We start from the raw sequence: 54,815 nt of genomic DNA, 5'->3' as shown, positions 1-54,815 counted from the left end.
GTACCACCGCCGCCTCACGATAGAGCGCGACGAAAACCGAATAGACCGGCCGCGGCCCGGTCGGTGGAATGCCGAGAGCCTGGCCTTGCCGGTGCCGCCGCTTTGCAAAAAGGGCGAGGAAACGAATGAGGAAAGAGGCGAGGAAGAGAAGGCTGAGCACGATGTGCAGGAGCAGCGAGGCGATGTCGGGCTTTGTGAGGGCAAGCGCCAAAAGGGGCGGTGAGCACCGTGCCGGTGTAAAAACCCTGCCGCCCCCACAGGGTGATGCGGGCGCTCGCTTCCGGCATGGCGCCGAACAGGCGATCGATCGTCTCGCGCAGGCGCCTCATGCGGCCGGCCTGCCAGAGGGCGGTGCGCAACGCCGACGGCGTGGTCGCCGCCAGCATGGTACGCAGCATCGGGGAAAGATCCAGCCGCTCGGTGAAGGTTTCGATCCGGTCGGCGCTCGGCACGATCGCGGTGATCGGCGGATGCGCTGGATGATGGATCCTGATGACGCTCGGCTCCACCAGTTGGCTGTCCGCACCAGGCAGATCTGCCACCTGCGCCGGATCCAGTCGGGGAAGGAAGGGCAGATGCAGGATTTCGGCAAGCGCCTCGTAATAGGTGTCCTCATGCAGGGCGCCGCTTGCCAGCAGTTCTGCCTCCAGCGTCGTGCCATGCTTGCTGGCGCGCACCAGCATGCCGGAAATAAGCGATTTCGATAGTCCGAGCCGGCGGAAGAGCCGCGCTTCCGCCATCAGGCGCGGGGGGACATGCGGCGCGTCGCCGGGACAGACGGAGCCGGCCGGCCGAATGCCGATTGCGGTGGCGAAAGCGATGTCGTCGGGATATTCTGCCAGTCGCATGCAGCCATCGCTGCCGCGTGAGCGGCTGCGCCCCCGTTAAACCCCAAGTTGATTGTAATGTGGCACAGAGCAATTTCATCCCTTAAGTTCTATGGGTTTTTCGCACTCTGCCTGTTGATGGGGACAACAAACCCGCCGGCAGCGCAAGCCGAGGAAAAGCCGTCGGTCGATCTGCCGATCCTGTTCGACACGCGCGAACGCATCGCAAGGCCCGATCTGTCGGGTATCGTTCGCTTGCGGTTTCTGACAACGGTGGATTTCCCGCCCTTCAATTTCATCGATCAGACCAGCAAGCTCGCCGGCTTCCATGTCGATCTGGTGCGCGAAATCTGCCGGGAACTCGCGCTGATGGAGAAATGTCAGATCCAGGCGGTGACCTTTCCGGAGCTGGAAAAGGCTCTGGTCGACGGCAATGGCGAGGCCGTTGCCGCGGGTGTTGCCGTTACGGCGGAACTGCGAGAGCGCTTTGCCTTTTCACGCCCCTTCATGCGCCTGCCGGCGCGTTTCGCCGTGACGAGGAAGGCTCCGCCACCCGGCGAGACCGCGGCCGCGCTTGACGGCAAACGCGTTGGTGTCGTGACGGGAAGCGCGCATGAGGCGATGCTGATGACCTTTTTCCCGCGTCTGCGGGGAGAAAATTTTGCGGATCGTGCAACGATGCTGGCCGCCCTGCGAGACGGCAAGGTGGATGCGGTCTTTTCTGACGGCATGCAGCTCGCCTTCTGGACGAACGGCACGGAATCGGCGGGTTGCTGCCGGCTCTTCGACGGTCCCTATCTGTCGGAGCCGTTTCTCGGCGAGGGGCTGACGATCATGCTGCGCAAGGAGGATGCGGCCCTTGCGGCCGCCATCGACCATGCGCTGCTGGCGCTGTCACGCAATGGTCGCCTGCAGGAGATTTATCTCCGCTACTTCCCGGTCAATCTCTACGGCGGTTGACCGGTTGCCGTTTACTGGCTTGCCCAGATGATGCGGGCGATCCAGTCGATTTCGTCGATATCGAAGCTGCGGTTTGGGTGCTCGGGATTGAGCGAGACGAGATCGATCGTGCGCGGTGTCTGGCGATGCAGCACCTTCGCCATGACCTCGCCTTCGCGCGTCTTGACCACGACGCGGTCGCCGCGGCGCACCTGGGCGCCCGGCTCGACGATCAGCACGTCGCCGTCGCGGTAGAGCGGCATCATGCTGTCGCCCTGCACTTCCAGCGCATAGACGCCGGCCTTGCGATCGGGCGAGGCGGGAAATTCCACCACGTCCCAGCCCTGTCCTGCCGGAAAACCGCCATCGTCGAAGAAGCCGCCGGCGCCCGCCTGTGCGAAGCCGAGAAGCGGAATTGTTCCGGCCTGCGGCGGAAAGGCGCCCTGCGGCAGCGCCGCGTCGCGGATCGTGCTAGCGAGAAACTCATCGATGGAGGCCCCCGTCGCGTCGAGCACCTTGGCGATCGATTCCGTCGAGGGCCAGCGCTGGCGGCCGTCCGCCCCCTGGCGTTTGGATTTGTTGAAGGACGTCGGATCCAGCCCCGCGCGGCGCGCAAGGCCCGATGGCGAGAGCCGGTTGCGCTCGGCAAGGGCGTCGATCGCTGCCCAGATCCGGTCGTGCGAGAACATGCTTGAGAAACCCTGCCAAGGCGGCGGACCGGCTTCTGCCGGTCCGATTGACCGGAAGCATATCGAAGGAGATTGGTCGAGTAAAGGAAAAAGGATTATTTTCCTTTTTCGGTCATACCTGTACGTTCCGCGGCGCGCCGTCGGGCGACCACGCTTTCGCGCCAGATGGTGAAGATGCCGGCGCCGACGACGATGGCCGAGCCGACGACCATGTTGAGGTTCAGCGTTTCGCCGAAGATGCTGACGCCGATGATTGCCGCCAGCACGACCTGGAGATAGGTCAGTGGCTGGACGGCGGCGGCGTCGAGCAAGTCGTAGGCCCGGATCAGGAAATAATGGCTCGACATGCCGGTGATGCAGAGCAGCCCCATCCAGAGCCAGTCGACCGGGGTCAGGTTGGTCCAGAAGAAAGGCCCGACCAGCGAGATAGCCGCGGCACCGGCCACGCCGGTATAGAAGAAGCTTGTCGAGGACGTATCCTCCCGGCTGACGAGGCGGGTTGCGATCACATAGAGCGCAAACATCAACGCGGAGGCGAGCGGCAGCAGCACGGAGAGGTCGAAGTCGCTGCCGGCGGGATTGAGGATGATCAACACGCCGCACAGGCCGACGCCGATCGCCGTCCAGCGCCGCCAGCCGACGCGTTCGCCGAGCAGCGGCATCGAAAGCAGCGCGACGAAGATCGGTCCCGACGCCAGGAGCGCCTGCGAATGAGCAAGGCCCACCGTGGTAAAGGCGGTGATGGTGACAACGATCTGGATGGCGAGAAGAACGCCGCGCAGGATTTGCAGGGCCGGCCGCTTGGTGGCCGCCACGACTTTCAGGCCGCCGGGACCACGTGCACCCATCGCCACGGCGAAGGCAGCAAAGGCCCAGAAGCGCAGCATGGCGATGAAGACAGGCGGATAGGCGCTGCCGAGATGTTTTGAGATGGCGTCCTGCAGGCTGAAGATCAGGATCGCAAGCAGGGTGAAGCCATAGCCGAGTCGTTTGGAATCCATGGCCCGCGCATATACCCGTCCCGCTGCGCTTGCACGCGCAAACTTGTGCGCCGCCGGACTTTTCGTGGCCGATTGCGGTGTCTGAGGCAGAGGGTGGGAAAAATTTCCTCCCCCGTGATTTTCTGCCACTTTCGCGCCGTCGAGCGCCGCGCTATCAAGGAGAGGCGTGCCCTTGCCGCGCCGTCGAGGTTCCTTCCGTGCACAAGACCGTCTCTTCCGGCATTCTGTTGACGTCGTTCGCCTATTTCCTGTTTTCCGTGCAGGACGCCTCCGTCAAATGGCTTGTGGTGGCCCTGCCGGTCTGGCAGATCCTTTTCGTGCGCAGCGTCACGATCTTTTCGCTCTGTTTCGCCTTTGGCGGACGCCCGATCCTCAGGGCCGCGCGCCACTCGCCCGTGCTCAAGCCGCTGTTCCTGCGCAATCTTCTGCTGCTGGCCGCCTGGCTTTCCTATTATACGGCGGCGCGCGATCTCGGGCTCGCCGAGCTGACGACGCTCTATTATGCCTCTCCGATCGTCATGACGATCCTTTCCGTGCCGATCCTCGGCGAGAAAGTGCCGGGCTACCGCTGGCTCGCCGTCGCGACCGGTTTCGTCGGCGTGGTTGTCGCCTGCGGGGTCGCGGCCGGGGGGATCGAACTGTCGCTGCCGGTCTATCTCGCCTTGCAGGCTGCCATCTTCTGGGCGATTGCGACGGTGCTTCTGCGCAAGACGGCCCTGCAGGAGCGGACACGGGTGCAGATGACCATATCGAGCGGCCTGTTCGTCTTCTACACCGCTCTGGTCGTGCCCTTCGTCTGGCAGCCGATCTCCGCCGTCGATGTCCTGCTGATGGCCGGTACGGGCGTGCTTGCCGGCATCGGCCAGTTCGCCTTATTCGAGGGCATGCGCCGGGCTCCTGTCTCGGTGCTGGCGCCCTTCGAGTATACCTCGCTCGTCTGGGCTTTCGCGCTCGGTTATCTCATCTGGAGCGATGTGCCTGGCGCAAACGTCTTCGTCGGGGCGGCGCTGATCTTTTCCGCCGGCCTGATCATCGTCGCCACCGAGAGGTTGCGAGGACGCTCCCCGGCCGGTGCATGAGCGTTAAGCTGCGAAATAACCAAAAGAATCCCTGATTTTTCCCTTTCATCGGTTGCGCGCAGACGGGATGAAGATATTGTCGCCGTCCAGCTGGCAGCCTTAACCGGGGGGTGGAATGCCGATATCGAACGCCGCATTCGTGCGGTCGACCATCATCCTGCTCATGGCGGGCATGATCTCGTTGCTCGGCATCGTCGGCACGTCGCTTTGGCTTGTCAGCAAGGTGCAGGTCTACTTTGCGGAATTGATCGAGGTGCGCGAGGTTCGCAGCTCCGCCGCAGACCTGCTTTCGACGCTGAAGGACGCCGAAACCGGCCAGCGCGGCTTCGTGATCACCGGCGAGGCGAATTTCCGAAAGCCCTATGATGATGCATTGAAGGCCGTTGCGGAGCGGCAGAAGTCACTTGAAGAGAAAGCGGCGCGCTTCCCCCGCTATGCCGAGCGCATACCTGACATAAGACGTCTCGTTTCGGAGAAGCTCGTCGAACTGGCCGAGACGGTCGAGGCTGTCACCCAAGGCAATTCGTCCGAGGCTGTCGCGCAGGTCAAGACGGACCGCGGCCGCATCATCATGGACGAACTGAGAACCCAGCTGGGCGACATCATGAGTGATGCGGACAGGCACTTGCAGGAGGGCGTCATCGATACGCTGTGGTCCGCAGGCGCGCTGCAATGGACGACGGTCATCGGCGCCATTGCCATCATCGGCGTGCTGGGTGGCGCTGCGATCATCGTCGCGCAATATACCCGTGACATCGTCGTCGCGCGCCGCGAGGTCGAGACATTGAACGCCACGCTGGAAAAACGCGTCGACGAGCGGACGGAGGAACTGATCCGCGCCAACCAGGAAGTCCAGCGCTTCGCCTATATCGTCACCCACGACCTGCGCGCGCCTCTCGTCAACATCATGGGCTTTACCAGCGAGTTGCAGGCCTCGCTCGGCTCCATTCAGGGATATGTGCTGGCCGACGAAAAGCCGCCGAGCGCGGACGATATCCTCGAGGCACGCCGCGCCGCCTCCGAGGATCTCCCGGAGGCGATCGGTTTCATCCGCTCCTCCACCAAGAAGATGGACGGGCTCATCAATGCCATCCTGAAGATTTCGCGTGACGGACGGCGCGAACTCAAGATCGAGCGTGTGGATATCAAGGCGCTTGTCGAGGCGGGGGCTGCGGCGGTCAATCATCAGGTGGGCGAGTCCGACGGTGAAATCGCCATCGATGACAAGCTGCCCACCGTCATTTCCGACCGCCTGTCGCTCGAACAGGTGTTCGGCAACCTCTTCGACAACGCCATCAAATATCAATCGCCGGATCGGCCGCTGCGTGTTTCCGTCAAGGCGCGCAACGCCGGCCGGGCCGGTTTCACCATCGAATTCACCGACAATGGCCGCGGCATCGCGCCCGAGGACCACGAGCGGGTCTTCGAGCTGTTCCGACGCTCGGGCACGCAGGACAAGCCCGGCGAAGGTATCGGCCTTGCGCATGTGCGTTCACTGATGCGCAATCTTGGTGGTGATATCGTCGTCAGATCCGAACTCGGGCAGGGGACGACCTTCGTGCTTCGTCTGCCGTCCGACCTCAGCAAAGTTGTCAGGAGTATGCAGGCATGAACGGATTGGGCAAGGAAGTCACTATCGTGATGATCGAAGACGATGAGGGCCATGCGCGCCTCATCGAGAAGAACATCCGCCGCGCCGGCGTGCACAACGAGGTCGTGCCCTTCACCAACGGCACGGAGGCGCTCGATTTCGTGCTTGGCGCGGATCGCTCGGGCCTCGCCAGCGCCGGCAGGTTCCTGCTGATCCTGCTCGACCTCAACCTGCCGGACATGTCGGGCATCGATATCCTGCAGAAGATCAAGACCAACACTCACACCAAACGCCTGCCGGTGGTCATTCTCACGACGACGGACGACGAGCGGGAAATCCAGCGCTGCTACGATCTCGGCGCGAATGTCTACATCACGAAGCCCGTCGAATATGAAAGCTTCGCCCATGCGATCCGCCAGCTCGGCCTGTTTTTCTCCGTGATCCAGATCCCCGAGACCCAGTAATGAAGGAAGCCCCCGTCCGCATCCTCTATATCGACGACGACCCGATCCTGGCGCGGCTGGCAGAGCGCGCGCTCGGTCGTCTCGGCTATGAGATGCGGCATGCCGAGGATGTGGAGCGCGGCCGGGAGCTTTTTTCGGAAGGCGGCATCGACGCGGTCGTGCTCGACCACTTCCTGAAATCCGGCACGGGCCTTACCCTCCTCAAGGAGCTTGCCGATGCTCCGGGTGCCGTGCCGGTCGTCTATGTCACCGGCTCGAACGATGCGCAGGTGGCCATTGAGGCGCTCAAGGCGGGCGCAGCGGACTATGTCATCAAGTCCGTCGGTGAGGACTTCATGCCGCTGCTCGCCAACGCGCTCGGCCAGGCGTTGGAGAATGCCGAATTGAAGCGCGCGAAGCTGCGTGCCGAGCAGGAAATCCGCGCGGCCAAGGACCGCGCCGAGGTGCTGCTCGCTGAAGTGAACCATCGTGTCGGCAATTCGCTGGCGCTGGCTGCGGCGCTGATCCGCCTGCAGATGTCGAGCGCATCGGATGCGGCCGTGAAGGAAGCACTGTCCGAAACACAGGCACGCATTACCGCGATTGCCGGCATCCATCGGCGGCTCTACACGTCCGAAGACGTGCACCATGTCGATATGGGCGCCTATCTCGGCACGCTGCTGTCCGAACTCGACACCTCCCTGCGGGGCCAGGGCCGTAATGTGCGCCTCAACCGGGTGCTGGAGCCGTTGCACGTGCCGACCGATCGTGCCGTCTCGCTCGGCGTCATCGTGACGGAACTCGTCACCAACGCCTTCAAATACGCCTATGGCGAGGCCGGCGGCGAGGTCCGTGTCGGCTTCACCCGTCTCGAAGCCGATAGCGCGCTGCTCTTCGTCGAGGATGACGGCATCGGCTGGCGCGGCGAGGGCCCCGTGCGCGGCACGGGTCTTGGCACGAAGATCATCGGTGCGATGGCCTCCAGCCTGGGCGCCAAGCTCGATTATGCCAGCCGTGCTGCGGGTACGCGGGCGGAACTGCTGGTACGGATGACCGACGCTGTACGGCCGGCATGAGCCGGCATCCCGTGCCTCCCTATCGACATATCATCCATTCATTCCGTTGCGGGAGGCGCGGTTCCAATTTGCCGCCGCGAAGCTTCCCCGGGTAGCGAGAGCTGACAGCACAAAGACCCGGATGCAGGGGAACATCCGGGCCTTCGGGGAGGTCAGTGGGGTGTCGCTTAGCGGCAAACCTTGATGCGCTTGATGACGATATTGCCGTAGTAGTCGTAGGACTTGATCTTCTTGATGAAGCAGGTCGGCTGGTAGTCGTAGCTGTAGTAACCGGCCTGCGAGGGGGCCGCGAAGGAGACGGCGGCGACGATGGCAACGGTGGCGGAAACGATGAACTTGCGCATGGGGTCTCTCCTGATCTCTTGATAGGGATGAGCCTCTCTCATCCGGTGATCTGAAGGTCTCACGTCTGCTCGTCGCACGCTGTTTCCGATGAAACAGGGCGCGCGGGGCAAGGCTATTTATGGCGGGATATCGTTTCGAGGACGGGGGTGGGCGCGGTCAGGCCGTGAGGGTCACGCCTTCTTGGCGGCGGTGGTGCGTTTGGTTTTGGCGATAGGGCTGGCCGGAGATTCGGCGGGCTGCTGCTGCAGGCGCAGTTCGCGCAGGCGCGCCGTCTTCTTTTCACGGGCGGTGGCTTCCGATGCGATAATGGTGCGCGCCGTTTCATCCGTCGCGGCCGCCTTGTCGCGGGCCGAAAGTTTGACGGGGTTGAAGAATGCATCCTTGGTCGCGGTCATGATCTCTCCTTCCTGGAGCGATGGCCGAGAGGGACAGGCCGGGCAAAAGCCCGGCCGCCGAGAGCTTAGCGCGTGCGCGCAGCCTTCTTGGGTGCGGGCAGCAGGCCTTCGCGCTGCATCTGCTTGCGCGCCAGCTTGCGCTGGCGGCGGATGGCTTCGGCCTTCTCGCGCGCCCGCTTTTCAGACGGCTTTTCAAAGGCGCTGCGCGCCTTCATTTCGCGGAAAACGCCTTCGCGCTGCAATTTCTTCTTCAGGACGCGCAGCGCCTGTTCGACATTGTTATCTCTGACGAGAACCTGCAAGTGATGTCCTTTCTCTCGCGGCCCCGGGCCGCATTGGTGGCGGAAAATAAAAATCCGTGAAGCCTACTATCACTTCCCGCCGCGAATGTTCAGTGGTTTTAACCACGGACTTGCTTTTCCTGCGAAAGAAACTTTCGACGACGTAGCCGGGGAGGGCGCGGCGGTCTCTTCCGCGTCGATATCGCTCTCAACGATGCGCCGCTCGAAGGTCTCGCCATCGAGCCGCACCCGATACTGCACCTCGCCATGATCGTTTGGCAGAACACCGACGATCCGGCAAGTGCGTTCGTCCGCCGTCTTGCGCGACAGCCCGGCCCTCAACAGAACATGGTCGCCCGTGGCATAGGTCTTTCGGCTCATGGCATTCTCCTTTGCGGAGTTTCCGCCAGGCTTGGGCACTTCCAGGGGAAATGCTCCGAGAAACAAAAAGGCCGGGTGCTATCCCGACCTCTCCCGTCATTCGAACTCGACGCTGCCAGTACATCCGTGGTCAGCGAGGAGGAACGACAATCTTATGCGGCGCGAAGGTTGTCGGCCGAGTTCTTGCCGGACTTGCGGTCGCGGACGATCTCGTACGTGATCTTCTGGCCTTCGTTCAGCGAGCCCATGCCTGCACGTTCGACAGCCGAGATGTGCACGAACACGTCGGTCGAGCCATCCTCAGGCTGAATGAAGCCGAAGCCCTTGGTGCTGTTGAACCACTTTACGGTACCTGTATTCATAACGATATCCTTTTCATCGCTAGTGTAACCGGACGATATTTTGTCCGTTATTGATCGATCATGAAAGGAAATCTGGCAGAGCTTAAAGGCTCGAAGACAAAGGTCGCAAGCAATTTTCGATAGGCTCTATATAAAGTTTATTTTGAAAAACGCAATGGTTAGCGAAATTTTTTCTGAATACGGCTGATGGGGGCTGCTGAAAATAGGCGCTTCAGCCAATTTTATTGCATTTCATTTGCTGCTTGCGGGAATTCTATTTTCTGCCCGAGCGCGCGGATCGACAAGGAAAAAGGGCGGTCCGAAGACCGCCCCTCTCCCTGTCTCTTTTGTCCGGGCTCTCAGGCCGCCTTCTTGGCCTCGGGCGCGAAACGGCTGTAGAAGGTTTCGCCCTTCGCGGCCATGTCCTTGAGCAGCGGCGTCGGCTGGAAATGGCTTCCGTATTTCGCGGCAAGCTTCTCGCAGAGCGCGACGAAGGTCTTCACGCCCATGCCGTCGATGTAGGACAGCGTGCCGCCGGTATAGGGGGCGAAGCCGAAGCCGAGGATGGAGCCGACATCGGCCTCGCGCGGATCGGTGACGATGCCCTCTTCCATGGTGCGGGCGGCCTCCAGCGCGATGGTGACGAGCAGGCGCTGCTTGATGACGGTGATATCGACATCGTCGGGCTTCTGCTGCGGGTAGAGGTCTTTCAGGCCCGGCCACAGCTTCTTCTTCGCCGGCTTCGGCGGATAGTCGTAAAAACCCTTGCCGGCCTTGCGGCCGAGGCGGCCTTCGCCTTCCACCAGCTTCGTCACCAGCTCCATGTGGCGCGGATCGACGGACTGCGGCCCAAGATCGGCGATGGAGGCCTTGAAGATCTTGTAGGAGAGATCGACGGCGACCTCGTCGTTGAGCGACAGCGGACCGACCGGCATGCCGGCCATTTTGGCGGCATTCTCGATCATTGCCGCCGGCACGCCTTCGATCAGCATGTCATAGGCTTCGGCCATGTAGCGGAAGACGCAGCGGTTGACATAGAAGCCGCGCGTGTCGTTGACGACGATCGGCGTCTTCTTGATGGCGGCGACGTAATCCAACGCGGTGGCGAGTGCAGTGTCGCCCGTTTCCTTGCCGAGGATGACTTCCACCAGCATCATCTTGTCGACCGGCGAGAAGAAGTGGATGCCGATGAACTGGTTCGGGCGCTTGGAGTTCTTGGCGAGACCCGTGATCGGCAGCGTCGAGGTGTTGGAGGCGAAGATGGCGTCTTCGCGCAGCACGGCCTCGATCTTCTCGGTGACCTCCTTCTTGACATTGCGGTCCTCGAAGACGGCCTCGATGACGAGATCGGCATCGGCGAGCGCGGCATAGTCGGGCGTCGGGGTGATGAGGGAGAGCAGCTTCTCACCGTCCTCCTTCGTCATGCGGCCCTTGCCGATGGCGCCGGTGACGAGGCCCTCAGAATGCGCCTTGCCCTTGTCGGCGGCTTCCTGGTCGCGGTCGATGAGCACGACGGGAATGCCGGCGGCGGCCGTCACATAGGCGATGGAGGCGCCCATGAAGCCGGCGCCGACGACGGCGACCTTCTTGAATTCGGCCTTGGGAATGCCGGCCGGGCGGCGGGCACCCTTGCCGAGTTCCTGCATGGAGATGAACAGCGACCGGATCATCGAGAAGGCTTCGGTCGTCTGGAGGACATGCGTAAAGTAGCGCTGCTCGATCTTCAGGCCGGTCTCGAAGGGCACCTGCAGGCCTTCATAGACGCATTTCAGGATGGCGAGCGCGCCCGGATAGTTGCCCGATGTTTCGCGGCGCAGGATGGCGGGGGCGGCCGGCCAGAGCTGGGCGGAAGCCGGCGTCCAGATGCCGCCGCCGGGGGCCTTGAAACCCTTTTCGTCCCAAGGCTGGACGGGCTTCAGGCCGTCCTTGATCATCTGCTTGGCGGCGGGGATGAGCTGATCGGGCTCGACGACCTGATGCACGAGGTTCATCGCCTTGGCGCGGGCACCGGTCAGCGAGGAGCCGGTGGTCATCATCTGCAGCGCATCCTGCGCATTGGCGAGGCGCGGCACGCGCTGGGTGCCGCCGGCGCCGGGGAAGATGCCGACCTTGACCTCGGGCAGCGCAATCTTGACCGATTTGGCATTCGAGGCGACGCGGCCGTGGCAGGCGAGCGACATTTCGAAGGCGCCGCCCATGCAGGTGCCGTTGATGGCCGAGACCCAGGGCTTGCCGGAGGTTTCCAGCTTGCGGAACAGCCAGGTCATGCGGCCGGTGGCGTCGAACAGCTTTTGCACGGCGGTGGCGGGATCGGTCGCCTGCGCATCCTTCAGGAGGTCGAAGCTCGCCTTGATCATCGAGAGATCGGCGCCGCCCGAGAAGGAGGACTTACCCGAGGTGATGACGGCGCCCTTGATGGCGCTGTCTGCCACGACCTGGTCGATGATCTTGTCGAGTTCATCCATCACCTCGACGGTGAAGACGTTCATCGACTTGTCGGGCATGTCCCAGGTGACGAGCGCAATGCCGTCGGCGTCGGTCTCGATGGTGAAGTTCTTGTAGCTCATGATGGGATTCCTCTTCCCTGAAATCTCTTTGGCTTCACACGCTATCCTCTCTTCCGTCATGGTCGGGCTTGACCCGACCATCCAGCCCCGGGCTGTGGATCCTCGGGTCAAGCCCGAGGATGACGACCGGAAAGGGCGTGGTTCACCTCTCTCAAACCCGCTCGATGATCGTCGCCGTGCCCATGCCCGCGCCGATGCAGAGCGTGACGAGGGCAACGTTGAGGTCGCGGCGTTCCAGCTCGTCGAGCACGGTGCCGAGGATCATCGCGCCGGTCGCGCCGAGCGGGTGGCCCATGGCGATGGCGCCGCCGTTGACGTTCATCTTGTCGTGCGGGATGTCGAAGGCCTGCATGTGGCGCAGCACCACGGCGGCGAAAGCTTCGTTGAGCTCGAAGAGGTCGATGTCGGCAAGCGTCATGCCGGTGCGGGCGAGCAGCTTTTCCGTTACGTCGACGGGGCCGGTCAGCATCAGTGCCGGGTCGGAGCCGATATTGCCGAAGGCCTTGATACGGCCGCGCGGCGTCTTGCCGAGGATGCTGCCGCCTTCCTTGGAGCCGAGCAGCACGGCGGCGGCGCCGTCGACGATGCCGGAGGAATTGCCGGCGTGGTGGACGTAGGTGATGCCTTCGATTTCCGGATGGGCCTGGATGGCGACGGCTTCGAAGCCGCCCATTTCGCCGGGCATCTGGAAGGACGGCTGCAATTGCGCCAGCGCCTGCATATCGGTGCCGGGGCGCATGTGCTCGTCATGGGCGAGGATCGTCAGGCCGTTGATATCCTTCACCGGCACGACGGAATTCTTGAAATAGCCGTTCTGCCATGCATGGGCCGCACGCTTCTGGCTCTCGACGGCATAGGCATCGACGTCGTCGCGGGAGAAGCCGTATTTGGTGGCGATCAGGTCGGCCGAGACGCCCTGCGGCATGAAATAGGCCGGAAAATTGACCGAGGGATCCATGAACCAGGCGCCGCCGGACATGCCGAGGCCCACGCGCGACATGCTCTCCACACCGCCGGCGATGACGATGTCATCGGCACCCTGAGCGATCTTGGCGGCACCGAGGTTCACGGCGTCGAGGCCGGAGGCGCAGAAACGCGAGAGCTGGATGCCGGGGGCCTTGGTCGAGTAACCAGCCTCGAAGGCGGCGGCCTTGGGGATGACGGAACCGGCATCCATGACCGGATCGACGCAGCCCATGACGATGTCATCGACCTTGGCGGTATCCAGCCCGTTGCGGTCGCGCACCGCTTCCAGAACCTTGGCGGCGAGGCGCACGGACGGCACTTCGTGCAGCGAGCCGTCCTTCTTGCCGCGCCCGCGCGGGGTGCGCACGTGATCATAGATGAAGACGTCGGTCATTCTCTTCTCCCTGGCGGCGCAAAGGCGCCCTAGAATTCCTGGCTCGCGGCCTGCGACTGTAGCCCCTCGTCCCCATATGGGAAGAGGGGCGAAGCATCAGAATGCTTCGGCAGCCAGTTCCATGGTGGTATCGGCGCCGGCCTCGATGCGGGTCTTGCGCAGGCCGGTTTCCGGCATCAGGCGGTCCATGAAGAACTTTGCGGTGATCAGCTTGTTCTTCAGGAAATCCTCCCGGTCGCCCGCGCCGTTGGCAAGACCGGCTTCCGCCGCCTTGGCGATCTTGGCCCACATGTAACCGATGACGACGAGGCCGAAGAGGTGCATGTAGTCGGTCGAGCCGGCGCCGGCATTGTCGGGCTTGGCCATGGCGTTCTGCATGAACCACATGGTTCCGGCCTGCAGGTCGTTCAGGCCCTTCTTGAGGTGCTTGGTGAAATAGGCGAGCTTTTCGTCACCCCGGTTCTCCTCGCAGAAGTCGCCGATTTCCTTGAAGAGCGCCATGACGGCGCGCCCGCCGTTCATGCCGAGCTTGCGGCCAACGAGGTCGAGCGCCTGGATGCCGTTGGCACCTTCATAGATCATGGCGATGCGCGCATCGCGCACATACTGGCTCATGCCGTGTTCTTCGATATAGCCATGGCCGCCGAAGACCTGCTGGGCCATGACGGCATGGTCGAAGCCCTTGTCGGTGAGCACGCCCTTGAGGATGGGGGTCATCAGGCCGAGGATGTCATCGGCGGCCTGGCGTTCCTTCTCGTCGGCGGAGCGGTGGGCGATGTCGGATTTCAGTGCGGTCCACAGCGTGAAGGCGCGGCCGCCCTCCGTCCAGGCCTTGATGGTCATCAGCGTGCGGCGGATGTCGGGATGCACGATCAGCGGATCGGCCTTGCCCTCGGGGTTCTTGACGCCGGACAGCGAGCGGCCCTGCAGGCGCTCGCGGGCATAGTTGGCGGCGTTCTGGTAAGCGACTTCGGCGATCGACAGGCCCTGCAGGCCGACACCGAGGCGGGCCTCGTTCATCATGACGAACATGGCGTTGAGGCCCTTGTTCTCCGCGCCGATGAGAAAGCCCTTGGCCTCGTCATAGTTCATGACGCAGGTGGCGTTGCCGTGGATGCCCATCTTGTGTTCGATCGCGCCGCAGGAAACCGCGTTGCGCTCGCCCGGCATGCCGTCGTCCTTCAGAATGAATTTCGGCACGATGAAGAGCGAGATGCCCTTCACGCCCTCCGGCGCGCCCTCGATGCGGGCGAGAACGAGGTGCACGATGTTCTCAGACATGTCGTGTTCGCCGGCCGAGATGAAGATCTTCTGGCCTGATATCTTGTAGGAACCGTCCGCCTGCGGCACGGCCTTGGAGTGCAGGAGGCCGAGGTCGGTGCCGCAATGGGGCTCCGTCAGGTTCATCGTGCCGGTCCAGGTGCCCTCGACCATCTTCGGCAGATAGGCGGCCTTCTGTTCGTCGGAGCCGTGCACGAGGATCGCGGCGATCGCGCCCTGCGTCAGGCCGGGATACATGGTGAGCGCCATGTTGGCCGACGACATGTATTCGCCGACGGCGGTGTGCAGGATATATGGCAGGCCCTGGCCGCCGAATTCTTCCGGCACGGCAAGACCCATCCAGCCGCCCTGGCGGTAGAGGTCATAGGCTTCCTTGAACCCCTTCGGCGTCTTCACCGTGGCGTCGTCGTTGCGGACACAGCCTTCCTGATCGCCGGAGAGATTGACGGGGAAGAGCACTTCCTCCGCGACCTTCGCGGCCTCGCCGGTAATCGCTTCCACCATGTCGGCCGTTGCATCGGCAAAGCCGGGCAGGTTGTTGTACCGCTCCAGCGACAGGACGTCGTTCAGGATGAAAAGCGTGTCATTCACGGGGGCCTTGTAGATCGGCATTGCTCGCGTTCCTCACCTATCCCGCGGACGTGAGTCCGCTCCTTAGGTCTGGATACTATAAAACTTTGACGTTTGCGTAAACGTCAAAACGCAAACGCGGCGAATTTTTCGTCGGAGGGGAGGCGGGCGGGATGGATGGTGCGTGTGGCGCGGTGCGGATGCGCCTTGCAAGCGGGGTTGCTGTGCCGCAACCGGTCGCCATTCCTCCCGAACGCCACTCTATGAGCAAATCGTTAAAAAATTTCCGAGCCGGTTAACCCCTTGTTTACCACGTTTCATGAATTGTGGCGTCTGAGGGCGTGGGATCGGGAATCATCTCGTTTCCCCTCTGTGGTGCCCGGCTCCGGCCGGGACGGACAGGGACGATCCCGCCGAATGGAATGAAGGGCGCAGCCGGGCGGCAGCGCTTTCAAGCGTATCTCCCGGCAGGCCGAGGCGGCCGCCAAAGCGAGGCGAAAGATGAACGGATCGCGAAACCCGCAACGTCCCGGCGAACGCTCTTCGCTCGATGCGCTCAATCGCACCATCGAGGGGCTGGAAGCCCGCATTGAAGGTCTGATGGCCGGCGGCCGCGACACGCGCCCCCGCAGCGATGACCGTTACGCGCCGCGCGGCGAGCAGGCCCGCTACGAGCCGCAGCAGCGCGCCATCCCCCTGCGCGAGGATCCGGTCTCCGAAATCATGCAGCGCCAGCGCGCCATCGAAGGCGGCCGTGAGCGTGTCGCCCAGCGTCTGGAGCGCCGCCCCGTCTCCACCGATCATCACGCCGCCGCCCAGCAGGCCCATGCCGCCTATGGCAACCAGACTGCCGCCTATGGCGGGCAGCAGGCCGCTTATGGTGAACGGCAGCCCGCCTATGCCGCTCAGCACGCCGCACCCGCCCGTGCGGACAATTCGGTCGAGGACATCGCCAAGGCGCTCGTCTCGCTGCGCCAGGACCTCAAGAAGGACATCGCCGACGGCCTCGAGCGCGAGATGCAGTCGCTGCGCTCGGAAATCCGCGGCATCCGCCAGATGGCCGAAGGCCGTGGCAACAATGACGACGTGCGCGAGGAACTGACGCGTCTTTCCGCCGGCATCGGCCAGCTCGGCCGCCAGTCGGGCCAGACGGACGGCCTGCGCGTCGAATTCGACGAGCTGCGCTCCGTGCTCGATGGTCTGGCCCGTGAAGATTCCGTGCGCCGCATGGAAGACCGCTGGACCGGCGTCGAGAAGAAGCTCTCCGCCTTCGACCAGACCCGCGATGATGAACTGGTGGCGCTCGCCTACCGGCTCGACGAGCTGAAGGCGCAGATCGGTGCCGTCAGCGCGACGCCGGCCATCCATGCGCTGGAAGGCAAGATCGAGACGATCGCGCGTGCCATCGATATGCTGGCCCGCCAGGCGCAGCAGCCCGACGATCGCCATTTCGTCTCCGCCGTCACCTCGCAGTTCGAAGGTCTCGACACGCGCCTTGACGAGATCAGCCGCGCCATCGCCGCCGCCGGCCGCATGCAGCAGTCCGCATCGGTCGACAATACGATGATGCAGCGCCTGGAAGGCCGCATCGCCGATCTCGCCGGCCAGCTCGACATGATTGCCCATCGCCCGGCGCCGGCGCCCGATCAGGGGCTTGGCCTGCGCATCGAGGCTTTGGCTAGTCGCATCGAGGAGCTTTCCAACGAACGCACGGCGCTGCGTCTCGAAGAGCGCATCGAGCAGCTGTCGCTGATGCTGGAGCAGAGCCAGCAGGCCGCACCCGCCCGCGAAAACGACGAGCTCGCCTACTACCTCTCGGATATCTCGCGCAAGATCGATGCGCTCGACCAGGGCAGCGTCAACGACGTGCTCGCCGAGCGTCTGGATGCGCTGGCTCGCCGCATCGACAATCTCGATGCCGCGCCCGTCGGCAGCCCGTTCCAGGAAGACCGCTTCTCTGAGATCGAAGGCCGCCTGTCGGCCATCGCGGATCGTCTCGATGCCACGCGCGTCGCACCTGCCGGTGACCATGAGGCGCTGCGCGGTCTGGAAGCGCAGATCGCCCATCTCTCGACGCTGATCAGCACGCCGTCCGCCGGCGTTGCTGCGACCTCGCCTGATGTCGAAAACCGTCTGGCGACGATCGAAGACTATATGGCGACCAATGACGAATATATCGTCGAGGCCGCCCGCCAGGCGGCGGAAGCCGTCATGGAAGCCTATCGCCATGCCGGTCCCGCCAGTGCGGCCGCCGTCGATATGGAAGCGATCGCCGGCCTGGCCGACGACCTGCGCGCGCTGGAAGACCTGACCCGTTCCAGCGAGGAGCGCACCGCGCGTACCTTCGACGCGCTGCATGACACGCTGGTGCAGATTGCTGGCCGCCTTGAACAGCTTGACGCCCCGCGCGAAACCTTTGGCCGCCGCGAAGCCGTCCAGCCGCGGGCCGAAATGCCCCGTGCAGAGATGCCGGCCATGGATTTCGGGCGCGCCGAAGAGCCCGCCGCCAGCCTCTATGGCAACGATTATCCGTTCGACGACGACGGTTTCGGCAGCGCGGCTCGCAAGGCCGAGGCCGAGGCACCGCGCGAGGAAAGCCGCTTTGCCGAAGTCGAGGTCGAGCATATCGACGTCCCCGAGCGCCCGGTCGTCGAAGACGAGACCGAGCAGGCCGTGGCGCTCGTCGCCGCCGAAGCCCAGCCGAAGGGTGGATTGCTCGCCGGACTGAAGCGCCGCTTCGCACCGGGTCGCAAGGAAACCGCCGCCGTCACCGAGCGCCATCAGATCGATCCGGCACCGGCACTCGACCCGGTCGACGAACTGGCGCCGGAAGAGGCGAACCAGCTGCTGGAACCCGGCTCGGGCGTGCCCGACGTCCGCCGTATCCTGGAGCGCGTGCGCGCTGGCCAGGCCTCGGGCAGCCGCTCCGCGACCTCCGGCGAGGGAGACAAGGCGGCTCAGCAGATCGCCGCCGCCCGCCGCGCCGCCAAGATCGCCGCCGAAGAGGCCGATGCCATCTCCCGCGTCGCCCCCGCCAAGAAGGGCGACAAGCCGGCAAAGGCCGGCGACAAGCCCGCCTCCGCGCTGTCGCGCCATCGCCGGCCGATCCTGCTCGCCGTCGGTGCCGTGCTCTTGGCGATCATGTCATATCCGCTCGTCACCGCCGTCATCAGCGGCGACGACGCACCCGTCATTGTGGAGCAGACCGCCGTCAATTCCGATAAAAAGCTGGCCGAAACGACTGTTGGTTCCGGCGAGGCCGTGACGGCCAACACGGGTGCTGCTCCTGTCACCGAAGACAAGACGGATACGAAGGCGCTGGCCGATCCCGCCCCGGCGGATGATGGGCTTGCAGGTGACGGCAACAGTGCCGCTACCGAAACGACGCCGACGTCGGGCTCCGACATGCTGGCCGCACCCGCGACCGGCAGCGATGCCGACACGGCCGGCTTCGAGCCGGTGACGACGCTGGAAGCCGAGCCGGTCCTCGGCACGGACACGTCCGCCGTTGAAAAGGCGCCGGTCGATACGATCGAGACGGCAGCCATCGTCGTTCCCGAGGCCATTACCCCACCGTCGCTCTCCAAGGCTGCGACCGAGGGCGATGCGCTGGCGCTGTTCGAGATCGGCGCGCGTTATACGGATGGCCGCGGTGTCACGACCGACCTCGCACAGGCCGCGCATTGGTACGCGCTTTCGGCGGCCCGTGGCTTCGCACCGGCCGAGTATCGCCTCGCCAACCTCTACGAAAAGGGCCAGGGCGTCGAACGCGACCTGGAGCGGGCGCGCAAGCTCTACGAGACGGCGGCCGACAAGGGCAATGCCAGCGCCATGCACAACCTCGCCGTCCTGCTCGCCACGGGCACCGATACGACGCAGCCGGATTTCGAAGGGGCGTCAAAATGGTTCCAGAAGGCCTCCGAACTCGGCGTGCGTGACAGCCAGTTCAACCTCGCCATCCTCTATGCGCGCGGCAACGGCGTGAAGCAGGATCTGGTCGAATCCTACAAGTGGTTCGCCATCGCCGCCCGCGACGGCGACCGCGATGCCGGCGCCAAGCGCGACGAGGTGGCGAATGCCATGCGTCCCGAGCAGCTTTCCGACGCCAAGGCGAAGGTGGAGCTGTGGAAGCCGCAGGCGCTCGACGACAAGGCGAACTCGGCCGAACTGCCCGACGAATGGGTCGGCAAGCCGACCAAGACCGCCAGCGTCGACATGAAGAAGGCCATCCGCAACATCCAGGCCATCCTCAACAACAATGGCTTCAACGCCGGCACGCCGGATGGCGAAATGGGCAAGAAGACGGTCGCTGCCATCAAGTCCTTCCAGAAGTCCGTCGGCCAGGCCGAAACGGGCGAGATCGACGACGCGCTGGTCAACGAGCTCCTGAAGCGCAACAAGCAGCCGAGCTGATCGGCGCCTCGCCGGGGAGGTTGCCAAGGCGGCTTCTCCGGTTGACTTGATCATACCCCGCGGGCATGAGGCTCACCATGGCGCCGCACGTCGTTCACGATGTGCAACGGGCGCTGTGGCATTTTGTATGCGCTGCATGATTCTCATCCTTAAATCGGCCCCGATTTGCAGAATTATGCGGTAGAAAATTCATGTCTCCCCAAGATGATAAGGCGTTCGCCAAACGTCATCATCGATGAGGGCGCAGGGCGCGCCTCCTGGCTGCGCCTCACGACCGATCCTTGCGTGATGCAGGGCGCGACCGGCCGATGGAGGGGGCTTCCTTTCCCGCGGCGGGGCGCTTCTTTGCATTCACGGCCTGCCGAAGAGGAGCCGCGGCAGGGAAGGACGGGAAAGCGGCCGAGAGAAAAGTAGCCTCCGCGCGAGCGGAAGAATTGCCGATTGGGGTTTCGTTGTGACTGTCTACCTGCCCATTGCAGAGCTGTCGGTGAATATCTTCATCATTCTCGGCATGGGCGCGGCCGTCGGTTTCCTTTCCGGCATGTTCGGCGTGGGCGGTGGCTTCCTCATCACGCCGCTGCTTATCTTCTACAACATCCCCCCGGTCGTCGCCGTGGCCACGGGCGCCAACCAGGTCGTCGCCTCCTCGGTCTCGGGCGCGCTCTCGCATTTCCGGCGCGGCACGCTGGACGTGAAGCTGGGGACGGTGTTGCTGTTCGGCGGTCTGGCGGGCGCCACCGTCGGCATCTGGATCTTCGCGCTCCTGCGCCGCGTCGGCCAGCTGGACCTCGTCATCTCGTTGCTATACGTCGCGCTGCTTGGCACGGTCGGCACGCTGATGCTGCTCGAAAGCATCCGGGCGCTGCGTCGCTCCGCCAACAACCAGCCCGTCTCGCTGCGCCGGCCCGGCCAGCACAACTGGGTCCATCGTCTGCCGCTGAAGATGCGCTTCAAGAAATCGAAGATCTATCTCAGCATCATCCCGGTCGTCGGGCTCGGTTTCTGCATCGGCATCCTGACCTCCGTCATGGGCGTCGGCGGCGGGTTCATCATGGTTCCCGCCATGATCTACCTCCTGCGCATCCCGACCAATGTCGTCGTCGGCACGTCGCTCTTCCAGATCATCTTCGTCACCGCCTATACGACGATCGTGCAGGCGACGGCCAACCACGCGGTCGATATCGTGCTTGCCTTCATCCTGATGGTGGCGGGTGTGATCGGGGCGCAATATGGCGTGCGTGTCGGCCAGAAGCTGCGTGGCGAACAGCTGCGCGCGCTGCTCGCGCTGCTCGTGCTCGCCGTCGGTGCCCGCCTTGCGGTCGATCTCGTCGTCACGCCCGCCGATGTCTATTCCATCGTCAGCGAGGGGGTCTATCGATGAGAGCGATCGCTGTTCTTTTTCTCATCCTCGGCCTTGCCGCGCCTGCCGCCGCGCAGGTGCTGGAGGACAAGCCCGTCGAGTTTCCCGAAAGGCTCGAGATCGGCATCTCGACGGACGAGATCGCCATCACCTCGGATTTCCGCGGCGCCGACCTCACCATTTTCGGTGCGATCGAAGGCTACGATCCGGCCCTGCTCGCCCAAGGAAAATACGATATCGTCGTGGCGCTGGAGGGGCCGAAGGACAACAACACGGTGCGCGTGAAGGAGCGCATCTTCGGCATCTGGGTCAATCGCCGCTCGATGACCTTCGAGCTCGTACCGGAATCCTATTCTCTCTCGAGCACGCGCGACGTCGAGACGATCGCCGAGCCCGCCATGCTGAACGGCGTCGGCGTCGGCATCCAGCATATCCGCCTGTCGCCGATCGGTTATGTCGGCGATGGCAGCAACATCACGGAATTCCGCGATGCCTTCCGGCGGCTCAAGGAAAGCGGCAACTATTACCAGCGCGATCCGGGCGGCGTGCAGTTCATCAGTGCCAGCCTTTTCAAGGCGACGGTCAGACTGCCGGCGAACGTGCCGAACGGCACTCATGTGGTGCGCGCGCATCTCTTCCGCGACGGGGTCTTCATCAGCGAGAAGGCGCTGCCGCTGCGCGTGATGAAGACCGGGATCGAGCAGATGATCTCGAATGCCGCCTACAACAACGCGCTCCCCTACGGCATCTTCTCGGTGACGCTGGCGCTCATGACGGGCTGGCTCGCCAGCGTGGTCTTCCGCAAGGATTGATCAGCCGGCGCGGGCTGCGACAGTCGCTTCATAGGCGGCCTGCAATTCGCCGAAGACCGAGCGGGCAGGCGCCGGGGCGCCCGTATGGATGGCGCGCAGCTCCTCCATGAAGGCCGCCCACATCTCGGGGCCACCATCCTCCAGCAGTTCGGCACGGATAGACAGTTCCTCTGTAACGGGCAGGAAGCGCCGGCCCCAGGCGCCCATCACGGCAAAGACCGGCACCAGCGCGATGCCCATCTCGGTCAGGCTGTACAGCGCCTTCTGCTTGTGGCTCGGATCATCCTCTTTCGTGATCAGCCCTTCCGCGAGGAGGCGTTTCAGCCGGTCGGCCAGAATGTTGGAGGCGATACCTTCTTCGGATTTCGTCAAAAGTTCGCGAAAATGCCGGCGGTTGCCGAACATCATGTCGCGCAGCACGATCAGGCTCCAGCGGTCGCCGAGAATTTCCAGCGTCAGGTTGATCGGGCAACCGGATCGGCGGGCGTCTTTCATGCGATTCTCCAAAACTGCTTGCAGGGTACAAGCGGTTTTGGCGCCAAGCAATGTCAGCCGCGCAGGTTGGAAAACCGCACCGAATAGATGCGGTCGCGGCCGAGCATGTGGGCGATGAGGTTCGGCCGGTCGAAGAGGCCGGCCATCGCCTTGTGGCGGAGATCCAGGCCGCCGGTCATCAGGCCGAAGGCTGGCATCAGCAGGCGTTTGCCGTCGGTCGCGAAACAGGGACGGCGGACCGCCTTCTCGCGGCGGATGACGGTGGCGGCGGGATGCAGATGCCCGGCGATCTCGCCGGCAGGCGAGAGGAGCGACGGCTCGTGGCGGAAGGCGAGGCCCGCGTAGTGCAGCTCGTCGGCGGACTGGCCGGGCAGGTCGACGGTGCCGTCGGGATCGTGGTTGCCGTTGATCCAGATCCATTCGCGGCCGCGGGCAAGTTCCGCGATCTTCGCGCGAAAAATCTCCGGCAGATGGGCGGAGCCGACGCGATCGTGGAAATTGTCGCCGAGGCTGACGACGATGGCCGGGTCGTGTCTGACGATGACGGCTTCCAGCACCTTCAGCGTGGCGAGCGTGTCATAGGGCGGCAACAGCATGCCGCGGCGGGCAAAAGCGGCGCCCTTTTCGAGATGCAGGTCCGAGACGACGAGCAGACGGGTTTCCGGCAGGTAGAGCGCGCCGAGCGGATCGCAGACGGCCTCGACGCCGGCCACGACCGTGCGCGCGGAGACTGCGCCGAAATCCTGTATGTCCATCGATGCCAGCGCCAGTCTCTGCATGCGCGTTCGTTAAATCCTAAATATTGGTATCGCCCATCGCCTCGGCGATGAGGTCTTCGGCGGCTTCGGCCAGAAGCGAATCCTGCGCTTCGCCAGCCACCGTCTCCTTGCCGATTTCCAGCATGATCGGCACGGCGAGCGGCGAGATGCGATCGAGCCGGCGATGGGTGATATGTCCTTTGATTCGCATCAGCATATCGCCCAAGCGCTGAATATCCAAAAGTCCCGCCGCCGCATCGTTGCGCGTCGCCTCCAAGAGGATGTGATCCGGCTCGTGGCTGCGCAGCACGTCGTAGATCAGGTCGGCGGAAACCGTGACCTGCCGTCCGGTCTTTTCCTTGCCCGGATGGCGCTGCTCGATCAAACCGGCAATCACGGCGCAATTGCGGAAGGTGCGCTTCAGCATGAAGCTTTCATCGAGCCAGGCTTCGAGATCGTCGCCCAGCATGTCCTCGTCGAACAGGTTCGACAGTGACGGGCGCTCGATGGCGAAAGAATAGCCGAGGTCGTCCAGCGCCCAGATGGCGAGCGAATAGTCGGTCGCGACGAAGCCCAGCGGCCGACGGCCGGCGCGTTCCAGCCGTCGGGTGAGCAGCATGCCGAGCGTCTGGTGGGCGAGGCGGCCTTCGAAGGGATAGGCGACCATGTAGTGGCGGCTGCCGCGCGGAAAGGTTTCGATCAGCAGTTCGTCGCGCTTCGGCAGGGCGGAGACATCGCGCTGCAAGGCGAGCCAGTCACGCACCTGATCGGGCAGGGCGCTCCAGCGCTCAGGATCGTCCAGCATCGCGCGCACCTGATCGGCCAGATAGGTGGAGAGCGGGAACTTGCCGCCGGCATAGGCCGGCACCTTCGGGTCGAGCGAGAAGGCCTGGCTGACGAGGCATTCGTTCTCGCGGATGCCTTCGAAACGCAGCACCTTGCCGGAGAACAGGAAGGTATCGCCGGGCGCCAGCATTTCGAGGAAATATTCCTCGACCTTGCCGAGCGAGGCTCCGCCGCGGCCGACCGCACCCTTGGCGCCGCGCTTAACCATGCGCACGTTCAGCATCGGCATTTCGACGATGGTGCCGAGATTGAGGCGGTATTGCTGGGCGACACCGGGATTGGAGACGCGCCACAGGCCATCCGCCGTCTTGCGGATGCGGGCGTAACGCTCGTAGGTCTTCAGTGCATAACCGCCGGTCGCGACGAACTGCACGATGCGGGCGAATTTTTCACGCGGGAGACCGGCATAGGGCGAGGCGGAGATGATCTCGGCAAAGAGCGCATCCTCGTCGAAGGGCGCGGCACAGGCCATGCCGAGCACGTGCTGGGCGAGCACATCGAGCGCGCCGTCGCCGACGGGCGGCGTGTCCTGCGCGCCGAGATAGTTGGCGTCGAGCGCCGCCTGACACTCCATCACCTCGAAACGGTTGGCCGGCACGAGGATGGCCCGGCTCGGTTCGTCCATACGGTGATTGGCGCGGCCGATGCGCTGGGCAAGGCGCGAGGCGCCCTTCGGCGCGCCGACATGGATGACGAGATCGACATCGCCCCAGTCGATGCCGAGATCGAGCGTCGAGGTGGCGACGACGGCGCGCAGGCGATTTTCCGCCATGGCCTGCTCCACCTTGCGGCGCTGGCCGACATCGAGCGAACCGTGATGCAGCGCGATGGGCAGCGTGTCCTCGTTGATGTTCCAGAGTTCCTGGAAGAGGATTTCCGCCTGGCTGCGCGTGTTGACGAAGAGCAGCGCCGTCTTGTGCGCCTTGATTGCCTCATAGACTTCGGGCATCGCATATTTCGCTTGGTGGCCCGACCAGGGCACGCGCGCCTCGCTGCGGAGAATGGTGATGACGGGCTTGGCCCCGCCTGGCGCGGTAACGAGGCCGGCATGGTGTTCCGCCTCCGGCGTTTGCGCGACCAGCCAGCGGCGCAGGTCTATCGGCTCGGCGACGGTGGCGGAGAGGCCGATGGTCTTCAGGCCCGGCGCCAGCTGGCGCAGGCGCGCCAGACCGAGCGACAGCAGATGGCCGCGCTTGGAGGTGACGAGCGAGTGCAGCTCGTCGAAGATGACGTATTTCAGGTCCTTGAAGAAGCGCGGCGCTTCGCCATTGGCGATGAGCAGCGCCACCTGCTCCGGCGTCGTCAGCAGGATGTCGGGCGGGTTCAGTCGCTGGCGCTGGCGTTTGGATTGCGGCGTGTCGCCGGTGCGTGTCTCCACCGTGATCGGCAGGCCCATTTCCGAGACCGGCTTCATCAGGTTGCGCTCGATATCGACGGCGAGCGCCTTGAGCGGCGAGATGTAAAGCGTGTGCACGCCGGTAAAGGCCGAGCCCGGCGGTATCTTTCCGCGATGGGTGAGATCGGTCAGCGCCGGCAGGAAGCCGGCAAGCGTCTTGCCGGCGCCGGTGGGAGCGATCAGCAGCAGGCTCTCGCCGGTATTGGCGCGGGCGAGCAGCTCCATCTGATGCGCGCGCGGCTGCCAGCCCCTGTCCGCGAACCAGCGGGTGAAGGGCGGAGGTAGCAAGGAGAGGCCGTGGGCGGCATGGCTGAGGTGAGAATCGGGCACGGCGTTAAGCTAATTCACGCGCGCGGAAAGAAAAGCGTCCCCAGCAACAATCTCCGCGAACCGCTGAAACACGAGCCTTTCAAGGCGATACCGGCTTTTCACAGGCCGTACACGAAGCGGTTACCGCGGAAGAAAGATGAAACTTTTCGCGCCGGCCCCCCGTTTACCGCCCCGTGACAGAGAAATTGATAGGAGATTTCCCATGAAGAAGATTGTTCTTGCTCTGGCCGCCCTTTCGTTTTCTGCAGGCGCGGCACTGGCCGAAAACCCCTATGTCGGCCGCACCGACGTGATCCAGTCCGGCCCGAATGCCGGCCAGGAGGTGATGAACCCCGCGGTGAATAACCTGGATATGGGCACCACGGCGTCCATCACGTCGAACGACACCTCGCGTCAGGTCCCGAACGAGACCAATGAGCAGCTGGCTGATCCCGGCGCCAACCGTTACGGCGATTCCGATCCGGGCAGCATGCAGTTCGACTAAGCATTCGACCTGACCCAAGCAGGTCTTCGGCCCTTCCGGTCTCCGGGAGGGCCGAATGCGTTTGGGGCTTACATCGCGATGTAGCGGTCGGCGCGATGGTTGACGGTGAGGAAGAGGTTCAGCACCACGGCGCCGACGACCGAGCAGAGCACGATGAAAGGGGCGGCGACGGCGAAGGCGGCGATCAGCACGAAGAGATCGAAAGCAAGCTGCACGAGGCCGGCGCGGATGCCGAAGCGCTCCTGCAGATAGACCGCAAGCACGCCCACGCCGCCGAGGCTGGCGCGGTGGCGATAGAGGCCGAGTAGGCCGAAGCCGAGCAGGATGCCGGCCAGCACCGCCGTCCACATCGGATCGATGCTCTCGATGCGCACGAACTGCGGCTGGAACTCGGTGATGATGGAGGTCATGGTCACCGCAAGCACGGTCTTGATAGTGAAGCTCCAGCCGAGGCGCTTCAACGCAAGAATGTAGAAGGGGATGTTCACGACGGTGTAGTAGATGCCGAAGCTGACACCCGTGAGATAGTGCAGGATGAAGGCGACGCCGGCGGTGCCGCTGGCCACCAGCCCGGCGCTGCTCATCAGCGCCAGCCCGAGTGCGGCGATCATGCTGCTCGCAAACAGGCCCTGCGCATCTTCCAGCGGCGTGTGGCGGGTGGGGGTGGGATTCCAGAAGCCGAAACGCCGCTTGTCGCCGTCCATGGCCGATCTCCGATGATTTTTATCGTTGTATAGGGCGTCGCCGCTTGCGTGAAGCCTATGACTTTTTGCGCGACGCCTATGGCTGCGCCGGGCAAGGAACAGCAGGCCATGCACCGGCTGGCCGCCATCCTGGCGGATCACGCTCTTTTCCAGCGCCACCAGATCGAAGCCGGTCTCGGCCATCCGCCTGCGGATGAAAGCCTCGGGGTGGGCGTAGCGCAGCGAGGGGCGCAGCACGGGCGCCTCGCCATCGCCGCCATCTTCCACGGAGAAGGCGAAGAGGCTGCCGGGCTTGGCAAGCCGCGTGACGCTTGCAAAAACCTGCCCGAGATCGCCGAGATACATCAGCACGTCGGCGGCGCTGACGAGATCGGCACGGGCTTCCGGCAGATCGCCGAAGAGGCCGCTGTCTTCTGCCGGCAACGAAAGATCGGCCTGGGCGAGATGGTCGTAGACCGCTTTTTCTTCGGCTTTCGCCAGCATGCCGGTGGAGAGGTCGAAGCCTTCGAGACGGCCGGCATTGTTGCGGAACTCGACGCCGAACAGGCCGGTGCCGCAGCCGATATCGGCGACGAGGCCGAAATGCGCGTCTTCGCCGGAATGTTTGCGCACGAGCTTTGCGAGCGTTTGCGGCACGGTATAGTCGAGCCGTTCGACCAGCGCGGTGTCGAAGCGGTCGGCATAGTCGTCGAACAGGCGTTCGACATAGTGCATCGGCGGGGCGGCGGGGGCTTTCGCCATCCCGAGCACGGCGAGTTTCAGGCTGGCGCCGAAAATATCCGAGGGGTCGAGCGCGACGACCTTTTCAAGCGCGGCGGCGGCTGCCTCCTTCCGGCCCGATTTCTCGGCATATTCGGCGAGCCGGAACCAGCCGGCGGCCCAGCCCGGCACCTGTTCGAGCGCCTGCTCCATCAGTTCCTGCGCCTCCGCGAACTCGCCCGATTCCGCAAACATGCGGGCATAATCGGCGCGGCGGTCGGCGATGAGATCGCCGGAGGAGAAATGCGGGCTCGTCATGGGGGCTCGGATATGGAAACGGATGGCCGCTACATGGCAGGGCGGCGGCAAAAGGCAAGCGAATTCTCGTGAGCGGCCCTTGCTTGCCGCAGGCGGGGCGAACGCTTATCTCAGGGTCTAACGAATTTTTGGAGAATCAGCGGATGTCGAATGGCGTGAACGGGTTTCTGGGCGATAGCCCGCTGCGCGTGCTCATCAAGCTCCTGATCCTGTCGGTGGCCGTCGGCTTCCTGATGTCGATCTTCGGGCTCTACCCCGATGATATCCTGTTTGCCGTGCGCGATTTCGTCCTCGATCTCTGGCACACCGGCTTCAAGACGCTCGGCCGCCTCGGCGATTACCTGCTGCTCGGCGCCGTCATCGTCATTCCCGTCTTCATCCTCATCCGCCTTCTGAGCTACCGCCGCTGACCATGCTGACCCGTCGCACCTTCCTCGCCGCTTCGGCGGCGGCCATCGCGGCCCTTGCCGCTGGCTGTTCCACCACAAGCGTGCTGACGCCTTCGGCCGGCACAGGCAGCGACCAGACGGCCGCCTCGCTCGGCCTCGTCAACAAGCTCCGCGCCGAGCGCGGTCTGTCGGCGCTCGTCATCGACAAGCAGGCGCAGCGCGCCGCGATGGACCAGGCAAGCCGCATGGCATCCGCCGGCAAGATGGAACACAATATCGGCTTCGGCGCGAATTTCCTGAAGCGCATGAAGGGCATGGAAGTGGCGCTGCCGGCGGCGGAAAACATCGCAGTCGGCCAGGACAGCGCCGCGGAAGCCTTCGACGCCTGGTACCGCTCGCCGAAACACCTCGTCAACATGCTCGGTGCCAGCTATCGCGGCCTCGGCGTCGCCGTCGTTTCCAATCCGGCATCGGGCGGGCGGCCGTACTGGGCGATGGTGCTGTCAGGTTAAGGAGCACGCATGGGCGGCAGGATCGTGCGCATGGCGGATCTGGAGATCGATCCCGCGCAGCTCGACGCCTACAAGGCGCTGCTCGCCGAGGAGATCGAGGCCTCGGTGCGGCTCGAGCCAGGTGTGCTGATGCTGCATGCCGTGTCGATCGACGAGACGCCGGAAAAAGTGCGGCTGCTGGAGGTCTATGCGGACGAGGCGGCCTATCAGGCGCACCTCGCCACGCCGCATTTTCTCAAATACAAGACGCAGACCGCCGCGATGGTCCGCTCGTTGCGTCTCCTGCCGGTGACGCCGATCCGGATGGATGCGAAATAGGGCCGGTCTGAGGGGGAGTTTGCATGAGTGCCACGACGGCAAGCGAAAACGACGGGTCCGGTCCCTTCGAGGTGACGCACCGGCTGGTGCTGGCGATCGCCATTCCCATGACGCTCGGCTTTCTCACGACGCCGCTGCTCGGCCTGACGGACACGGCGGTGGCCGGGCGGCTCGGCTCGGCGGATGCGCTGGCCGGCATGGCCGTCGCCGCCATCATCTTCGATCTGCTGTTCGGCAGCTTCAATTTCCTGCGCGCCTCCACGACGGGACTGGTGGCACAGGCCTTCGGCCGCGGCGACCGGCGCGAGGAGCAGGCGGTCTACTGGCGCTCGCTCACCATTGCGCTCTGTTCCGGCCTCGTGCTGATGCTGCTCTCGCCGCTGTTGCTGTCCGGCGGACTTTTCCTGATGGCGCCGACGCCTGAAGTGGCCGAGGTCGCCTCGACCTATTTCATGATCCGCGTGCTTTCCGCCCCTATGGCGCTTGCCAATTATGCGCTGCTCGGCTTCGTGCTCGGGCGCGGGCAGGGCACGACGGGGCTGCTGTTGCAGGCGATCATCAACGGCATCAACATCGTGTTGTCGATCACGCTTGGCCTCGGGCTCGGCTGGGGAATTGCCGGCATCGCCTGGGGCACGTTCATGGGTGAAACGGTGGGCACGCTGGCAGGGCTTGCCATCGTCGTCTCGCGCTTCAATCGCGCCGACCGGCCTTCGCGGGCAGAAATCTTCGCGCCGGCACGGCTGAAGGCGCTGTTTTCGCTCAACCGCGATATCATGATCCGCACCTTCGTGCTGATCGGCGCCTTCGCGATCATGACCCGCATAGGCTCCTCCATGGGGCCGCTGGCACTGGCGGCCAATGCGGTTCTCATGAACATCTTCCTCGTCGCCGGCTACTATCTCGACGGCATCGCCAACGCGGCCGAGCAGCTCGTGGGCCGCGCCTTCGGGGCGAATTTCCGGCCGGCCTTCGACAGGGCTGTCAAACTCACCCTCCTCTGGTCGCTCGGTCTCGGTGTCGTCACCACTGGGCTTTTCCTGATCTTCGGGGCCGATATCGTCGGCTTGCTGACGACGACGGAAAGCGTGCGGGCCGAGGCGGCGAAATACCTGCCCTGGGCGGCGCTGACGGCAATCACCGGGGCACTGGCATTCCAGATGGATGGGGTGTTCATCGGCGCGACCTGGTCGAGCGCCATGCGCAACATGATGCTTTTGGCCTTTGTCGGCTATCTCGCGGCACTTGCCGTCTTCGTGCCGCTGTTGGGCAATCACGGCCTGTGGCTGGCGCTCAATCTCTTCCTGGCTTTCCGGGGGATTTTTCTGGCGCTGCGCCTGCCGGCGCTCGCCGGCCGGCAGTTTTCCGTGGCAAACCGGAGCTGATCTCCGGCGGGGTGGCCGGCATTCAAGCCGGCTGGATGCGTCCGAGGCTCAGACCCAGGAGATCGAGAGGGTTTTCCGGCCGTTTCGATTTTTCGCCATCTTCCGCGTAGATATCGGCCCTGGCGCGCAGCCAGTGCGTATATTCGCGGCCTTCAGGCCGGCCTTCCTCTTCCCAGATCTCGTGTGCCCTTTTGCGGATCCGTTCGTTTTGATCGTCCATGGTGTCATCCCTTCCTGGCCTTTTGGCCGTTATCAGGCGGGATCGGTGCAGGCTACCGTCGATGCGAATCGGCTTTTGCCGAACACTCCACCCGCAAGAGCTAAACCCTGCGGGAGGACTTTGGTTCCCCTGTGGCGATCAGAGGGTGCGATTGGCCCAATGTTCGGTGCGGGTGCCGCAAAGCATTGAAATCGAAGCGATCTGCTCGCGATCACAAATCCGCGAGAGCCCACCGACGATCTCGCCCGGCAGGGTCGGGCCGGCATAGACCATGCAGGAATAGAGCTGAACGAGGTTGGCGCCGGCGCGGATTTTCTCTGCCGCCGTCTCCGCCGAGGAGACGCCGCCGACGCCGATGATCGGCAGGGCTTCGCCGACGCGCCTGCGCATCTTGGCCAGCACCACGGTGGATTTCTCGAAGAGCGGTTTTCCCGAGAGGCCGCCGGCCTCGCCTGCATGGGTGACATTGCGCAGGCCGGCGCGCGACAGGGTCGTGTTGGAGACGATCAGGCCATCGAGCGGATGGGCGAGCGCCACCTCGGCGATGTCGTCGAGGCCTTCCTCGGTGAGATCGGGCGCGATCTTCAGGAAGACCGGAACCTGGCGGCCGCTGCGCGTAGCCTCTTCGGCGCGGGCGGCAAGCACGGCGGAGAGCAGCGCATGCAGGCTTTCCTTCGCCTGCAGGTCGCGCAGGCCGGGCGTATTGGGCGAGGAGATGTTGGCCGTGAAATAGCGCGCGACATCATAGAAGGTGCGGATGCCGGCGACATAGTCGGCGATGCGGTCTTCGCTGTCCTTGTTGGCGCCGATATTGACGCCGATCAGCGCATCGCGCCGGCACGCCTTGAGGCGCTCCAACGCGGCGGCATGGCCTTCATTGTTGAAGCCAAGGCGGTTGATGACGGCATCGTCCTCGACGAGGCGGAAGATGCGAGGCTTCGGATTTCCGTCCTGCGGGCGCGGCGTCACGGTGCCGATCTCGGTGAAGCCGAAGCCGAGGCGCAGCAGTGCTTCCGGCACCTCGGCATTCTTGTCGTAGCCGGCGGCGAGGCCGATCGGGTTGGGGAAAGCCAGGCCGGCGACGGTCTGGGCCAGCCGCGGATCGGCCTTGGCAGGGCAGGCGGGTACCAGGCCGGTCTTCAGCGCGGTGATGGACAGGCCATGGGCGGTTTCCGGGTCGAAGAGGAAGAGGCCCTTGCGGCCAAGCGTCGAAAGCAGGGACATCACAGCATCTCCGGAAACTGGTGGGCGCCGTCGGCGCCGAGCGGCAGGGGTTTTTCCCAGAGCACGGCGGACAGCGGCAGGGCGGCATAGAGGTGGGGGAAGAGATCGCCGCCGCGCGACGGCTCGAAGACCAGTTTTTCACCGAGCGCATCTCCATCGACGGCGATGAGCAGCAGGTCCGTCTGGCCGGTGAAATGGCGGGCGGCGGTTTCCTTGGCCTGCGAGGCGGTGGAGAAATGGATATAGCCGTCGGTCAGGTCGATGGCAGCACCCTCGAAAATCCCGACCTCTTTGGCATTTTGCCACAGACTTGCCGGAACGATCTTGTAGATTGTCTTGGCCATCGCGTCCGTTTCTCCCTTGCCTGCCGTCTTTACGGTAGCGCTTGCCGGAAAGAACGGCCGATGTCCACCGGTGAAAGCCCCGGAAACCGGCTCTTGGAGGATTTTGCATGCGAATCTCTGCCCTGCCCCTGACCTTCGCCGCTTTCGTCCTCGCAGGCTCCGCCCATGCGGACGGCGAGGGCCGCTACCGTATGGAAAAGACCGATACCGGTTTCATCCGCCTCGACACGGCCTCGGGCGATATCTCGCTCTGCCGCGAGCAGGACGGCCAGATCGTTTGCCGTATGGCGGCCGACGAGCGCGCGGCCTTCGAGAAGGAGCTCGATCTGCTGACCAAGCGCGTTGAAGCGCTGGAAAAGGGCGGCACAACCGCTCTGACGGATGCAAAACCCTCGCTACCGACGGATGAAGAGATTGACCGGACCATGACCGTCATGGAAAAGATGATGCAGAGGTTCATGGGCATCGTGAAAAACCTCGAGGACGGAGAGGAGAAAGCCGTTCCCGAGAAAGGCGCGGACCCGCAGAAGACCTGACGGAGAGGCTGTGCCCGCGCCGCCTCCTTCGTCAGGTTACAAACTCTTGGGCCATTTACTCTTGGGAGGGAGCGCATGGCATCGGCACTCACGATCATCATCGCGGACGACCATCCGCTGTTTCGCGGCGCCCTGAAACAGGCGCTGACGGGCATGGACGGCAATCCCGATATCGTCGAGGCCGGCGATTTCGAGGCGGCGCGCAAGGCCGCCGAGACCAACTCCAATGCCGACCTGCTGCTGCTCGATCTCGCCATGCCCGGCGTCAGCGGTCTTTCGGGCCTTATCTCGCTGCGCGCCGAATTCCAGAGCTTGCCGGTCGTCATCGTCTCGGCCAGCGACGATCCCGTCACCATCCGCCGCGCGCTCGATCTCGGCGCCTCCGGCTTCATCTCCAAATCGGCCTCCATCGAGGATATCCGTGAAGGCATCGCTTCGGTGCTGGCCGGCAACATCTATACACCCGGCGGCTATGTGCGCGGGCCGGAGCAGGACAACGAAGTGGCCGATCTCATCGCGCGGCTGCGCACGCTCACCCCGCAGCAGTCACGCGTGCTTGCCATGCTGGCCGAAGGTCTGCTCAACAAGCAGATCGCCTACGAGCTCGGCGTCTCCGAGGCGACCATCAAGGCGCATGTCTCGGCGATCCTCCTGAAGCTAAATGTCGACAGCCGCACACAGGCGGTCATCCAGCTCGGCAAGATCGGCGCGGCGCAGGCGGCTGCCTGATCCTATTCCGCCGCCTCCCGCTGCAAGGCAGAAAACTGCGTCAGCCAAGCGCGCATGGAGGCCGGGCGCACCGGTTTGTTCTGCACGAGAATAGTGTCCCGTTCCGCCTCGGCGCGCACGTCCGGCGTGCGGTCGGCGGTGACGAGCAGGGCGGGCACCTCGCGGGCGAGCGCGGCGCGGAGTTTTCCAATCGCGGCAATGCCGGTGCCGTCGTCGAGATGGTAGTCGGCGATCACGGCATCCACGGCCGGCGGGCCGGCGGCGACCAGTGCCTCGACGGCCGCGACGGATTCGGCGAGCGTCACCGTGCAGCCCCAGCCGGACAGCAGCAGGCGCATGCCGTCGAGGATTTTCGGCTCGTTGTCGATGCAGAGCACGCGCAGGCCCTTGAGCGGCTCGTCGCTGACAGGCACCGCGGCCGGTTTGTCCGCAATGTGGCGGCTGGCAGCAGCATCGATCGGCACGCGCACCTTGAAGCTGGTGCCACGGCCGGGCGTCGATTGCAGTTCGACGGGGTGCGACAACACGCGGGAAATGCGGTCGACGATGGAAAGCCCAAGGCCGAGGCCGGGTGCGGTGCGCGCACCCTCGTCGAGCCGGGCGAACTCCTTGAAGACCGTGCGGAACTTCGAGGCGGGAATGCCGATGCCGGAATCGAGCACCTGGATGACGGCGTGCCCGCCCTTGCGGCGCACGCCGACCAGCACCTTGCCGGACTGGGTGTATTTGATGGCATTCGACACGAGGTTCTGCACGACGCGGCGCAGCAGGTTCGGGTCAGTGCGGATGGCGAGCGAGCTGGAGAGCACGGTCAGCTTGAGGTTCTTCGCCCGCGCCATCGGCGCGAAGTCGGTCTCGATGCGCTTCAGCAGGTCCTTCAGCGCCACCGTCTGCACGCGCGGCTTCATGGCACCGGTATCGAGGCGGGAAATGTCGAGCACGGCGCCGAGGATCGCTTCCACCGATTCCAGCGAGGAATCGATGTTGTGGATCATCTCGCGGTTCTCCGTCTCGCCGAGCCGTTCGACCAGCGAGGAGGAATAGAGACGGGCGGCATTGAGCGGCTGGAGAATATCGTGGCCGGCGGCGGCGAAGAAGCGGGTCTTGCCGATATTGGCCTCTTCGGCGGCGGCGCGCGCCTCGGCAAGCGCGGTGTTGACGCGGGTGAGTTCGGCGGTGCGCTCGGCGACGCGGTGCTCCAGCGTCTCATTGACCTGTTTCAGCGCGCGGTCGGCGGCGACACGGTCGGTAATGTCGGTATAGGTGGAGACGAAGCCCTTTTCCGGCATTGCGTTGGTGCGCACCTCCACGATGCGCTCGCCGCCAGCAAGCACCAGCGCGAAAGGCTCGTCATAGGTCATGCTGCGCGTGATGGTGACCGCGCGTTCCTCCTCCGCAATATCGCCGCGCTCGGCGAGGATTTCCACGATGTCGGATAGCGGAAAACCGACCTGGCCGACATATTCCGGCAGGTCGAGCAGCTGGCGGAAGCGGCGATTCCAGACGGTGAGGTTGCCGGCGCTGTCGAAGACGGCGATGCCCTGGTCCATCTGGCCGAGCGCCGTCTGCAGCATATCCTGATTGTATTGCAGCGCCTCGCTGGCCTGGTCGAGCAACCAGTCGGTGTCCGTCGGCGTGTCGTCGATGCGCTGGAGCACAAGGGAGAGCACGAGGCGGGCGGAGGAAGAGCCGATGGCGCTGCCGAGCAGTTGCTCGGAGAAATGCACGATGGCCGCATCGGCCGGCGCATTGTCCTCCAGCCAGCGGCCGACCTGCCGCTCATAGGTGTGGAAGGAACGCTGCATGCGCTCCTCGCCGAGATATTTGGCGATGGTGGTCTTGAGGTCGCGCACGGTGACCTTCGTGCGGCGGCCGCGGAAGGCGCGCTCAAGGCGCGGTTTCGAGCGGATGAAGGTGCCGGCCTGCAGGCGCTCCAGCGAGGTCGGGTTGCGCGTCAGCGAGCCGATGATGTAGGCGCCGACATTGACCATCATCGCGACGAGCGTGGCGTTGACCAGAGGATCGGCATTTGCGCCGGTGAAAATGGTGGAGCCGGGGAAGAGGAAACCGAGAATGGTTTCGGCGACATAGGCATTGTCGGCAACGCCGAGGCTGGGCAGGAACAGCAGGTAAGCCCAGACGACGAGGCCGGAGATCATACCTGCCATGGCGCCGCGCGCATTGGCATTGCGCCAGAACAGGCCGCCGAGCATCGCGGGTGCGACCTGCGCGACGGCGGCGAAAGCGAGAAGACCCATCGAGGCAAGGCCGGCATTGGCGGTCGCGGCGCGGTAATAGGCATAGCCCAGCAGCAGCACGAAGAAGATCGCAAGCCTGCGGATGATGAGCAGCATGCGCGACAGGTCGTCCTGCTGGTCGACACCGCCGATGAGGTTTCGCCGGAGCACGACAGGGATGACGATATCGTTCGATACCATGATGGAGAGCGCCACGGAGGCGACGATGACCATGGCGGTCGCAGCGGAGAAGCCGCCGATGAACGCGATCAGCGTGAGGACGGGTTGGTCAAGGGCGACGGGAAGCGTCAGCACATAAAGGTCGCCGTCGCCCGCGCCGTTGAACGTCATGACGCCGCCGATCGCGACCGGCAGCACGAAAAGGTTGATGGCGACGAGATAGAGCGGGAAGAGGATGCCGGCCGTGCGCAATTCGCCGGCCGTGCGGTTCTCCACGACCGTCACATGGAACTGGCGCGGCAGCATGATGATGGCGAAGGCGGACAGTACGATCAGCAGGATCCAGCGTGCGACCGGCGTGTCATAGGCCAGCGACTGCATGACGCGCTCGTTTTCCGAGGCCCGCTGCCAAAGATCGCCCGGACCGTCGAACATACCATAGATGACGTAGAGGCCGACCGAGGCGATGGCTATGAGCTTGACCAGCGATTCCATCGAAATGGCGAGGATCAGGCCGTCCTGATGCTCTGTGGCGTCGGTATGGCGCGTGCCGAAAACGATGGCGAAGCAGGCAAGGAAGAGCGTGACGACCAGCGGCAGGTCGATGAGGCCGCCGGAGGTGTCGATCCCGAAGCCAGACGTATCGACCATGGCCGACACCGAACTCGATACGGCTTTGAGCTGAAGCGCGATATAGGGGATGTAACCGATCAGCGAGATCAGCGCGACGACGGCGGCGACACCGGGGTTCTTGCCGTAGCGGGCGGCGACGAAATCGGCGATCGAGGTGAGCCGTTCGGATTTGGCGAGCGTCACGATGCGGCGGACCAGCGGCATGCCGAGCGTGAACATCAGGATCGGGCCGATATAGATGCCGGCGAATTCCAGGCCGTGGGTTGTCGCGAGGCCAACGCCGCCGAAATAGGTCCAGGACGTGCAGTAGATCGCAAGGCTCAGCGCATAGACGAGCGGGCGTCCCTTCGAGGCGCGCTCGGACCGCTTGGCCTTGCGGTCACCGTAGCTTGCGACTGCGAAGAGCAGGAGCAGATAGGCGAGCGCCAAGGCGAATATCAGCGAGCCCGGCATGCTTCCTCCCGCAGTCCATCGGCTTTTTCGATCAAGGAGAATAGGCCAAAGCGGGCGCGAAGGAAATTGCGTCGAAGGTCGGGTATGCGAGGCTTTTTGTAGAAACCCCAAATATTGATGGATTGCAGTTTCTTCCTGGGAGAAACTGCACTAGTTTGCTTTTGCGTCGCAGCAAAAGGAGAGGCCTATGCTCAACGAATTCAAGGCGTTCATCGCCCGCGGGAATGTCATGGACCTTGCGGTGGGTGTCATTATCGGTGCAGCCTTCAACAGGATCGTCGAATCCATCGTCAACGACCTCGTCATGCCGGTCGTCGGTGCGCTGACCGGGGGCGGTTTCGACTTTTCCAACTATTTCATCGCGCTGTCGAGCAATGTGACGGCATCGTCGCTGGCCGCTGCCCGCGAGCAGGGCGCGGTCTTCGCCTACGGCAACTTTATCACCGTGCTCATCAACTTCCTCATCCTTGCCTGGATCATCTTCCTGATGATCAAGGGCGTGAACCGCATGCGCGCGTCGCTGGAGAAGGAAAAGGCAGCCGGTGCCGCCGAGCCCGCCCCGCCGCCGGAGGACGTGCTGCTGCTCACCGAGATCCGCGACCTCCTGAAGAGCCGTCCGGCCGTCTGAGGCCTTACGAGGTGGATTGTATGGAAGGCCCGGTTTGCCGGGCCTTTTATTTTGCCGGCCAGCCGTTGGCGCGGGCGTGCTCGATGGTCGCCAGAAGCGCCTCTGCCGGCGGAAGCCCGAGCTGTTCCGCCCGCCGGGCAAGCCAGCGTGCATGGACGAGGCGGATTTCGACGGGAACCTGCCTGATGCCGAGCGCCAGCGCAGCCGCCATGCGGTGCTTGCCGTTGGTATGGCGCACGAGGCGGCCTTCCGCGTCGATGGCGATGCCGATATCCCGCTCGGCAAGGTCCTGCCAGAATGTGCGCGTCCAGCGATGCCGGTAGCCCGTCTGGTTTCGCAGGCCGAGATCGGAATGCGGCAGGATGCCGTTTTTCTCGATATCCTCAATGAGGGCGAGGTAATATTCGAAATAGCCGTCCAGCTTGTCGTGCGTGTCGATGCCGATGCGGTTGCGCCAGATCGTTTCGCCCTCGGTGACCCGTCGCGCGTAATGGCGGTATCGCTTTCCCTTGCGGAAATTCTGCCGTGTGCGGCAAAGCTCGATGATCTCGGCATGCGAGGACGACTTGGCGACCGGTGCCAGAAGGTGCGACCAGTCTCCGCCGTCAAGGAAATGCGTTCCCACCCAGCGCAGGGATCCGGCTTCGAGAAAATTGTCGCGCAGGCGCATTTCGACGGTTTTAGGATCGATCTGCAGGAAAAGCGCATCGGCGAAATGGAAATGCGCGCGGGCGGCCGGCGTAGCCTGTCCCCCCTTGGCGGCGAGACGTAAGACCGCTTGATCGAACCGGCGGGAAAAACCGATATGAGCCGCGAGGAAATCCTGCACGGGCACCCAGTCGAGCGCCCGGCGGAGAAGCGACGGTCGGGGTGGACGTGTGCCCGAAGGGGCCCTGTCGTAAGCTGGCCCTGGAAATGTCTGCTCTTCCGCCAATGCCGTACCCGAATTCACGCTTCAGCCCTTGCTCAGCCGAGGCGGCAAGCAGCGTCGCATCCATGACAAATAAACGACGCTTTTGCAAAGGCGCGCGTGGATATTAACCCGGAAAACCGTCATGTGCCGGATTTTCCGGGTTGTTTTGGGCGTGCCGACACTCTCAGAAGCCTGCCCCGGTGAATCAGGCCGTTGCACCTTTCGTCCCGGTCTGGTGGATTTCGACAAGGCTCGGGCCCTTGCGGCCGGCGGCTCGCTCCAGCGCGGCGGGCAGTTCGGCCACGTCGGCAAGACGCTCGGAGGGCACGCCATAGGCGGTACCGATGGCGATGAAATCCGGGGCGGAGGGTTTGACGCCCTCGGGCGTGATGCCGGCATCGATCATGAAATTCTCGATTTCCTGGTAACCGTCATTGTTCCAGACGAGGAAGACGACGCGGGCGTCGGCGTCCACGGCCGAGCCTATTTCGGACAGCGAGAATTGCAGGCCGCCGTCGCCGACGAGGCAGATGATCGGGGCGTCGGGCTCGGCGAGCGCCGCGCCGATGGCGGCGGGTGGGGCGAAGCCGAGCGCACCGTAGCCCGTGGCGGCATTGAACCAGCTGCGCGGACGGGGGGCGGCACAATAGTAATTGCCGGCATAGATGGCCTGCGTCGAGTCGCCGACGATGATCGCCTTGGGCAGCGTGCGGTAGATCGCGTCGATGACGCCGATTTCCGCCTGCATCTTCGGTGTTAGTTCGTTCCACGACCCCTTGCGGGCGGTTTCGGCGCGGGCCGCGCCATTGCCGATCGCCTTGTGGCCCTCCAGGAAACCGAGCATGCCCGCCGCGGCCGTCTTGGCGCTGGAGAAGATCGACAGGCCCGATTGCGGCGTGCGTGCGAGCTGGGCGGCGTCGATGTCGATGCGGATAAGCGAGCGCAGCCGCGGGAAGCCGCCGTCGACATTGATGTCGTAGTCGGTCGGGCCGAATTCCGTGCCGAAGGCGACGACGAGGTCGGCGTCCGAGAGCATGCGGCGCACGGATTTCATGCTGGGGCTGGCCGGCACGCACAGCGGATGGCCGGCGAGCATGCCTCGGGCATTGACCGTGGTGACGACGGGGGCGCCGATACGCTCGGCAAGCGAGCGGATCTCCTCCTCCGCCGTGATGGCACCGCCACCGGCGAGGATGACGGGGCGCGACGCATTGGTGCAGAGAATGGCGGCGCGCTGCAGCGTTTCGGCGTCGGCGCGCGGGCGTGTCGCGACGGCGGCGGGGAAGCTCCCCGTCTCGATCGGCTTTGCCATCACATCCGTCGGGATTTCGATATGGACGGGGCCGGGGCGGCCGGAAAGCAGCACGGCGAAGGCGCGCTCGACGACGAGCGGCAGGTCGGCGGGGTTGAGCAACGTATGCGAATAGAGCGCCAGCGTCTTCATCATGCCCTGCTGGTCGGGAAGTTCATGCAAGAGGCCGCGGCCATGGCCGAGCGAATCGCGCTTGTTGACGCCCGAGATGACCAGCATCGGCACGGAATCCTGCCGGGCCTGCGCCATCGCGGTGATGGTGTTGGTGAGGCCGGGGCCGGTGATGACGAGCGCGACGCCCGGCTTGCCGGAGACGCGGGCATAGCCATCCGCCATGAAGCCGGCACCCTGTTCGTGGCGCGGCGTGATGTGGCGGATCTTCGAGGCGGCAAGGCCACGGTAGAGCTCGACGGTATGGACGCCGGGAATGCCGAACACGACCTCGACGCCATTGGCCTCCAGGAGATCGACGAGGACTTCGCCTACGGTTTTCGTGGTCATGCGCGGCGCTCCTTCGGCAGGGTGGATCGGGCAGCAAGCGCTGCGATGCGCCGGCAGGCCTCGTCGATATGGGCATCCGGCACGGTGAGGCTGAGGCGGATGAAGCCTGCCGCCTGCTCGCCGAAGGACGAACCGGGCATGACCGCGACCAGTTCCTCGCGCAGGAGCGCCCAGGCGAAATCCTCACCGTTCATGCCGGTCTCGGAAACGTCGATCACGATGAACATGCCGGCCTCCGGCGGCAGCGGCGTCAGGCCGGGGGCACGAGATAGTGCCTCGGCGAAACGGGTGGCGCGGGCCTGGTAGGTCCGGCGCATGGTGGCGGCGGTCGAGATCGGATTGTCGAGCGCATAAGCCGTCATGTCGGCGATAAAGGGTTGGCCGCCGAACAGCATGGTCTCGGATACGGCAAGCAAACGGGCGCAGAACTCTTTCGGGCCGACCGTCCAGCCACTGCGGAAACCGGGCGCGGCATGGGATTTGGAGATCGAGGAAACAACGATGGTGCGCTCGGCGAGATCGGTATTGTCGAAGGGCGAGGCGAAGGTCGCGCCGAAGACGAGCTGTTCGTAGACCTCGTCGCAGACGATCCAGAGATCGTGTTTGCGGCAGACGGCGCCGATCTCGGCGATTTCCTGGGCGGTCAATACGGCGCCTGTCGGGTTGTGCGGCGTGTTGAGCAGCAGCACGCGGCTTTCCGGTGTAATCGCGGCCTCGAGATCGGCGGCCTTCATGTGGAAGCCGTTTTCCGGGCGCAGCGGCACGGGAACCTGCACGGCGCCCGTCGATCGGATGACGCCTTCATAGGTGGCATAGAGCGGGTCGCCGACAAGCACGGCGTCGCCCGCCTCGACAAGGCCGAGCATGACGGCGAAGAGGGCGGTCTGGGTGCCGGGGAAGCACAGCACGTTTTCGGCGGTCACGTCGCTGCGGCGCTTCTGGTACTTGCGCACGACGGCATCGACGACGGAAGGTTCGCCGCGGCCGTTGGAATAGCGGTAGCGGCCGGCATGCATGGCGCGCACGGCCTCGGCCAGCAGCGCGGGATCCGGCGGCACGTCGGGCTCGCCGATGGTGAGCTCGATCACGGCCTTGCCCTCGCGCTGCAAGCGCCGTGCCTCGGCATGAATGGCCCATTTTTCGGAGCCGAGATTCTGAAGCCGGTCTGTGATGGACGCGTAGCGCATGGCCGTTCTCCGCATGTCTATTTCGGGGGTGGTTTAACCGTCGGCGCGCGGGGCGTCGACCAGCTTCAGGGATATTCCAAGCAAGGTTTCGATCGAGGTCAGGGCGATCTCGACCAGTTCGCTGTCGCCGAACAGTTCGCCGGCCAGGCAGCCTTCCAGCCAGAGACCGTCGAGCAGGCCGTTGATGGCGATCGCCAGCCTGCGGCATCGTTCCGGCGAGGAATCCGCGCCTTGGGTGGAAAGGAAATCGGCGAGCAGGTGTTCCAGCGTGTCGCGGAAGCTGAGGTAACCTTCACGGTGGATCGCGGCCAACTCCGGATCGACGCTGACCCGGCTGATGAACGACGCCCAAAGCGACAGGCTGCGGCTGTTGGCGACCGGCTCCGTCAGGTTGATGACGATGAAGTCGCGCAGCCGCGTTTCCGCGTCGCCCGACACCCGTTCGGCCTTCTCCGTCAGCCGGGCGATGACGACGCGGTAGGCTTCCTGAAGGATATGCTCCTTCGACTGGAAATAATGCCGGATCAGGCCCGCCGTGACACCCGCCTTGATGGCGATCTGCCGGACCGTCGCGCCTTCGAGCCCGTATTCCGCGATGCAGTCGAGCGTCGCCTCGATCAGATCGTGGCGGCGTTCGGCCTCGGGGGCGCGATGGAAGGTCCGGCGGGCCATTGCTCTCCCTCGTTTAAGCGGCGCGGCGCAGCACCGGCCGCGTCAGGCAGGTCGGGCCGCCCTCGCAGGCGATGCACAGCGCATCGGCCTCGAAGGTCTGCACGGTGCAGCCGGCCGCTTCCATCGCCGCCTTGGTGGCCGGGAAGCCTTCCACCATGATGACTTCATTCGGGCGGGTCGGCAGCACGTTGAGCGACAGGCCGTTGCTGGCGTGGAACTCGTCGGCCGGCGCTTCGATGAGCGTCACGCCGCGCTTCTTCAGGAGCTGGTAGAACGCGGCCGGCAGGAGCGGCGCGAAGACCAGGGCCAGATTGTCGGCCAGCGGGCTCATCACGCTCATCAGATGCAGGCAGGCCTCCTCGCCCTGCCAGAGCGGCAGGTCATAGGCGAGGACCGTGACGCCGTGCGGGGCCAGGATGGCGGAAATCTGGTCGATGCCTTCCTGGTTGGTGCGCACGCCGCGGCCGATGACCAGCGTCTTGGCGTCGAGCCAGATGCAGTCGCCGCCTTCGACGGTGCCGTTGCCTTCGATGCGGCCGAGGATCGGGATCTGGCGCTCGGCATAGGCTTTTTCGTGCAGCGCGGTTTCGGCCACGCGCAGCGGCTTGCCCATGCGCAGCAGGATGGCGCCATGGTCGGACATCAGCGAGGGATCATGGGTGAACATGGCATCGGCCAGGCCGTCGCCTTCGTCCTCGAGCCAGATGATCTCGGTGCCGGACTTTTCGACGAGCTCCGCGAAGGCCTTGTACTGGTGCACGGCGCGCGCGCCGTCGAAGGTCGGGCCGTAATGCCACTTGGCCGGATCGGCGGCCGAGAGGCTGGCGCCGGGGCGGCGCATCAGAACGCGCATCAGGGGGGCCGACATTTCCTGCGAACCGTAGGCGGTCATTCAATACTCCCAAGGAATTTTTGATCGAAAGCGGGTGCTGCCAGAAAAGTCAGCGACGACACTATTATACGCTTGAACAATTTCTTAACAAGTGCCACGATGCAATCCACAAGACGAAACGACGGGCCGAAGATGCCCGCGGGAACGCTGAAAAACAGGGGAATTTGGCATGTGTCATGCATCGATTTTCCGTGCGCTGGAGACATCTCCACGATGACGGAACGCGCCGAGGCTATCGCGGTCACGCAACTGCACAAGCGCTTCGGACCGCTCGAGGTTCTCAAGGGCGTATCGCTCACCGCGCATGAGGGCGACGTCATCGCCATCATCGGCGGCTCGGGCTCGGGCAAGTCGACCTTCCTTCGCTGCATCAACATGCTGGAGCTGCCGAGCGCCGGCACGGTGACCATCCATGGCGAGACGATCGCCATGAAGAAGGACGGTCATGGCGGCATGATGCCCGCCGACCGCAAGCAGGTGCAGCGCCTGCGCTCCCGCCTCGGCATGGTTTTCCAGAGCTTCAATCTGTGGCAGCACATGACGATCCTCGAAAACGTCATCGAGGCGCCAGTCCATGTGCTCGGCATCAGGAAGGACGAGGCGATCGAGCGGGCCGAAACGCTGCTGCGCCGCGTCGGTCTGCACGAGAAGCGCGATGCCTATCCGGCCTTCCTTTCTGGCGGCCAGCAGCAGCGCGCGGCAATTGCCCGCGCGCTCGCCATCCAGCCCCATGTCATGCTGTTCGACGAACCCACCTCCGCGCTCGATCCGGAACTGGTGGGCGAAGTGCTCACCGTCATCGGCGATCTCGCCAAGGAAAAGCGCACCATGATCCTCGTCACGCACGAGATGAAGTTCGCGCGCAACGTGGCGAGCCACGTCGTCTTCCTGGCGAACGGCCTCATCGAGGAGCAGGGCCCGCCGGACGAGATTTTCGGAGCACCGAAATCGGAGCGGCTGAAGAAGTTCATCAGCTCCATCCACTGAGAAGCAAAAAAACCAACAGAGGGAAAATCATGAAGAGTGCCTTGAAGACAATCGCCCTTGCCGCCGCGATCGGCCTTACGGCCATTTCGGGCGCCGCGGCCGAGCAGGTCCGCGTCGGTTTTGCCGCCGAACCCTATCCGCCCTTCACTTCGCCGGATGCCTCGGGCAACTGGGAAGGCTGGGAAGTGGACTTCATGAAGGCGATCTGCGCGGAAGCGAAGCTCGACTGCGTCATCACGCCTGTTGCATGGGACGGTATCATTCCGGCGCTGACCACCAACAAGATCGACATGATCATCGGCTCCATGTCGATCACGGCGGAACGCCAGCAGACGATCGACTTCTCCGACAAGTACTACAACTCGCCTCCGGGCATCATCGGCGCCAAGGATGCGAAGTTCGACGCGACCCCGGAAGGTCTTGCCGGCAAGACGCTCGGCGTGCAGGTCGCGACCATCCACCAGGTCTATGCCAACAAGTATTTCGGCGCCGCCGGTGCGACGGTCAAGGAATACCAGACGCAGGATGAGGCCAACAACGACCTGGCCGCCGGCCGTATCGACGCCGTGCAGGCCGATTCGATTGCGCTCGGCGACTTCCTGAAGACCGAACAGGGTTCGGCCTGCTGCGACATGAAGGGTACCGTGAAGGACGATCCGGAAATCCTCGGCCTCGGCGTCGGCGTCGGCCTGCGCAAGGGCGAGACGGAGCTGAAGGACAAGATCAACGCGGCCATCAAGGCGATCCGCGCCAATGGCACCTACGACACGTTCTCGAAGAAGTATTTCGACTTCGACGTCTACGGCGGCTAATCGGGCCTCGCATTGTAATGCCGGCGGCTCGTGCCGCCGGCAATTCTCCTCGAACGGACGCGAGACCCCATGGCCGATGCCGGATCGCTGATCAACTGGAGCCTGCTTGCGCTCGAGCCGCCCGGCTGGGGCGGAGTGCTTCTGGCGGGGCTGTGGAATTCCATCCAGATCGCCATCGGCGGCTACGGGCTCGGCCTCATCCTCGGCACGGGCGGCGCCATGGGCAAGCTCTATGGCGGCCCGGTCACCAAGGATCTGCTTGAAGTCTACACGACGCTCGTGCGCGCCGTGCCGGAGCTCGTGCTCATTCTCATTCTTTATTATGCCGGCACGGACGTGCTGAGTCAGATCTCCATTGCCTTTGGCTGGGGCGCGGTCGATATCAGCGGTCTTGCCGCCGGCATCTTCGTCATCGGCGTCGTGCAGGGCGCGTATTCCACCGAGGTCATCCGCGGCGCGATCAAGGCGGTGCCAGCCGGCCAGATCGAGGCGGCGCGCGCCTATGGCATGTCGCCCACCCAGATCATGCGCCGCATCACCCTGCCGGCCATGCTGCCGCATGCCATTCCCGGCCTCTCCAATCTCTGGCTCATCGCCACCAAGGACACGGCGCTGCTTGCCGTCGTCGGCTTCTCCGAGCTGACGCTCGTAACGCGCCAGGCGGCGGGCAGCACCAAGGCCTATCTCCTGTTCTTCTGCGCGGCGGGCGCGCTCTACCTGATGATCACGCTCCTCTCCAACGTGCTGATCGGTTTCATAGAGCGCCACTACCGGCGCGGCATGACGAGGACGGCGTGATGACGGAACAAACCGTTTCTGCGATGGCGCTGACCGAACTGCCCAGCAAGCAGAGTTTCTTCAAGCCGCACCGCATCGTGCTGATGGCGATTGCCGCGATCTTCGTGTTCTGCGTCATCTGGTTCATGCGCTGGGAATGGGTGCCGAAATATTCCGGTGCGCTGGCCCATGGCGTCGGCGTGACGCTGCTGATGTTGTTTGCCACTTCGATCCTCGGCTTTTTTCTTGCCGTACCGATCGGCCTCGTGCAGGTGACGGGGCCGTGGCCGCTGAAAATGCTGGCGAAGGGGTTCTGCACCATCATCCGCGGCACACCGCTGCTGCTCCAGCTCTGGCTGCTCTATTATGGCCTGGGCTCACTGTTTCCGCAGTTTCCCGGCATTCGCAGCTCGTTCCTCTGGCCCTATCTGCGCGAGGCGTGGCCCTATGGCGTGGCGGCGCTGACACTATCCTTCGCCGCCTATGAGGGCGAGGTGATGCGCGGCGCCTTTGCCGGTGTGCCGCCGGGCGAACTGGAGGCCGCGCGCGCCTATGGCATGAGCCCCTTCACCATGTTCCGCCGCATCTGGCTGCCGCGCGCCGTCTATCGCGCCCTGCCGACGCTCAACGGCGAAACCGTGTTGCAGCTGAAATCGACGCCGCTCGTCGCAACGATCACCGTCATCGATGCCTATGCCGTCATCTCCAAGGTGCGGCAGGCGACTTATCTGACCTACGAGCCGCTGCTGCTTCTGGCACTCATCTATCTCTGCCTCACCGCCATTCTGGTCGTGGCCTTCCGCTATTTCGAAAGCAAAATCCCTTCACGTGGTGCCTGATATGTCCATTCATACGTCTCTTCAAAATTCCATGCCCGAGCTGGTGGCGATCCGCCGCGATCTGCACGAACATCCCGAACTCGGCCTTGAGGAGTTTCGCACCTCGGATGTCATCGCCCGCCATCTGGAAAGCTACGGATATAAAGTGACGCGCGGTCTCGCGACGACCGGCCTCGTTGCGACGCTGACCAACGGCACCGGCCGCAAGTCCATTGGCATCCGCGCCGATATCGATGCCCTGCCGATCTTCGAGGAAACGGGCCTGCCCTATGCCAGCAAGACTCCCGGCAAGATGCATGCCTGCGGCCATGACGGTCATACGACCATGCTTCTGGGCGCGGCCAAGGCGATTGCCGAGCGGCGCAATTTCGACGGCACCGTGCACCTGATCTTCCAGCCGGCCGAGGAAAATTTTGGCGGCGCCAGGATCATGGTGGAGGAGGGGCTGTTTACCCAGTTCCCCTGCGATGCCGTCTTCGGGCTGCACAACGAGCCGAACCTGCCCTTCGGCCAGTTCGCGCTGCGCGAGGGGCCGATCATGGCGGCCGTCGATGAAGCGCGCATCACGGTCAATGGCGTCGGCGGCCACGGGGCCGAACCGCAGGAGACGCTGGACCCGATCGTCTGCGGCGCCTCCATCGTCATGGCGCTGCAGACCATCGTCTCGCGCAACATCCACCCGCTCGATCCGACGGTCGTGACGGTCGGCTCGTTCCATTCGGGTTCGGCGAGCAACATCATCCCGAGCCGTGCGGAAATCGTGCTTGGCATCCGCTCCTTCGATCCCGGCGTACGCGACGAACTGGAGCGCCGCATCCGGCTCATCGCCGAACGGCAGGCCGAGAGCTACGGCATGAGCGCCACTGTCAACTACCAGCGCTTCTACGACGCGACCATCAACCACAAGGCGGAGACCGACCTCGTGCGCGACCTGGCGATCCGTTTTGCCGGCGCCGACAAGGTTGTAGACCTCGAGCGCCCCTTCATGGGCAGCGAGGATTTCGCCTATATGCTGAAGGAACGCCCGGGCACCTATTTCTTTCTGGGCGGCAAGAGTGGCGAAAACGACAAATCGCTGCATCACCCCGGCTATAATTTCAACGACGACCTGCTTCCGGTCGGCGCCGCCTTTTGGACGGAGCTCGCCGAGCACTATCTGCGGGCTGCCTGACTGGTTTTTTGCAAGTGACCGGGTTTGCGCATCGCGAATCCGGTGCCGCTTGCAAGGGGTGGCAGGCCGTTTTGCCACCTTTTCGTCATTTTCCATGACTCGTCCACCCTTGAAACCTGCCTTTCGTGCCCTCGAAAAAGCACGTGGATGTGATCGGCCACGAGCCTCAAAACCTTGAAATTGCCAGTTGGCCTTCCTGTGCCACAATTCTTGACGAGGGATGAATGCCCGCGTCTCGGATCGAGTTTCGACGCATAAAAATAATGAAAATCAAAGAGATGGACTGAGCGTCCGGGCGGGTTGATACCTGTTGCCGGGGCGCTTTTCCGTGCGCCGCGAGGCCGTTCAAAACGGTGCTTTGATCGTCAACGTTTCATTGACAATTAGTTTACCGCCCTCAAACTTGCGTACCATTTAATGAGGGTCCATATCAAAGGGGTCTTCAGGGGCAACCTCTTGGAGAGCATCGCAAGAACAAAAGGAAATACCACCATGAAGAAGCTCGTTGTTGCCACCGCCCTGCTCGCCCTTACGGCCGGATCCGCCTTTGCGGAAAACCCCTATGCAGGACGCACCGATGTCTTCACCTCCGGCCCGAAAGCCGGCCAGTCGATTACCGACCAGACGGTCACTTCTTCGGTTGGGCATATGGCACGCCCGGCCGCAACCGACGGCGTCGTCGATCACATCGACCCTGCTGCCAATCGCTACGGCGACGGCGCTCCCTACGCAAGCCGCTGAGCAAAACGCCAGAAACAAGCCCGGAGCGCGCCGGAAGGCCGACCGCTCCCCATCAGATAGGAAAGAGTAAGACCATGAACAAGTTCGCAATCGCCATCGCCGCCCTGTCGCTCTCTGCCGGTGCCGCTTTCGCCGAAAATCCCAACCTCGGCCGCACCGACGTTCAGCCGTCGGCTGTCGATCAGTCCACCACGGCCTCGATCAAGTCCGGCAACGGTTATGCCGTCCAGAGTGCTTCCAACCAGGATACCTCCTCGCGTGCTCGCTACGGTGACGGTGCTCCCTACGCCGGTCGTTAATCGACGCCTCACGCAGTTCCCTCGCCGACCGGCAGGCCCGGTCGGCTGATCCTCCCAAATTCGAAAGGTTTAAGATCATGAACAAGCTCGCAATCGCCATCGCCGCCCTGTCGCTCTCCGCCGGTGCCGCTTTCGCTGAAAACCCCAGCCTCGGCCGCAGCGATTTCCAAGCCAGCCAGCCGGCTGTCGACCATTCCGTAACGGCTTCGATCAAGTCCGGTAACAGCGACGCTGTCGTCGCCCAGCAGGAAGTGGCCGATACCAGGGCTCGCTACGGTGACGGCGCTCCTTACGCCGGCCGTTGATCGACACGCCACAGAGACACATAGCCGACCGGCAGGTCTGGTCGGCCGATCCTCCCAAATTCGAAAGGTTAAGACCATGAACAAGTTCGCAATCGCTATCGCCGCCCTGTCGCTCTCTGCCGGTGCCGCTTTCGCCGAAAATCCCAACCTCGGCCGCACCGACGTTCAGCCGTCGGCTGTCGATCAGTCCACCACGGCCTCGATCAAGTCCGGCAACGGTTATGCCGTCCAGAGTGCTTCCAACCAGGATACCTCCTCGCGTGCTCGCTACGGTGACGGCGCTCCCTACGCCGGTCGTTAATCAACGCCTGACGCAGGCCCTTCGCCGACCGGCCGGTCCGGTCGGCTGATCCTCCCAAATTCGAAAGGTTTAAGATCATGAACAAGCTCGCAATCACCATCGCTGCCCTGTCGCTCTCTGCTGGTGCCGCCTTCGCTGAAAACCCCAATTTCGGCCGTACAGACGTCCAGCAGTCGGCTGTTGACCGCACCACGACCGCGTCGGTCAACAACGGTGCCACCCAGGGTGCCGTCGACTACATCGACCCGGCTGCCAACCGCTACGGCGACGGCGCACCGCGCAACTAACCGCGACGACCCGCGGCCATGGGCCGGATCTGACACGAGGCGCCCCCCCTCTCTGTCTCGGTTCCTGAAGACCGGCCTGTCAAACCTCCGCCGTTCCCCTCGGCGGAGGTTTTTTGTTGTTTTTGGATGAGAGCGAAATGCCGCACGCGGGCGATTGTCGCGGTGCGGCAACGTGGGCGTGTACGCCGAATTGACTTTTATCTGTTCGAAACCGCATCCTTTGCGGCGGCCGCGGGCTTGAGAAGGCGCGCGGTGGCTGATGAAAGGACGTGGCCCATGTTTGAACAGTTGGACGCAACGCTGCTTGCCCGCTTCCAGTTCGCCTTCACCGTGTCTTTTCACATCATCTTTCCAGCCTTCTCGATCGGGCTTGCGAGCTATCTCGCCGTGCTGGAGGGGCTGTGGCTCTGGACGAAGGACGAGGTCTATTTCGCGCTCTTCAATTTCTGGAAGACGATTTTTGCGCTCGCCTTCGGCATGGGCGTCGTCTCGGGCATCGTCATGTCCTACCAGTTCGGCACGAACTGGAGCGTCTTTTCCGACAAGGCCGGGCCGGTCATAGGCCCCCTGATGGGCTACGAGGTAATGACGGCGTTCTTCCTCGAAGCCGGTTTCCTTGGCGTCATGCTGTTCGGCCTCAACCGTGTCGGCCCGAAGCTGCATTTCTTCGCCACCCTCATGGTCGCCGTCGGCACGCTGATCTCGGCCACCTGGATCCTTGCCGCCAATTCCTGGATGCAGACACCGGCCGGCTTTTCCGTGAACGAGGCGGGGCAGTTCGTTCCGACCGACTGGTGGGCGGTAATCTTCAACCCGTCTTTTCCCTATCGCCTCGTGCACATGGTGTTGGCCGCCTATCTTACCACCGCTCTCGTCGTCGGCGCGGTCGGCGCCTATCATCTGCTGCGCGGCGATGCGCCGAAGCGGGCGAAAAAGATGTTCTCCATGGCCATGTGGATGGCGGCGATCGTGGCGCCCATACAGATCTTCGCCGGGGACATGCACGGGCTCAACACGCTGGAGCACCAGCCGGTCAAGGTCATGGCGATGGAGGGGCACTATCAGAGCCACCCGGACGGTGCGCCGCTGATCCTCTTCGGCATTCCGAATTCCGCCGCGCAGCGTGTCGACTACGCCATCGAGATCCCGAAACTGTCGAGCCTCATTCTGAAGCACGATCTGAATGCGCCGCTTGCCGGGCTCGACACGGTGCCGAAGGAATTGCAGCCGCCGGTCGCCGTCGTCTTCTGGTCTTTCCGCATCATGGTCGCCATCGGCTTTGCCATGCTCGGCCTCGGGCTCTGGTCGCTCTGGTGTCGCTGGCGCGGCACGCTCGGCGAGAACCGCTGGCTGCACCGCGCCGCCGTCCTGATGGGCCCTGCCGGTTTCGTTGCCGTGCTTGCAGGCTGGGTGACGACGGAGGTCGGTCGCCAACCCTATACGGTCTACGGCCATCTGCTGACGGCCCAATCCGTTGCGCCCATCGGCGCGCCGGCCGTCGCGACATCGCTCATTGCCTTCATTGTCGTCTATTTCTTCGTCTTCGGGGCCGGCACCTTCTACATTCTGCGTCTGATGGGACGTTTGCCGCGGGATCCGATACCCGATCTCACGGAAGGCCCGATCCGCTCTTCCGGCATCACCCCCGCCGCCGCCCATGCCAGCCGGAGCCACCACCATGGTGCTTGATCTTCCCTTCATCTGGGCGGCCATCATCGCCTTTGCGGTGCTCGCCTATGTCATCCTCGATGGTTTCGATCTCGGCGTCGGCATCCTGTTTCCTTTCTTCAAGGAGAAACACGACCGCGACGTGATGATGAATTCCGTGGCGCCCGTCTGGGACGGCAACGAGACCTGGCTGGTGTTGGGGGGCGGCGGGCTGATGGCGGTCTTCCCGCTTGCTTATGCCACCATCCTGCCGGCACTCTACATGCCGCTGATCCTCATGCTGCTCGGCCTCATTTTCCGTGGCGTCGCCTTCGAATACCGCTGGCGCACCCGGCGCGGCGAGTTCCTCTGGGATATCGCCTTTGCCGGCGGGTCCATGGTCGCCGCCTTCACGCAGGGCGTGGCGCTCGGCGCGCTGGTCCAGGGCATTCCCGCCGAAGACCGCGCCTATGCCGGTGGCTGGTGGGACTGGCTCACACCCTTCTCCATCGCGACCGGCCTTGCGCTCGTCATCGGCTATGCGCTGCTCGGCGCCACCTGGCTGGTAATGAAGACGAGCGGTGACCTTGCCGCCCGTGCGCGCGGCTACGCGCTGAAGGCCGGCGTCGGCACGCTTGCGGCGATGGGCGTCTTCAGCCTGTGGACGCCCTTTCTCGAGCCGCTCTATTTCGAGCGCTGGTTCGGCTGGCCGACCTTGATCTTCAGTCTGCTCGTGCCGCTCCTCGTGCTCGGCTGCTTCACGCTTCTGGTGCACGGCCTGAGCACCAAGCACGATTCGCGCCCCTTCCTCGCCGCACTTGGCCTTTTCGTGCTCGGCTTCGCCGGCATCGGCATCAGCTTTTACCCCTATATCGTGCCGGCCTCGCTGACGATCTGGCAGGCGGCGGCGCCTGACGAGAGCCTGTCCTTCCTGCTGGTGGGCGCCCTGGTGCTGGTGCCCGTCATCCTCGCCTATACCGCCTATGCCTACTGGGTCTTTCGCGGCAAGGTCGATCCGGAGGAGGGATATCACTGATGCAGGAGCCTTCGACAGCGAAGAAACTGCTGTGGTTCGCCGGTCTTTGGGCGGTTGGGGTTCTTGCCGTTACAGGGCTTGGATTGATTATCAAATTAGCGATCGGAACGTAACTTCACGTAACGTAATTGCATCCAGCTTCGCGCCAGCTTGCATGCCTAGGTTCCGCCTCGGCCAGCATGCAGGCCCGCAAGCGAAAGACAGGACCGCACCCTCCTTTTGCTTAACCCCCGGGCCTGCATGTGGCCTCGGACCGATGAACATCCGGTCCATGCCGGCCTGCAAATGGCGCTTTCGCGTGCTTCCGGTGCTCACGTACCAAAGTACGCTGCGCTCCGGGTCCCGCAAAAACACCCTTTTCGGCACGCCCTGTACCGGATGTTCATCGGTCCGCCCGCGACAGCGAGACGCCTTTCCCCCCGATCATTCCTCTGCTATCCGGGTCTCGCAAAAGGAGACCGGAATGGCGAAGACGGCTGAAGACTGCACGACGATGGCGGATATCCGCGAAAACATCGACCGGGTCGACCAGGCGCTGATGGCGCTCTTCGAGGAGCGTTGGAGCTTCATCCGCCGTGCCGCCGAGATCAAGGCTGGTCTGGGCATTCCCGCCGACGTGCCGGTGCGTGTGAAGGAAGTGCGCGACAACGCCAACCGCAATGCGCAGGCGCAGGGCCTTGACGGCGACTTCTACGAAGGGATCTGGGCGCAGCTCATTCAGCACGCCATCGCCTATGAGAAGGCGCAGCTCGGCGAGGACTGAGCGCTGTCGAAGCGGTTCAGATCTGGTTGCGCTTGCCGAGATGCTCTTCCCAATCGAGCGCCGTGCGCACGATGAAGTCGAGATCGTCATGCTGCGGCTGCCAGTTCAATTCCTTCATCGCGATGGAGGGATTGGCGACGATCAGCACGGCATCCCCCGGCCGGCGGCCGGCGAACCGCACCGGGAAATCCTGACCCGACACGGCCTTGACCTGCTTGAGCACTTCCAACACCGAGAAGCCCTTGCCATAGCCGCAGTTGGCGACGATCGAGCCGCCGCCGGCGCGCATGCGCTGCAGGGCCTTGAGATGCGCGTTGGCAAGGTCGCTGACATGGATATAGTCGCGAATGCAGGTGCCATCGGGCGTCGGATAGTCCGTGCCGTAAACGTCCATGCCGTCGCGTTTGCCAAGGGCTGCCTGGCTTGCCACCTTGATGAGATGGGTGGCGCCCGCGCCGGACTGTCCGGTGCGGCCGCGCGGATCGGCGCCGGCGACGTTGAAGTAGCGCAGCGCCGTGTAGGTGAAGTCGTGTGCGGCGGCGGTGTCGCGCAGCATGATCTCCGTCATCAGCTTGGAGGAGCCGTACGGCGATTCGGGGCGAAGTGCGGCTGTTTCCAGCACGGGCTCGGTGCCGTCGGGCGTGCCGTATACGGCGGCCGTCGATGAGAAGACGAAATGCGGCACCTTCGCCGCCACGGCCGCCGCGATCAGCGCCCGTGACTTCACCGTGTTGTTCTCGTAGTAAGAGAGGGGATCGGCGACCGATTCCGGCACGATGATCGAGCCGGCGAAATGGATGATCGCGTCGATGCTGTTCTCGGTAAAGATAGTGGAAAGCAGCGCACCATCGGCGATATCGCCTTCGTAGAAGCGCGCCTCGGGCGCGACCGCCCAGCGGAAGCCGGTGGAAAGCCGGTCGAGAACGACCACATCCTCGCCGGCATCGACGAGCGCCCAAACCATGTGGCTGCCGATATAGCCCGCGCCGCCCGTAACCAGAACCGCCATGCATTCCCCCGAATCGCTTGAATCTCGCGCATATCAGCGCGCCCGAAGACAAGACGCAACCGCAATTGCGACCATGTGTTTTTCAACCGCAGAAAGGCAAGACCATGTCCGATCGCTTCATCGTGCTTTCCGGCTGCTCCGGTGGGGGGAAATCCACACTGCTGGAGGAATTGCGTCGACGTGGCCACAGGACTGTCGAGGAGCCTGGCCGCCGCATCGTGCAGGAGGAAATGGCGAGCGGGGGCACGGCCCTGCCCTGGCTGGATCTGGCCGCTTTCGCCCGCCGCGCCATGGCGATGGCGCTCGCCGATCGGGACGCGATGCAGGGAGAGCACGGCTTCGTTTTCTTCGATCGCGGCTTGATCGATGCGGCTTCGGCGCTCGAAGCGCATTGCGGTGAGCGTGTCATCGCTGCGCTTGCCGTAGAGCACCGCTACAACAGAACGGTCTTTCTGACGCCGCCCTGGCCGGAGATCTATGTGGGCGATACTGAGCGCCGGCATGGCTTGGACGCTGCCCTTGCCGAATATGACCGGCTGGAGAGCGTCTACCCGGCGCTTGGCTATGAGACGGTCATCCTGCCGAAAGTGGCGGTGGCCGAGCGTGCCGATTTCGTGCTCGCCCGGCTGTAGAGTTTGTCAGGGAAAAGTGAAACCCGGTTTTCCGAAAGGACAAACGAAAACAAAGAGATCCGGGATCAGCGTGCCGCGATGTAGCGGGCAAGCCGATCGGCGGCCTCCGCCACCTGCGCAGGATCGCGCAGGAAACAGGCGCGCATGAACAGTTCCCCGCCGG

57 protein-coding genes and 1 pseudogene (2 of these 58 cut by a window edge) are annotated in these 54,815 nt (G+C 63.9%); 30 read left to right on the top strand and 28 right to left on the bottom strand.

The annotated features are described in order from the left end of the window. Positions 1-7, bottom strand: partial view of a glycosyltransferase family 2 protein gene (locus MUU55_RS12900; protein WP_244761158.1) — the 5' end (the start) only. 1,103 nt of this gene lie to the left of the window's left edge; only the first 7 of its 1,110 coding nucleotides appear in the window; its start codon is at positions 5-7; the stop codon falls past the left edge of the window. Between the two features lie 7 nt (positions 8-14). After that, positions 15-740 carry a hypothetical protein gene (locus MUU55_RS12895; protein ID WP_244761157.1) on the bottom strand — a complete coding sequence of 242 codons (726 nt, stop codon included), beginning with the start codon at positions 738-740 and terminating at the stop codon, positions 15-17. A 165-nt stretch (positions 741-905) separates the two neighbouring features. On the opposite strand from MUU55_RS12895, the gene MUU55_RS12890 reads away from it, so the two are divergent. Then, positions 906-1,787, top strand: a complete 882-nt coding sequence (locus MUU55_RS12890) for a transporter substrate-binding domain-containing protein (RefSeq protein WP_425314170.1) — start codon at positions 906-908, stop codon at positions 1,785-1,787. 11 nt (positions 1,788-1,798) lie between these two features. On the opposite strand, the gene MUU55_RS12885 is transcribed toward MUU55_RS12890, so the two are convergent. After that, positions 1,799-2,455 (bottom strand): S24 family peptidase, encoded by a 657-nt coding sequence (locus tag MUU55_RS12885; protein ID WP_244761155.1) that lies wholly within the window; start codon positions 2,453-2,455, stop codon positions 1,799-1,801. A 95-nt stretch (positions 2,456-2,550) separates the two neighbouring features. Continuing rightward, positions 2,551-3,456: a DMT family transporter gene (locus MUU55_RS12880; RefSeq protein WP_244761154.1), complete on the bottom strand. Its 906-nt coding sequence runs from the start codon at positions 3,454-3,456 to the stop codon at positions 2,551-2,553. A 197-nt stretch (positions 3,457-3,653) separates the two neighbouring features. On the opposite strand from MUU55_RS12880, the gene MUU55_RS12875 reads away from it, so the two are divergent. From MUU55_RS12875 to MUU55_RS12860, 4 genes are all read left to right on the top strand, one after another. Beyond that, positions 3,654-4,535, top strand: coding sequence for a DMT family transporter (locus tag MUU55_RS12875; RefSeq protein ID WP_244761153.1), 882 nt, complete (start codon positions 3,654-3,656; stop codon positions 4,533-4,535). A 115-nt stretch (positions 4,536-4,650) separates the two neighbouring features. Beyond that, positions 4,651-6,147 carry a sensor histidine kinase gene (locus MUU55_RS12870; protein WP_244761152.1) on the top strand — a complete coding sequence of 499 codons (1,497 nt, stop codon included), beginning with the start codon at positions 4,651-4,653 and terminating at the stop codon, positions 6,145-6,147. Beyond that, the gene (locus tag MUU55_RS12865) at positions 6,144-6,590 is read left to right on the top strand and encodes a response regulator (RefSeq protein ID WP_280518939.1); all 447 of its coding nucleotides are present in this window, start codon (positions 6,144-6,146) and stop codon (positions 6,588-6,590) included. Before MUU55_RS12870 ends, MUU55_RS12865 begins: the two co-directional genes overlap by 4 nt. Then, a complete protein-coding gene (locus MUU55_RS12860; protein ID WP_244761151.1) occupies positions 6,590-7,645 on the top strand; it encodes a sensor histidine kinase in 1,056 nt (351 codons plus the stop codon). Before MUU55_RS12865 ends, MUU55_RS12860 begins: the two co-directional genes overlap by 1 nt. A gap of 167 nt (positions 7,646-7,812) precedes the next feature. Here MUU55_RS12860 and MUU55_RS12855 read toward each other — a convergent pair whose 3' ends face one another. The 8 genes from MUU55_RS12855 to MUU55_RS12820 form a co-directional block, all read right to left on the bottom strand. Next, positions 7,813-7,989, bottom strand: a complete 177-nt coding sequence (locus tag MUU55_RS12855; RefSeq protein WP_244761150.1) for a hypothetical protein — start codon at positions 7,987-7,989, stop codon at positions 7,813-7,815. Between the two features lie 171 nt (positions 7,990-8,160). After that, a complete protein-coding gene (locus MUU55_RS12850) occupies positions 8,161-8,385 on the bottom strand; it encodes a hypothetical protein (protein ID WP_244761149.1) in 225 nt (74 codons plus the stop codon). A 65-nt stretch (positions 8,386-8,450) separates the two neighbouring features. Beyond that, positions 8,451-8,687, bottom strand: a complete 237-nt coding sequence (rpsU, locus tag MUU55_RS12845; RefSeq protein WP_117367884.1) for a 30S ribosomal protein S21 — start codon at positions 8,685-8,687, stop codon at positions 8,451-8,453. A gap of 69 nt (positions 8,688-8,756) precedes the next feature. Next, a complete protein-coding gene (locus tag MUU55_RS12840) occupies positions 8,757-9,047 on the bottom strand; it encodes a cold-shock protein (protein WP_244761148.1) in 291 nt (96 codons plus the stop codon). Positions 9,048-9,199: 152 nt separating this feature from the next. Continuing rightward, complete coding sequence (locus MUU55_RS12835; protein WP_244761147.1) at positions 9,200-9,409, bottom strand: cold-shock protein; 210 nt, start codon at positions 9,407-9,409, stop codon at positions 9,200-9,202. Positions 9,410-9,747: 338 nt separating this feature from the next. Then, positions 9,748-11,958, bottom strand: coding sequence for an FAD-dependent oxidoreductase (locus MUU55_RS12830; RefSeq protein WP_244761551.1), 2,211 nt, complete (start codon positions 11,956-11,958; stop codon positions 9,748-9,750). 148 nt (positions 11,959-12,106) lie between these two features. Then, positions 12,107-13,315, bottom strand: a complete 1,209-nt coding sequence (locus MUU55_RS12825; RefSeq protein WP_244761146.1) for an acetyl-CoA C-acetyltransferase — start codon at positions 13,313-13,315, stop codon at positions 12,107-12,109. A 96-nt stretch (positions 13,316-13,411) separates the two neighbouring features. Further along, positions 13,412-15,208 (bottom strand): acyl-CoA dehydrogenase C-terminal domain-containing protein, encoded by a 1,797-nt coding sequence (locus MUU55_RS12820; RefSeq protein ID WP_244761145.1) that lies wholly within the window; start codon positions 15,206-15,208, stop codon positions 13,412-13,414. 459 nt (positions 15,209-15,667) lie between these two features. Here MUU55_RS12820 and MUU55_RS12815 point away from each other — a divergent pair, with 459 nt between their 5' ends. From MUU55_RS12815 to MUU55_RS12805, 3 genes are all read left to right on the top strand, one after another. Continuing rightward, positions 15,668-19,579, top strand: coding sequence for a peptidoglycan-binding protein (locus tag MUU55_RS12815; protein ID WP_244761144.1), 3,912 nt, complete (start codon positions 15,668-15,670; stop codon positions 19,577-19,579). Between the two features lie 454 nt (positions 19,580-20,033). Further along, positions 20,034-20,960, top strand: coding sequence for a sulfite exporter TauE/SafE family protein (locus MUU55_RS12810; protein ID WP_244761143.1), 927 nt, complete (start codon positions 20,034-20,036; stop codon positions 20,958-20,960). After that, positions 20,957-21,751, top strand: a complete 795-nt coding sequence (locus tag MUU55_RS12805) for a TIGR02186 family protein (protein ID WP_244761142.1) — start codon at positions 20,957-20,959, stop codon at positions 21,749-21,751. The genes MUU55_RS12810 and MUU55_RS12805 overlap by 4 nt, the downstream gene beginning before the upstream one ends. Here MUU55_RS12805 and MUU55_RS12800 read toward each other — a convergent pair whose 3' ends face one another. From MUU55_RS12800 to MUU55_RS12790, 3 genes are read right to left on the bottom strand one after another with little or no spacing between them, the layout of a single operon-like run. Further along, positions 21,752-22,246 (bottom strand): winged helix-turn-helix transcriptional regulator, encoded by a 495-nt coding sequence (locus tag MUU55_RS12800; RefSeq protein ID WP_244761141.1) that lies wholly within the window; start codon positions 22,244-22,246, stop codon positions 21,752-21,754. 53 nt (positions 22,247-22,299) lie between these two features. Next, the gene (pdeM, locus tag MUU55_RS12795) at positions 22,300-23,025 is read right to left on the bottom strand and encodes a ligase-associated DNA damage response endonuclease PdeM (protein ID WP_244761140.1); all 726 of its coding nucleotides are present in this window, start codon (positions 23,023-23,025) and stop codon (positions 22,300-22,302) included. A 16-nt stretch (positions 23,026-23,041) separates the two neighbouring features. Next, positions 23,042-25,576 (bottom strand): ligase-associated DNA damage response DEXH box helicase, encoded by a 2,535-nt coding sequence (locus tag MUU55_RS12790; RefSeq protein ID WP_244761139.1) that lies wholly within the window; start codon positions 25,574-25,576, stop codon positions 23,042-23,044. 202 nt (positions 25,577-25,778) lie between these two features. On the opposite strand from MUU55_RS12790, the gene MUU55_RS12785 reads away from it, so the two are divergent. Beyond that, a complete protein-coding gene (locus MUU55_RS12785) occupies positions 25,779-26,060 on the top strand; it encodes a hypothetical protein (protein WP_244761575.1) in 282 nt (93 codons plus the stop codon). A gap of 68 nt (positions 26,061-26,128) precedes the next feature. Here MUU55_RS12785 and MUU55_RS12780 read toward each other — a convergent pair whose 3' ends face one another. Together MUU55_RS12780 and MUU55_RS12775 are read right to left on the bottom strand one after the other, a co-directional pair. Beyond that, a complete protein-coding gene (locus MUU55_RS12780; RefSeq protein ID WP_244761550.1) occupies positions 26,129-26,764 on the bottom strand; it encodes a DUF6198 family protein in 636 nt (211 codons plus the stop codon). A gap of 84 nt (positions 26,765-26,848) precedes the next feature. Next, a pseudogene (locus MUU55_RS12775) lies at positions 26,849-27,781 on the bottom strand (methyltransferase domain-containing protein); the annotation flags it as partial. Between the two features lie 143 nt (positions 27,782-27,924). On the opposite strand from MUU55_RS12775, the gene MUU55_RS12770 reads away from it, so the two are divergent. From MUU55_RS12770 to MUU55_RS12755, 4 genes are read left to right on the top strand one after another with little or no spacing between them, the layout of a single operon-like run. Next, the gene (locus MUU55_RS12770) at positions 27,925-28,191 is read left to right on the top strand and encodes a DUF6460 domain-containing protein (RefSeq protein ID WP_117367915.1); all 267 of its coding nucleotides are present in this window, start codon (positions 27,925-27,927) and stop codon (positions 28,189-28,191) included. A 2-nt stretch (positions 28,192-28,193) separates the two neighbouring features. Next, positions 28,194-28,682: a CAP domain-containing protein gene (locus MUU55_RS12765; protein WP_244761138.1), complete on the top strand. Its 489-nt coding sequence runs from the start codon at positions 28,194-28,196 to the stop codon at positions 28,680-28,682. A gap of 9 nt (positions 28,683-28,691) precedes the next feature. Further along, entirely contained in the window at positions 28,692-29,000 is a 309-nt protein-coding gene (locus MUU55_RS12760) for a putative quinol monooxygenase (protein WP_244761137.1), read from the top strand. 23 nt (positions 29,001-29,023) lie between these two features. Continuing rightward, positions 29,024-30,385: an MATE family efflux transporter gene (locus MUU55_RS12755; RefSeq protein WP_244761136.1), complete on the top strand. Its 1,362-nt coding sequence runs from the start codon at positions 29,024-29,026 to the stop codon at positions 30,383-30,385. A gap of 22 nt (positions 30,386-30,407) precedes the next feature. On the opposite strand, the gene MUU55_RS12750 is transcribed toward MUU55_RS12755, so the two are convergent. The 3 genes from MUU55_RS12750 to MUU55_RS12740 all read right to left on the bottom strand — a co-directional run bounded on the left by MUU55_RS12750 (position 30,408) and on the right by MUU55_RS12740 (position 32,173). Continuing rightward, positions 30,408-30,605, bottom strand: coding sequence for a DUF2934 domain-containing protein (locus MUU55_RS12750; RefSeq protein ID WP_244761135.1), 198 nt, complete (start codon positions 30,603-30,605; stop codon positions 30,408-30,410). Between the two features lie 138 nt (positions 30,606-30,743). Next, positions 30,744-31,829 (bottom strand): quinone-dependent dihydroorotate dehydrogenase, encoded by a 1,086-nt coding sequence (locus tag MUU55_RS12745; RefSeq protein WP_244761134.1) that lies wholly within the window; start codon positions 31,827-31,829, stop codon positions 30,744-30,746. Further along, complete coding sequence (locus tag MUU55_RS12740; protein ID WP_244761133.1) at positions 31,829-32,173, bottom strand: DUF952 domain-containing protein; 345 nt, start codon at positions 32,171-32,173, stop codon at positions 31,829-31,831. Before MUU55_RS12740 ends, MUU55_RS12745 begins: the two co-directional genes overlap by 1 nt. A 107-nt stretch (positions 32,174-32,280) precedes the next feature. Between MUU55_RS12740 and MUU55_RS12735 the strand changes: the two genes are divergently transcribed. Further along, complete coding sequence (locus MUU55_RS12735) at positions 32,281-32,709, top strand: hypothetical protein (RefSeq protein WP_244761132.1); 429 nt, start codon at positions 32,281-32,283, stop codon at positions 32,707-32,709. Positions 32,710-32,784: 75 nt separating this feature from the next. Beyond that, positions 32,785-33,438 (top strand): response regulator, encoded by a 654-nt coding sequence (locus MUU55_RS12730; RefSeq protein ID WP_244761131.1) that lies wholly within the window; start codon positions 32,785-32,787, stop codon positions 33,436-33,438. Between the two features lie 2 nt (positions 33,439-33,440). Here MUU55_RS12730 and MUU55_RS12725 read toward each other — a convergent pair whose 3' ends face one another. Then, a complete protein-coding gene (locus MUU55_RS12725; protein WP_244761130.1) occupies positions 33,441-36,941 on the bottom strand; it encodes a hybrid sensor histidine kinase/response regulator in 3,501 nt (1,166 codons plus the stop codon). A gap of 187 nt (positions 36,942-37,128) precedes the next feature. On the opposite strand from MUU55_RS12725, the gene mscL reads away from it, so the two are divergent. After that, entirely contained in the window at positions 37,129-37,569 is a 441-nt protein-coding gene (gene mscL / locus MUU55_RS12720; RefSeq protein ID WP_244761129.1) for a large conductance mechanosensitive channel protein MscL, read from the top strand. 46 nt (positions 37,570-37,615) lie between these two features. On the opposite strand, the gene MUU55_RS12715 is transcribed toward mscL, so the two are convergent. The 5 genes from MUU55_RS12715 to MUU55_RS12695 all read right to left on the bottom strand — a co-directional run bounded on the left by MUU55_RS12715 (position 37,616) and on the right by MUU55_RS12695 (position 43,046). Beyond that, positions 37,616-38,521, bottom strand: coding sequence for a hypothetical protein (locus MUU55_RS12715; protein WP_244761128.1), 906 nt, complete (start codon positions 38,519-38,521; stop codon positions 37,616-37,618). A gap of 166 nt (positions 38,522-38,687) precedes the next feature. Then, on the bottom strand, positions 38,688-40,295 hold the full coding sequence (locus MUU55_RS12710; RefSeq protein WP_244761127.1) for a 5-guanidino-2-oxopentanoate decarboxylase: 1,608 nt from the start codon (positions 40,293-40,295) through the stop codon (positions 38,688-38,690). Continuing rightward, the gene (locus MUU55_RS12705) at positions 40,292-41,482 is read right to left on the bottom strand and encodes a pyridoxal phosphate-dependent aminotransferase (RefSeq protein ID WP_244761126.1); all 1,191 of its coding nucleotides are present in this window, start codon (positions 41,480-41,482) and stop codon (positions 40,292-40,294) included. Before MUU55_RS12705 ends, MUU55_RS12710 begins: the two co-directional genes overlap by 4 nt. Before the next feature lie 33 nt (positions 41,483-41,515). Beyond that, complete coding sequence (locus MUU55_RS12700; protein ID WP_244761125.1) at positions 41,516-42,154, bottom strand: TetR family transcriptional regulator C-terminal domain-containing protein; 639 nt, start codon at positions 42,152-42,154, stop codon at positions 41,516-41,518. A gap of 13 nt (positions 42,155-42,167) precedes the next feature. Further along, positions 42,168-43,046, bottom strand: a complete 879-nt coding sequence (locus MUU55_RS12695; RefSeq protein ID WP_244761124.1) for a dimethylarginine dimethylaminohydrolase family protein — start codon at positions 43,044-43,046, stop codon at positions 42,168-42,170. A gap of 213 nt (positions 43,047-43,259) precedes the next feature. Here MUU55_RS12695 and MUU55_RS12690 point away from each other — a divergent pair, with 213 nt between their 5' ends. The 13 genes from MUU55_RS12690 to MUU55_RS12630 all read left to right on the top strand — a co-directional run bounded on the left by MUU55_RS12690 (position 43,260) and on the right by MUU55_RS12630 (position 53,011). Beyond that, positions 43,260-44,033: an ABC transporter ATP-binding protein gene (locus MUU55_RS12690; RefSeq protein ID WP_244761123.1), complete on the top strand. Its 774-nt coding sequence runs from the start codon at positions 43,260-43,262 to the stop codon at positions 44,031-44,033. Positions 44,034-44,062: 29 nt separating this feature from the next. Further along, positions 44,063-44,845, top strand: coding sequence for a transporter substrate-binding domain-containing protein (locus MUU55_RS12685; RefSeq protein ID WP_244761122.1), 783 nt, complete (start codon positions 44,063-44,065; stop codon positions 44,843-44,845). Between the two features lie 69 nt (positions 44,846-44,914). Beyond that, complete coding sequence (locus tag MUU55_RS12680) at positions 44,915-45,643, top strand: ABC transporter permease (protein ID WP_244761121.1); 729 nt, start codon at positions 44,915-44,917, stop codon at positions 45,641-45,643. Further along, positions 45,643-46,461 (top strand): ABC transporter permease, encoded by an 819-nt coding sequence (locus MUU55_RS12675; RefSeq protein ID WP_244761120.1) that lies wholly within the window; start codon positions 45,643-45,645, stop codon positions 46,459-46,461. Before MUU55_RS12680 ends, MUU55_RS12675 begins: the two co-directional genes overlap by 1 nt. Before the next feature lies 1 nt (position 46,462). Beyond that, positions 46,463-47,632 (top strand): M20 aminoacylase family protein, encoded by a 1,170-nt coding sequence (locus MUU55_RS12670; protein ID WP_244761119.1) that lies wholly within the window; start codon positions 46,463-46,465, stop codon positions 47,630-47,632. A gap of 492 nt (positions 47,633-48,124) precedes the next feature. Then, positions 48,125-48,373 (top strand): hypothetical protein, encoded by a 249-nt coding sequence (locus MUU55_RS12665; RefSeq protein ID WP_117367958.1) that lies wholly within the window; start codon positions 48,125-48,127, stop codon positions 48,371-48,373. A gap of 74 nt (positions 48,374-48,447) precedes the next feature. Beyond that, entirely contained in the window at positions 48,448-48,672 is a 225-nt protein-coding gene (locus tag MUU55_RS12660; protein WP_244761117.1) for a hypothetical protein, read from the top strand. A 77-nt stretch (positions 48,673-48,749) separates the two neighbouring features. Then, positions 48,750-48,977 carry a hypothetical protein gene (locus tag MUU55_RS12655; protein ID WP_244761118.1) on the top strand — a complete coding sequence of 76 codons (228 nt, stop codon included), beginning with the start codon at positions 48,750-48,752 and terminating at the stop codon, positions 48,975-48,977. 76 nt (positions 48,978-49,053) lie between these two features. Beyond that, on the top strand, positions 49,054-49,278 hold the full coding sequence (locus MUU55_RS12650) for a hypothetical protein (RefSeq protein WP_244761117.1): 225 nt from the start codon (positions 49,054-49,056) through the stop codon (positions 49,276-49,278). A gap of 77 nt (positions 49,279-49,355) precedes the next feature. Further along, the gene (locus MUU55_RS12645; protein WP_244761116.1) at positions 49,356-49,565 is read left to right on the top strand and encodes a hypothetical protein; all 210 of its coding nucleotides are present in this window, start codon (positions 49,356-49,358) and stop codon (positions 49,563-49,565) included. A 276-nt stretch (positions 49,566-49,841) separates the two neighbouring features. Continuing rightward, entirely contained in the window at positions 49,842-51,254 is a 1,413-nt protein-coding gene (locus MUU55_RS12640; RefSeq protein WP_244761115.1) for a cytochrome ubiquinol oxidase subunit I, read from the top strand. Beyond that, positions 51,244-52,248 (top strand): cytochrome d ubiquinol oxidase subunit II, encoded by a 1,005-nt coding sequence (cydB, locus tag MUU55_RS12635; RefSeq protein ID WP_244761114.1) that lies wholly within the window; start codon positions 51,244-51,246, stop codon positions 52,246-52,248. The genes MUU55_RS12640 and cydB overlap by 11 nt, the downstream gene beginning before the upstream one ends. A gap of 463 nt (positions 52,249-52,711) precedes the next feature. After that, positions 52,712-53,011, top strand: a complete 300-nt coding sequence (locus MUU55_RS12630) for a chorismate mutase family protein (protein ID WP_244761113.1) — start codon at positions 52,712-52,714, stop codon at positions 53,009-53,011. A 16-nt stretch (positions 53,012-53,027) separates the two neighbouring features. Here the strand turns inward: MUU55_RS12630 and galE are convergent, their stop codons facing one another. Further along, the gene (galE, locus tag MUU55_RS12625) at positions 53,028-54,020 is read right to left on the bottom strand and encodes a UDP-glucose 4-epimerase GalE (protein ID WP_244761112.1); all 993 of its coding nucleotides are present in this window, start codon (positions 54,018-54,020) and stop codon (positions 53,028-53,030) included. A gap of 104 nt (positions 54,021-54,124) precedes the next feature. Between galE and MUU55_RS12620 the strand changes: the two genes are divergently transcribed. Beyond that, positions 54,125-54,652, top strand: coding sequence for an AAA family ATPase (locus tag MUU55_RS12620; RefSeq protein WP_244761111.1), 528 nt, complete (start codon positions 54,125-54,127; stop codon positions 54,650-54,652). Positions 54,653-54,717: 65 nt separating this feature from the next. On the opposite strand, the gene MUU55_RS12615 is transcribed toward MUU55_RS12620, so the two are convergent. Next, a protein-coding gene (locus MUU55_RS12615) for a pyridoxal phosphate-dependent aminotransferase (RefSeq protein ID WP_244761110.1) crosses the window boundary here: on the bottom strand, positions 54,718-54,815 show its end. It continues 1,069 nt past the right edge of the window; only the last 98 of its 1,167 coding nucleotides appear in the window; its start codon lies off the right edge, out of view — the gene reads right to left on this strand; it ends in the stop codon at positions 54,718-54,720.

This window comes from Shinella curvata (assembly GCF_022899935.1).
In the GTDB taxonomy this organism is placed as follows: domain Bacteria; phylum Pseudomonadota; class Alphaproteobacteria; order Rhizobiales; family Rhizobiaceae; genus Shinella; species Shinella curvata.
This window is presented reverse-complemented; position numbering and strand designations above follow the sequence as displayed.

What these genes read in the sequence shown, in the direction of transcription:
- MUU55_RS12895 (WP_244761157.1), bottom strand. Translation starts at nt 740, where the DNA reads ATGGCGGAAGCGCGGCTCTTCCGCCGGCTCGGACTATCGAAATCGCTT.
- MUU55_RS12890 (WP_425314170.1), top strand. Translation starts at nt 906, where the DNA reads ATGTGGCACAGAGCAATTTCATCCCTTAAGTTCTATGGGTTTTTCGCA.
- MUU55_RS12885 (WP_244761155.1), bottom strand. Translation starts at nt 2,455, where the DNA reads ATGTTCTCGCACGACCGGATCTGGGCAGCGATCGACGCCCTTGCCGAG.
- MUU55_RS12880 (WP_244761154.1), bottom strand. Translation starts at nt 3,456, where the DNA reads ATGGATTCCAAACGACTCGGCTATGGCTTCACCCTGCTTGCGATCCTG.
- MUU55_RS12870 (WP_244761152.1), top strand. Translation starts at nt 4,651, where the DNA reads ATGCCGATATCGAACGCCGCATTCGTGCGGTCGACCATCATCCTGCTC.
- MUU55_RS12865 (WP_280518939.1), top strand. Translation starts at nt 6,144, where the DNA reads ATGAACGGATTGGGCAAGGAAGTCACTATCGTGATGATCGAAGACGAT.
- MUU55_RS12860 (WP_244761151.1), top strand. Translation starts at nt 6,590, where the DNA reads ATGAAGGAAGCCCCCGTCCGCATCCTCTATATCGACGACGACCCGATC.
- MUU55_RS12855 (WP_244761150.1), bottom strand. Translation starts at nt 7,989, where the DNA reads ATGCGCAAGTTCATCGTTTCCGCCACCGTTGCCATCGTCGCCGCCGTC.
- MUU55_RS12850 (WP_244761149.1), bottom strand. Translation starts at nt 8,385, where the DNA reads ATGACCGCGACCAAGGATGCATTCTTCAACCCCGTCAAACTTTCGGCC.
- MUU55_RS12840 (WP_244761148.1), bottom strand. Translation starts at nt 9,047, where the DNA reads ATGAGCCGAAAGACCTATGCCACGGGCGACCATGTTCTGTTGAGGGCC.
- MUU55_RS12835 (WP_244761147.1), bottom strand. Translation starts at nt 9,409, where the DNA reads ATGAATACAGGTACCGTAAAGTGGTTCAACAGCACCAAGGGCTTCGGC.
- MUU55_RS12825 (WP_244761146.1), bottom strand. Translation starts at nt 13,315, where the DNA reads ATGACCGACGTCTTCATCTATGATCACGTGCGCACCCCGCGCGGGCGC.
- MUU55_RS12820 (WP_244761145.1), bottom strand. Translation starts at nt 15,208, where the DNA reads ATGCCGATCTACAAGGCCCCCGTGAATGACACGCTTTTCATCCTGAAC.
- MUU55_RS12815 (WP_244761144.1), top strand. Translation starts at nt 15,668, where the DNA reads ATGAACGGATCGCGAAACCCGCAACGTCCCGGCGAACGCTCTTCGCTC.
- MUU55_RS12805 (WP_244761142.1), top strand. Translation starts at nt 20,957, where the DNA reads ATGAGAGCGATCGCTGTTCTTTTTCTCATCCTCGGCCTTGCCGCGCCT.
- MUU55_RS12800 (WP_244761141.1), bottom strand. Translation starts at nt 22,246, where the DNA reads ATGAAAGACGCCCGCCGATCCGGTTGCCCGATCAACCTGACGCTGGAA.
- pdeM (WP_244761140.1), bottom strand. Translation starts at nt 23,025, where the DNA reads ATGCAGAGACTGGCGCTGGCATCGATGGACATACAGGATTTCGGCGCA.
- MUU55_RS12785 (WP_244761575.1), top strand. Translation starts at nt 25,779, where the DNA reads ATGAAGAAGATTGTTCTTGCTCTGGCCGCCCTTTCGTTTTCTGCAGGC.
- MUU55_RS12780 (WP_244761550.1), bottom strand. Translation starts at nt 26,764, where the DNA reads ATGGACGGCGACAAGCGGCGTTTCGGCTTCTGGAATCCCACCCCCACC.
- MUU55_RS12770 (WP_117367915.1), top strand. Translation starts at nt 27,925, where the DNA reads ATGTCGAATGGCGTGAACGGGTTTCTGGGCGATAGCCCGCTGCGCGTG.
- MUU55_RS12765 (WP_244761138.1), top strand. Translation starts at nt 28,194, where the DNA reads ATGCTGACCCGTCGCACCTTCCTCGCCGCTTCGGCGGCGGCCATCGCG.
- MUU55_RS12760 (WP_244761137.1), top strand. Translation starts at nt 28,692, where the DNA reads ATGGGCGGCAGGATCGTGCGCATGGCGGATCTGGAGATCGATCCCGCG.
- MUU55_RS12755 (WP_244761136.1), top strand. Translation starts at nt 29,024, where the DNA reads ATGAGTGCCACGACGGCAAGCGAAAACGACGGGTCCGGTCCCTTCGAG.
- MUU55_RS12750 (WP_244761135.1), bottom strand. Translation starts at nt 30,605, where the DNA reads ATGGACGATCAAAACGAACGGATCCGCAAAAGGGCACACGAGATCTGG.
- MUU55_RS12745 (WP_244761134.1), bottom strand. Translation starts at nt 31,829, where the DNA reads ATGTCCCTGCTTTCGACGCTTGGCCGCAAGGGCCTCTTCCTCTTCGAC.
- MUU55_RS12740 (WP_244761133.1), bottom strand. Translation starts at nt 32,173, where the DNA reads ATGGCCAAGACAATCTACAAGATCGTTCCGGCAAGTCTGTGGCAAAAT.
- MUU55_RS12735 (WP_244761132.1), top strand. Translation starts at nt 32,281, where the DNA reads ATGCGAATCTCTGCCCTGCCCCTGACCTTCGCCGCTTTCGTCCTCGCA.
- MUU55_RS12730 (WP_244761131.1), top strand. Translation starts at nt 32,785, where the DNA reads ATGGCATCGGCACTCACGATCATCATCGCGGACGACCATCCGCTGTTT.
- MUU55_RS12725 (WP_244761130.1), bottom strand. Translation starts at nt 36,941, where the DNA reads ATGCCGGGCTCGCTGATATTCGCCTTGGCGCTCGCCTATCTGCTCCTG.
- mscL (WP_244761129.1), top strand. Translation starts at nt 37,129, where the DNA reads ATGCTCAACGAATTCAAGGCGTTCATCGCCCGCGGGAATGTCATGGAC.
- MUU55_RS12710 (WP_244761127.1), bottom strand. Translation starts at nt 40,295, where the DNA reads ATGACCACGAAAACCGTAGGCGAAGTCCTCGTCGATCTCCTGGAGGCC.
- MUU55_RS12705 (WP_244761126.1), bottom strand. Translation starts at nt 41,482, where the DNA reads ATGCGCTACGCGTCCATCACAGACCGGCTTCAGAATCTCGGCTCCGAA.
- MUU55_RS12700 (WP_244761125.1), bottom strand. Translation starts at nt 42,154, where the DNA reads ATGGCCCGCCGGACCTTCCATCGCGCCCCCGAGGCCGAACGCCGCCAC.
- MUU55_RS12695 (WP_244761124.1), bottom strand. Translation starts at nt 43,046, where the DNA reads ATGACCGCCTACGGTTCGCAGGAAATGTCGGCCCCCCTGATGCGCGTT.
- MUU55_RS12690 (WP_244761123.1), top strand. Translation starts at nt 43,260, where the DNA reads ATGACGGAACGCGCCGAGGCTATCGCGGTCACGCAACTGCACAAGCGC.
- MUU55_RS12685 (WP_244761122.1), top strand. Translation starts at nt 44,063, where the DNA reads ATGAAGAGTGCCTTGAAGACAATCGCCCTTGCCGCCGCGATCGGCCTT.
- MUU55_RS12680 (WP_244761121.1), top strand. Translation starts at nt 44,915, where the DNA reads ATGGCCGATGCCGGATCGCTGATCAACTGGAGCCTGCTTGCGCTCGAG.
- MUU55_RS12675 (WP_244761120.1), top strand. Translation starts at nt 45,643, where the DNA reads ATGACGGAACAAACCGTTTCTGCGATGGCGCTGACCGAACTGCCCAGC.
- MUU55_RS12670 (WP_244761119.1), top strand. Translation starts at nt 46,463, where the DNA reads ATGTCCATTCATACGTCTCTTCAAAATTCCATGCCCGAGCTGGTGGCG.
- MUU55_RS12665 (WP_117367958.1), top strand. Translation starts at nt 48,125, where the DNA reads ATGAAGAAGCTCGTTGTTGCCACCGCCCTGCTCGCCCTTACGGCCGGA.
- MUU55_RS12660 (WP_244761117.1), top strand. Translation starts at nt 48,448, where the DNA reads ATGAACAAGTTCGCAATCGCCATCGCCGCCCTGTCGCTCTCTGCCGGT.
- MUU55_RS12655 (WP_244761118.1), top strand. Translation starts at nt 48,750, where the DNA reads ATGAACAAGCTCGCAATCGCCATCGCCGCCCTGTCGCTCTCCGCCGGT.
- MUU55_RS12650 (WP_244761117.1), top strand. Translation starts at nt 49,054, where the DNA reads ATGAACAAGTTCGCAATCGCTATCGCCGCCCTGTCGCTCTCTGCCGGT.
- MUU55_RS12645 (WP_244761116.1), top strand. Translation starts at nt 49,356, where the DNA reads ATGAACAAGCTCGCAATCACCATCGCTGCCCTGTCGCTCTCTGCTGGT.
- MUU55_RS12640 (WP_244761115.1), top strand. Translation starts at nt 49,842, where the DNA reads ATGTTTGAACAGTTGGACGCAACGCTGCTTGCCCGCTTCCAGTTCGCC.
- cydB (WP_244761114.1), top strand. Translation starts at nt 51,244, where the DNA reads ATGGTGCTTGATCTTCCCTTCATCTGGGCGGCCATCATCGCCTTTGCG.
- MUU55_RS12630 (WP_244761113.1), top strand. Translation starts at nt 52,712, where the DNA reads ATGGCGAAGACGGCTGAAGACTGCACGACGATGGCGGATATCCGCGAA.
- galE (WP_244761112.1), bottom strand. Translation starts at nt 54,020, where the DNA reads ATGGCGGTTCTGGTTACGGGCGGCGCGGGCTATATCGGCAGCCACATG.
- MUU55_RS12620 (WP_244761111.1), top strand. Translation starts at nt 54,125, where the DNA reads ATGTCCGATCGCTTCATCGTGCTTTCCGGCTGCTCCGGTGGGGGGAAA.